The sequence below is a fragment of the Saccharopolyspora sp. NPDC050389 genome (genome assembly GCF_040655595.1).
GTDB lineage: Bacteria > Actinomycetota > Actinomycetes > Mycobacteriales > Pseudonocardiaceae > Saccharopolyspora.
This window is the reverse complement of record NZ_JBFAKG010000080.1, coordinates 1-47821: the sequence shown is the minus strand read 5'-3', so window position 1 is coordinate 47821 and position 47821 is coordinate 1. Positions and strand designations below refer to the sequence as shown.

Annotated in this window: 40 protein-coding genes and 1 pseudogene; 14 read left to right on the top strand and 27 right to left on the bottom strand. The window is 64.6% G+C overall.

The features are described from left to right. The 5 genes and pseudogenes from AB0I53_RS37330 to AB0I53_RS37310 form a co-directional block, all read right to left on the bottom strand. Positions 1 to 155: pseudogene (locus tag AB0I53_RS37330) on the bottom strand (IS5/IS1182 family transposase); the annotation flags it as partial. An 890-nt stretch (positions 156 to 1045) separates the two neighbouring features. Beyond that, a complete protein-coding gene (locus AB0I53_RS37325; protein WP_358613643.1) occupies positions 1046 to 2557 on the bottom strand; it encodes an amino acid permease in 1512 nt (503 codons plus the stop codon). Positions 2558 to 2942: 385 nt separating this feature from the next. Continuing rightward, the gene (locus AB0I53_RS37320) at positions 2943 to 4286 is read right to left on the bottom strand and encodes an aspartate aminotransferase family protein (protein ID WP_358613641.1); all 1344 of its coding nucleotides are present in this window, start codon (positions 4284 to 4286) and stop codon (positions 2943 to 2945) included. A gap of 15 nt (positions 4287 to 4301) precedes the next feature. Beyond that, positions 4302 to 5921, bottom strand: coding sequence for an amidohydrolase (locus AB0I53_RS37315; RefSeq protein ID WP_358613639.1), 1620 nt, complete (start codon positions 5919 to 5921; stop codon positions 4302 to 4304). Beyond that, a complete protein-coding gene (locus tag AB0I53_RS37310) occupies positions 5918 to 7240 on the bottom strand; it encodes an MFS transporter (protein WP_358613637.1) in 1323 nt (440 codons plus the stop codon). Before AB0I53_RS37310 ends, AB0I53_RS37315 begins: the two co-directional genes overlap by 4 nt. A gap of 188 nt (positions 7241 to 7428) precedes the next feature. Here AB0I53_RS37310 and AB0I53_RS37305 point away from each other — a divergent pair, with 188 nt between their 5' ends. The 3 genes from AB0I53_RS37305 (at position 7429) to AB0I53_RS37295 (ending at position 10193) form a co-directional block, all read left to right on the top strand. Continuing rightward, positions 7429 to 8514, top strand: a complete 1086-nt coding sequence (locus AB0I53_RS37305; RefSeq protein WP_358613635.1) for a phosphotransferase — start codon at positions 7429 to 7431, stop codon at positions 8512 to 8514. Next, entirely contained in the window at positions 8496 to 9200 is a 705-nt protein-coding gene (locus tag AB0I53_RS37300; RefSeq protein ID WP_358613633.1) for a GntR family transcriptional regulator, read from the top strand. Before AB0I53_RS37305 ends, AB0I53_RS37300 begins: the two co-directional genes overlap by 19 nt. Before the next feature lie 405 nt (positions 9201 to 9605). Further along, the gene (locus tag AB0I53_RS37295; RefSeq protein ID WP_358613631.1) at positions 9606 to 10193 is read left to right on the top strand and encodes a DUF6461 domain-containing protein; all 588 of its coding nucleotides are present in this window, start codon (positions 9606 to 9608) and stop codon (positions 10191 to 10193) included. A 117-nt stretch (positions 10194 to 10310) separates the two neighbouring features. Here the strand turns inward: AB0I53_RS37295 and AB0I53_RS37290 are convergent, their stop codons facing one another. Both AB0I53_RS37290 and AB0I53_RS37285 read right to left on the bottom strand, forming a co-directional pair. Next, on the bottom strand, positions 10311 to 11246 hold the full coding sequence (locus AB0I53_RS37290; protein WP_358613629.1) for a hypothetical protein: 936 nt from the start codon (positions 11244 to 11246) through the stop codon (positions 10311 to 10313). A 487-nt stretch (positions 11247 to 11733) separates the two neighbouring features. Further along, the gene (locus tag AB0I53_RS37285) at positions 11734 to 12372 is read right to left on the bottom strand and encodes an HD domain-containing protein (RefSeq protein WP_358613627.1); all 639 of its coding nucleotides are present in this window, start codon (positions 12370 to 12372) and stop codon (positions 11734 to 11736) included. Positions 12373 to 12477: 105 nt separating this feature from the next. On the opposite strand from AB0I53_RS37285, the gene AB0I53_RS37280 reads away from it, so the two are divergent. Then, a complete protein-coding gene (locus tag AB0I53_RS37280) occupies positions 12478 to 13473 on the top strand; it encodes a DJ-1/PfpI family protein (RefSeq protein ID WP_358613625.1) in 996 nt (331 codons plus the stop codon). A gap of 461 nt (positions 13474 to 13934) precedes the next feature. Here AB0I53_RS37280 and AB0I53_RS37275 read toward each other — a convergent pair whose 3' ends face one another. The 7 genes from AB0I53_RS37275 to AB0I53_RS37245 all read right to left on the bottom strand — a co-directional run bounded on the left by AB0I53_RS37275 (position 13935) and on the right by AB0I53_RS37245 (position 19965). After that, on the bottom strand, positions 13935 to 14879 hold the full coding sequence (locus tag AB0I53_RS37275) for a PDR/VanB family oxidoreductase (protein WP_358613623.1): 945 nt from the start codon (positions 14877 to 14879) through the stop codon (positions 13935 to 13937). Beyond that, positions 14876 to 15556, bottom strand: coding sequence for an MOSC domain-containing protein (locus AB0I53_RS37270; RefSeq protein WP_358613621.1), 681 nt, complete (start codon positions 15554 to 15556; stop codon positions 14876 to 14878). The genes AB0I53_RS37275 and AB0I53_RS37270 overlap by 4 nt, the downstream gene beginning before the upstream one ends. Position 15557: 1 nt before the next feature. After that, entirely contained in the window at positions 15558 to 16451 is an 894-nt protein-coding gene (locus AB0I53_RS37265) for an amino acid ABC transporter permease (RefSeq protein WP_358613619.1), read from the bottom strand. After that, positions 16448 to 17098, bottom strand: coding sequence for an amino acid ABC transporter permease (locus AB0I53_RS37260; RefSeq protein ID WP_358613617.1), 651 nt, complete (start codon positions 17096 to 17098; stop codon positions 16448 to 16450). The genes AB0I53_RS37265 and AB0I53_RS37260 overlap by 4 nt, the downstream gene beginning before the upstream one ends. A gap of 66 nt (positions 17099 to 17164) precedes the next feature. After that, positions 17165 to 18067, bottom strand: a complete 903-nt coding sequence (locus AB0I53_RS37255; RefSeq protein ID WP_358613615.1) for a glutamate ABC transporter substrate-binding protein — start codon at positions 18065 to 18067, stop codon at positions 17165 to 17167. Between the two features lie 48 nt (positions 18068 to 18115). Beyond that, positions 18116 to 18862 carry an amino acid ABC transporter ATP-binding protein gene (locus AB0I53_RS37250; protein ID WP_358613613.1) on the bottom strand — a complete coding sequence of 249 codons (747 nt, stop codon included), beginning with the start codon at positions 18860 to 18862 and terminating at the stop codon, positions 18116 to 18118. A 512-nt stretch (positions 18863 to 19374) separates the two neighbouring features. Next, positions 19375 to 19965, bottom strand: coding sequence for an XRE family transcriptional regulator (locus tag AB0I53_RS37245; RefSeq protein WP_358613611.1), 591 nt, complete (start codon positions 19963 to 19965; stop codon positions 19375 to 19377). Between the two features lie 256 nt (positions 19966 to 20221). On the opposite strand from AB0I53_RS37245, the gene AB0I53_RS37240 reads away from it, so the two are divergent. Together AB0I53_RS37240 and AB0I53_RS37235 are read left to right on the top strand one after the other, a co-directional pair. Further along, on the top strand, positions 20222 to 21451 hold the full coding sequence (locus AB0I53_RS37240; RefSeq protein WP_358613609.1) for a PLP-dependent aspartate aminotransferase family protein: 1230 nt from the start codon (positions 20222 to 20224) through the stop codon (positions 21449 to 21451). 156 nt (positions 21452 to 21607) lie between these two features. Then, positions 21608 to 23932, top strand: a complete 2325-nt coding sequence (locus tag AB0I53_RS37235; RefSeq protein ID WP_358613607.1) for a transketolase C-terminal domain-containing protein — start codon at positions 21608 to 21610, stop codon at positions 23930 to 23932. A gap of 119 nt (positions 23933 to 24051) precedes the next feature. Here the strand turns inward: AB0I53_RS37235 and AB0I53_RS37230 are convergent, their stop codons facing one another. Beyond that, complete coding sequence (locus AB0I53_RS37230; RefSeq protein ID WP_358613605.1) at positions 24052 to 24981, bottom strand: LysR family transcriptional regulator; 930 nt, start codon at positions 24979 to 24981, stop codon at positions 24052 to 24054. 227 nt (positions 24982 to 25208) lie between these two features. Between AB0I53_RS37230 and AB0I53_RS37225 the strand changes: the two genes are divergently transcribed. Together AB0I53_RS37225 and AB0I53_RS37220 are read left to right on the top strand one after the other, a co-directional pair. Beyond that, the gene (locus tag AB0I53_RS37225; RefSeq protein WP_358613603.1) at positions 25209 to 25892 is read left to right on the top strand and encodes an HAD hydrolase-like protein; all 684 of its coding nucleotides are present in this window, start codon (positions 25209 to 25211) and stop codon (positions 25890 to 25892) included. Between the two features lie 81 nt (positions 25893 to 25973). Further along, positions 25974 to 26438: an Lrp/AsnC family transcriptional regulator gene (locus AB0I53_RS37220; protein ID WP_358613602.1), complete on the top strand. Its 465-nt coding sequence runs from the start codon at positions 25974 to 25976 to the stop codon at positions 26436 to 26438. Here AB0I53_RS37220 and AB0I53_RS37215 read toward each other — a convergent pair. The 8 genes from AB0I53_RS37215 to AB0I53_RS37180 all read right to left on the bottom strand — a co-directional run bounded on the left by AB0I53_RS37215 (position 26395) and on the right by AB0I53_RS37180 (position 34736). Continuing rightward, positions 26395 to 27759, bottom strand: a complete 1365-nt coding sequence (locus AB0I53_RS37215; RefSeq protein ID WP_358613647.1) for an aspartate ammonia-lyase — start codon at positions 27757 to 27759, stop codon at positions 26395 to 26397. The genes AB0I53_RS37220 and AB0I53_RS37215 overlap by 44 nt on opposite strands. Before the next feature lie 35 nt (positions 27760 to 27794). Next, a complete protein-coding gene (locus tag AB0I53_RS37210) occupies positions 27795 to 29222 on the bottom strand; it encodes an aldehyde dehydrogenase family protein (protein WP_358613600.1) in 1428 nt (475 codons plus the stop codon). Next, positions 29215 to 30303, bottom strand: coding sequence for a homoserine dehydrogenase (locus tag AB0I53_RS37205; RefSeq protein WP_358613598.1), 1089 nt, complete (start codon positions 30301 to 30303; stop codon positions 29215 to 29217). The genes AB0I53_RS37210 and AB0I53_RS37205 overlap by 8 nt, the downstream gene beginning before the upstream one ends. Before the next feature lie 383 nt (positions 30304 to 30686). Beyond that, on the bottom strand, positions 30687 to 31088 hold the full coding sequence (locus AB0I53_RS37200) for a multidrug efflux SMR transporter (RefSeq protein WP_358613596.1): 402 nt from the start codon (positions 31086 to 31088) through the stop codon (positions 30687 to 30689). After that, complete coding sequence (locus AB0I53_RS37195) at positions 31088 to 31402, bottom strand: multidrug efflux SMR transporter (protein WP_358613594.1); 315 nt, start codon at positions 31400 to 31402, stop codon at positions 31088 to 31090. Before AB0I53_RS37195 ends, AB0I53_RS37200 begins: the two co-directional genes overlap by 1 nt. A 54-nt stretch (positions 31403 to 31456) precedes the next feature. Continuing rightward, positions 31457 to 32689, bottom strand: coding sequence for an aminotransferase class I/II-fold pyridoxal phosphate-dependent enzyme (locus AB0I53_RS37190; RefSeq protein ID WP_358613645.1), 1233 nt, complete (start codon positions 32687 to 32689; stop codon positions 31457 to 31459). A gap of 728 nt (positions 32690 to 33417) precedes the next feature. Further along, positions 33418 to 34137: a phenylalanine--tRNA ligase beta subunit-related protein gene (locus AB0I53_RS37185; RefSeq protein WP_358613592.1), complete on the bottom strand. Its 720-nt coding sequence runs from the start codon at positions 34135 to 34137 to the stop codon at positions 33418 to 33420. Next, a complete protein-coding gene (locus tag AB0I53_RS37180; RefSeq protein WP_358613590.1) occupies positions 34137 to 34736 on the bottom strand; it encodes an XRE family transcriptional regulator in 600 nt (199 codons plus the stop codon). Before AB0I53_RS37180 ends, AB0I53_RS37185 begins: the two co-directional genes overlap by 1 nt. Positions 34737 to 34892: 156 nt before the next feature. Here AB0I53_RS37180 and AB0I53_RS37175 point away from each other — a divergent pair, with 156 nt between their 5' ends. After that, positions 34893 to 36413, top strand: coding sequence for an amino acid permease (locus AB0I53_RS37175; protein ID WP_358613588.1), 1521 nt, complete (start codon positions 34893 to 34895; stop codon positions 36411 to 36413). A 17-nt stretch (positions 36414 to 36430) separates the two neighbouring features. After that, positions 36431 to 36886 (top strand): M67 family metallopeptidase, encoded by a 456-nt coding sequence (locus tag AB0I53_RS37170; RefSeq protein ID WP_358613586.1) that lies wholly within the window; start codon positions 36431 to 36433, stop codon positions 36884 to 36886. Between the two features lie 43 nt (positions 36887 to 36929). Here AB0I53_RS37170 and AB0I53_RS37165 read toward each other — a convergent pair whose 3' ends face one another. The 3 genes from AB0I53_RS37165 to AB0I53_RS37155 all read right to left on the bottom strand — a co-directional run bounded on the left by AB0I53_RS37165 (position 36930) and on the right by AB0I53_RS37155 (position 40835). Continuing rightward, a complete protein-coding gene (locus AB0I53_RS37165) occupies positions 36930 to 38264 on the bottom strand; it encodes a hypothetical protein (protein ID WP_358613584.1) in 1335 nt (444 codons plus the stop codon). Positions 38265 to 38474: 210 nt separating this feature from the next. After that, positions 38475 to 39917 (bottom strand): MFS transporter, encoded by a 1443-nt coding sequence (locus AB0I53_RS37160; RefSeq protein ID WP_358613582.1) that lies wholly within the window; start codon positions 39915 to 39917, stop codon positions 38475 to 38477. Between the two features lie 45 nt (positions 39918 to 39962). After that, the gene (locus tag AB0I53_RS37155) at positions 39963 to 40835 is read right to left on the bottom strand and encodes an arginase family protein (RefSeq protein ID WP_358613580.1); all 873 of its coding nucleotides are present in this window, start codon (positions 40833 to 40835) and stop codon (positions 39963 to 39965) included. Between the two features lie 144 nt (positions 40836 to 40979). On the opposite strand from AB0I53_RS37155, the gene AB0I53_RS37150 reads away from it, so the two are divergent. The 4 genes from AB0I53_RS37150 (at position 40980) to AB0I53_RS37135 (ending at position 46657) form a co-directional block, all read left to right on the top strand. Continuing rightward, positions 40980 to 42518, top strand: coding sequence for a PucR family transcriptional regulator (locus AB0I53_RS37150; RefSeq protein WP_358613578.1), 1539 nt, complete (start codon positions 40980 to 40982; stop codon positions 42516 to 42518). A gap of 533 nt (positions 42519 to 43051) precedes the next feature. Beyond that, positions 43052 to 44017, top strand: coding sequence for an arginase family protein (locus tag AB0I53_RS37145; protein WP_358613577.1), 966 nt, complete (start codon positions 43052 to 43054; stop codon positions 44015 to 44017). Positions 44018 to 44192: 175 nt separating this feature from the next. Continuing rightward, complete coding sequence (locus AB0I53_RS37140; protein WP_358613575.1) at positions 44193 to 44966, top strand: GntR family transcriptional regulator; 774 nt, start codon at positions 44193 to 44195, stop codon at positions 44964 to 44966. Positions 44967 to 45244: 278 nt separating this feature from the next. Continuing rightward, a complete protein-coding gene (locus tag AB0I53_RS37135; RefSeq protein ID WP_358613573.1) occupies positions 45245 to 46657 on the top strand; it encodes a sodium:solute symporter in 1413 nt (470 codons plus the stop codon). A gap of 345 nt (positions 46658 to 47002) precedes the next feature. Here the strand turns inward: AB0I53_RS37135 and AB0I53_RS37130 are convergent. Beyond that, the coding region (locus tag AB0I53_RS37130; protein WP_358613571.1) for a catalase at positions 47003 to 47821 on the bottom strand (819 nt) is incomplete at its 5' end.

The window sequence follows — 47821 nt, the reverse complement described above, 5'->3', positions numbered from 1 at the left end:
GGTCGTCCAGCGACAGACCCCACCGACGACCGGCACCGGTCTGCTCAGCGCCACGACCTCGCACGATTCTCACCAGCTTGCCGAACTGCCGCACCCGACAGCCCCGTGAACGTCGGTATCCACCCCGGCTGCTCAACCCCGATCACCTGCACCAGCACATGATCCACTACCGCCCAGACCCGCGATTACGGGACAACCTTTAGGGCTGTTTTGCAGCTCGTTGCCTAGCGTTTCTTCGGAGCCTCCCCGGCCACCTCCTTGTCGCCGTCACGGTGATTTCGGGCGGCGCCGTGCCGGATGAGGGCGTCACACTGGACCACGAGCCCGCCGCTGACCCTCGGGCTGCAGGGCACGGGCCAGCAGTGTGGTGGCCGCCGCTGGCCGGATCACCGGTTTCGGCGAGTGTGCTCACGCGAAGAAGGTAGGTCCGGCTGACCGCGTCGGTCATTCCGAGTTCGGCCTGAACACGCATCACGTCCCGGCAGGTGTCTTCGTGTTCCGGGCTGACGAGTCGGGCGTGCTCGAGGAGATGGAGCCGACGGTGTGGGTCCCCGATCCGGCAGGGAGCGACGAGACCGCGAGCGTCGAACGCCGGGTCAGCTCGACTGTCGCCGAGCCTCGATCATCCCGAGGCAATAGGTTTTCCATCGCTCTTGGTCCACAAGCTGGAGCCGTTCGGTGGCACCGGCAGCTCGCCGCTCGCAGTGAGTGGCAGATCCGGAACGAGGCTTACGACTTTCCTATGAACGTCTACTGTAGATGCCGGGGTAGTTCAACTCAGCGCAACAACAAAATCTTTCAGTCTACGCCGCCCCGCCGATGAGCCAGGTGAAGCGGGAGGGCATCTTTGTCCGGCCGCCGCGACCGCGTGCGGCACTGGCCCCACGTCGAAGGTCAACACTTGGTCGTCAATATCGCGGCCAATGTGGACAGATCGAATCGCAGTCGGCTGGACACTCTAGGAACTGCTGTCCTGCTGGCCAGTACGAACTCCTTGATTCGAAAAGCACCATCGGGACACGATTTGACGCGATGTGCACTGGCGTCACTGCTGGTTGCCACGCTCCCGGTCGCCCTGGGCGTGAACAGCGGAGAGGGAGTGGTCAGCACCGTCCCGCAGCGCCTGGGCGTTGCGGCGCTGGAGGCTGCGGCGTACGAGCGGCCAGAAGACGGCAAGCACAGCCACCGAAATGAGGCTCGTCCAGACCTGGGTGCGCCCATCGTCGTCGGCGAGCAGCATCACCACGACGATGCCCACTACCCCGCCGACCGTGAGGATGCCCAGCCACGGGTGCAGCCACATCTTGAGCTTCAGGGCAGCGCGTTCCTTGGGCGTCATCTTCTGCCGCATCCGCATCTGGGTGGCCGCGATGAATGCGTACACGAACAACGCCACCAGCCCCGCAGAGTTCATGATGAAGTCGAAGATGCCTGAATCCGGGGCGACGAAGTTAACGATGACTGCCACGTAGCCGCCGAGGGTCGACGCCAGCACCGCGAAGGTCGGGACACCGGACCTCGACTGCTTGGCCACGATGCGCGGGGCGAGGCCCTGCGTGCCGAGCGCCGAGAACATGCGGGCGGCCGAATACAGCCCCGAGTTGAGGACGGAGCAGGCCGCGGTGAGAACGACCGCGCTCATCACCAGGCCAGCTCCGGGGAGGCCGAAGAGACCGAAGATCCGGGCGAACGGCGCTTCTTCCTCCGGATCCGGGAGCTCGCTCCACGGGACGATCGTCACGATGAGCAGCACGCCGCCGACGTAGAAGAGCAGGATGCGCCAGATGACAGTGCTCACCGCTTGCCGGATGCCCTTGGCCGGGTTTTCGGACTCTGCCGCCGCCATCACGGCAATCTCGGTGCCGAAGTACGAGAAGATCACGATCGCGACGCCACTGATCACGGGCCACCAGCCATTGGGGGTGAAACCGCCGTGCGTCCAGATGTTCGGGATCGAGAAGGCGGAATTCGGCCAGAGCCCGAGAGCGAACAGAGTGCCGACCGCGACGAACACGAGGATCGCGCAGACTTTCACGCTCGCGAGCCAATACTCGACCTCGCCGAAGGAGCGGGCCGACACGAGGTTCGACGCCGTGAAGAAAAGCAGTAGCACCACGGAGAAGAGCCACTGCGGGACAGCAGGGAACCAACCGCCGAGGATGGACCCGCCGACGACCGCCTCGAACGCGATGACACCGACCCAGAAGTACCAGTAGAGCCAGCCGACGAAGTAGCCGGCCCACTCCCCCAGACCGACGCGGGCGTACTCCATGAACGAACCGATGGCGGGACGTGCAGCTGCCATCTCGCCGAGCATCCTCATCGCGAGGAAGACAAGCAGGCCACCGATCAGGTAGGACACCACCGCGGCCGGGCCGACAGCACGGACGACGTTGCCCGAGCCGACGAAAAGGCTCGCACCAATAATGCCGCCCAGAGTGATCATCGTGATGTGGCGCGACCGGAGCTTCTTGTATTCAGAGCGGGCCTTCGAGGTCTCCACGGAGGTCTCGGGAGACACCGGACTGTGCCCGGCATCCGGGGTGCGCTCATTCATTGACGGATCTTCCTCTCGATGTGTGCTTGTGGTGTCCCTCATGGACTCAAAAGACGCGTGCCGGAGCGCCCTTCGCGGGCTGTGTTCGGATTAGCTCCTGGCCTCTGCGCGGAACGATGGCGGCTGCGGCCTGCGAGACCCGCGCCGTGCGCTTCGGGAGCCAAACCACCAGTTCAGCCAGCCGATCGCCAGTCCGGCCCCGCGGCCGAGGGCTCGTTCGGCGTGGCTGGAGAACGAACCGGACTCCGGCAGGCCGTGGCTGTACGCCCCGGACGGGCGCTACCAGCACACCCCGAGTAGTCGCCGCTGTCGTGCATCCGCCGCAGCTCGGCCTACTGCTTCGGTGAGAGCTTGGGCTGGAGATCCTCGCTCCTGGCTGTACTGGTCACGACGTCGTCTTCTCCTCGTCGGCCAGTGCGGCGTCGAGCGTCTCGAGAATGAGCGCGCATTGTGTATCGGTGACGGGCAGCGGAGGGCGGATCTTGAGTGACGCGGCGTCGGGGCCCGAGGCACTGATGAGGACCCCTGCGCGTCGCATGCTGTTGACGACACGTGATGCCAAGGCAGGATCAGGTCGATCTTCAGTACCAAGATCCAAGGCGCCGAAGAGGCCCGCGCCGCGTGCGTGGAAGGCGTGGTCGTGGCGGTCGACGAGCGCGTTGAGCCCTGTCAGTAGTTGATCGCCTACGACAGCTGCATGCTCGACGAGTCCGTCCTTCTCGATGACGTCGAGAACTGCCGTCGCGGCCGCGATGCAGACTGGATTGCCGCCGAAGGTGTTGAAGTAGCGCACCTCCGCGCCGAAACCGGCTTGGACGTCCAGAGAGCCGACGACCGCCGCGATGGGAAGGCCGTTTCCCATCGGTTTCCCCAGGACCACGAGGTCAGGGGTGATGCCGTGGCGCTGGAAGCCCCACCAGTTTCCGGTCCTCCCGAACCCCGGCTGCACCTCGTCGGCGATCCATAGCGCGTCGACATCCCGGATGATGGCCGCGGCTGGTTGCAGGAACCCGGCTGGGGAGGCCTGCACCCCGTCACTGGAGAAGATCGAATCAAGCACGAGCGCGGCGACCCCGGCGCCGCGCTCGTTCAACTCATCGATGGCGGAACGGATCGATGATGCAAGGCGGTCGGCGATGTCTGCCGCGGGTGTGCGGGCGGTGTCGATCGAGGGAATCGTGACGACATCCGCGCCGAGCGGGTTGTTGGGTCCCAGAGAAGGAGACATCCCTGCCGCAGTCACAGTGGTGCCGTGATAAGCGTGCTCGGAGATGATGAGCCCGCGCTTGCCGGTGCGGTGCCGGGCGATGCGCACGGCGAGGTCGATGGCTTCGCTGCCAGTGCAGGTGTAGGTGATCCGTTCGAGCGGTGCCGGGAACTTCGCCAGCAACCGTTCGGAGTATTCGAGGATTGGTTCGGTCAGGTACCGCGTGTGCGTGTTGAGCGTCCGCAATTGCCTGTCCACAGCGGATGCGACCGCGGGATGGCTGTGTCCGATTGCGGGCACATTGTTGTACGCATCAAGGTATGTGCGGCCGTCCATGCCCGTCAACACCAGCCCGGAGGCGGAGGCGACAGCGATGGGCTCGTCGTAGAAGAGTCGGTAGGACGGACCGAGACTCCGGTCCCGTCGGCGGATCAGGTCGGCTGTGGTGGGATCAAGCGCGACGCTGCGGGCGGGGTCGTAGCCGTTCGCCATGTGGACGCCGGACCCGGCTGTCTGCTGCACGAGTTCGCTTCCTCTCTAGAGGGCGCCGAAGGTTGCACTGCCGCCGAGCATGGTGGCAACGACCTTGGTCGCTTCGACTTCTTCCGGGCTTGCCTGGAGCGGCGAACGATCCACGACGACAAGGTCCGCGAGTTTTCCGGCTGCGAGCGCGCCGGTGTCACGACTTCCCGTGGCCGCCGCGGCGTCACGCGTGTAGCAGGCGAGTGCTTCATCGCCGGACAGCCGCTCCCGCGGAGTGAAGTCCTGGCCCGATGCGGTCTTGCGCTCCATCAGAGTCCGCATGGCCGAGAACGGGTTCCCGTCGATGCAGGGGCGGTCCGAGCTTCCTGCGACGAGCACTCCCGCCTCGCGGAGGCTGCGCGCACGGTAGATGCCTGCCGCGCGATCTGCGCCCATCGAGCGCAGGAACTCATCGCCGAACCGGTGCACGAACATGGCTTGCGGGGTGACCGCGATACCCAGCTTGGCCAGCCTCGGTACCTGGTCGTCGCGCAGGTAGCTTGCGTGTTCGATCCGGTGAGGTGCGCTCGGCCGGCCGTACCGCTCGCTCGCTTCCTCAATGGCGTCCATGGCAAGGTCGATCGCGGCATCTCCGATGGCGTGCGCTGCGATCGACCACCCGCTGGCCGCGGCGGCCACCATCCGTCCCCGGATCTCGTCCGGATCGCCTTGCAGGAATCCCGTGTTGTGGGGTTCTCCGCAGTAGTGGTGTGTCATGGCCGCGGTGCGGCCGGTGAGCGAACCATCGACGAAGAGCTTCAGCGGCCCGATTCGAAGGTACTCGTCTCCCAGTCCTGTCTTCAGCCCGAGGGAGAGTCCGAGGGAACCCGGCCGGGCTGGGTCGCCGTGCTGAGGTTCGAGCGTGTCGAGCGTGGGCATGACCTGCGCTCGTGCACGCAGCACTCCTGATGCGCGCGCGATCTGGTAGGCGCCGAGTTCCGCTGGGCTGTTGCCGATCCAGCCAGAGCCGATGCCGGCTTCGGTGAAGGAGGTGATGCCCTCCGAGGCGTAGATACGTGTAGCGATGTCGAGGGCGTGCACGATGTCCGTGCTCGACATGGGCTTGAGCAGATCGAGGATCAGCGCTTGTGCTGTCTCTTCCAGGCGCCCGGTCGGTGCTCCGTCGGCGTCCCGTTCGATGCGGCCACCATCGGGATCCGGAAGATCTACGGCGCCGGCGCGGACCAGTGCCTCGGTATTGGCGATGAGCGCGTGTCCTGACGACTGCCTGATCACGGTGGGGCGGCCGGCGGTGGCGGCGTCGAGAGCCGCCAGGTCGGGGTAGTGTCCGCCGACCCGGTGCTGGTTGTAGCCCGCCGCTTGCACCCACTCTCCCGCGGGCGTGGCCGCTGCCCGCTCAGCGAGCAGATCGAGTGCCTCCTCGACGGTCTCAATGTCCGTGAGGTCGAGGTCGATCCGGGTGCGTCCGAACCAGGTCGTGTGGCAATGAGCGTCGATGAGCCCCGGGATGACGACGTGATCGCCGGCGTCGATCTTGTTGGCGGTGTCGAGCCCGTCGAGCTCGGCGTCGAAACCGACGACGCGGCCGTGATGGATGCCGACCACCTTTGCGTGCGGTCGTCGTGGATCCATCGTGATGATGTCCGCGGCGGACAGGATGGTGTCGATCCTCATGACTGCACACGCGCCCTGGACACGACGTCGTCGACAACGCGCCACCTGCCGCCGAAGAGACCTCCGACGGCGGTGATCAGCGATATGGCGACGAGAAGCAGCGCGACAATCCACGAACCGTTGCCGCTGACACCCAGGAGCGCGGTCGCGATGAACGGGACGAAGCCACCGATCGCGCCCGCGAGGTTGAAGCTCAGCGCGACACCGGAGTAGCGCTGCTCGGGCGGGAAGAGCTCGCTGAGGAGAGTGCCGGCTGCGGCATACACGATGTCCATGGCCATCGTGCCGATCGAAATGGCGACGGCGATGAGGACGGGGTCACCGGAGTCGACGAGCCAGAAGACAGGGAACGCGACCACAGCGGTGACGATGCCGCCGATCACGCTCATGCGGCCCGCGCCGAAACGCTCGGTGAGCCTGCCGCAGATCAACAGCGCGACGATCTGGAACAGCGCGGCGACGAGCGTGGCGTTGACGAGCCATTCACGGGGAAGCCCGAGAGTGGTGGTCCCGTAACCGACCATGAAGGTCGTCATCACGTAGAAACCCGCAACGCCGAGGAGGCTGGCGGCGACACCGGCAAGCAACCGCATTGGGGAGCGCCGGAAAACCAGCAGTGCCGGGACCTTCGGCAGCTGCTCTTCACGGGCGGCGAGCTCGAGGAAGACAGGAGACTCCTCCATCCGAGCCCGCATCCACAGCGCGACGAGCAGGAGCGGAAACGCCGCAAGAAAGGGAAGCCGCCAGCCCCACGAGTCAAACGACTCCGCTGGCAGCAGAAGGACCAGCGCGATCGCGCCCGAGGAAAGCAGCGTCCCGACAGGGGAACCGATCTGCGGCAGCGCAGCGAACCGACCGCGACAATCGATCGGTGCGTGCTCGACGGCCATCGTGACGGCGCCACCCCATTCCCCGCCCACCGCGAAGCCCTGCAGGAGTCGCAGCACTGCGAGTGCGATCGGGGCTGCGATCCCGATCGAGGCATAGGCGGGAAGAAGTCCGATGAGACCTGTGGCGATACCGATCATCGTGACGGTCATGATCAGCGCTGGCCGGCGGCCGATCCGATCCCCGACCGCGCCGAAGATCACCGCGCCGACAGGCCGGGCGACGAACCCCACTCCGAACGTGGCGAACGCGGCCAGCAAAGCAGCGGTCGGGTCGAGGGTTGTGAAGTACAGCCTGTTGAAGACAAGTGCGGCCGCGGTACCGAAGAGGAAGTAGTCGTACCACTCCAGCGCGGTTCCCACGAAGGCCGCGACCGCGATGCGCCGCGCGTCGGTCTCGGAAACATGGACAGACGTCGTCGTCATTGCCATAAGCGCAACCCTTCATTGATGACCAATATGAGGACATTTGCACAGCATGGACGTGGCGTCAACTAGCGGAAGATGCGAGCTCTAGCTGCATCCGAGCACTACTCGACCGTTTCATGGCTGCTGCTTGCTTCGGGCAGATTGATCGCCAATAATGACTGCATGCAGTCTTTCAGTGAGTTGGCGACGACGTGACGGCGCCACTGGCCCCACGCCTCGATACTCGGCAGATCGCGACGCTGGCCCGTGACATGTATGCGCTGGATGTCGTCGACGTGCGCCCTTTGGGCGGTGAGACCGCTTCCAACGCACAGCTGCTGCTGAGGGACGGATCGCCTCGCATGTTCAAGGCAGTCGAGGCGAGAGACCTGGTGCACGCGTCCCACCTGCACGAGACGATGTCGTGGCGAGCCTCCCTTGCTCGCCGCGCTGCCGCCGAGGGCATCCCCGCCGCCACGGCGCATCCCGGCCCGGATGGCGCGGAGATTTCGCGAGTGGACGACGACGGGCGCCGACTTCTGGTCTCGGTTTCCAGCTGGATGCCAGGCGTGCCCCTCGCCTCGGCCGAACTCGCACCTTCCGCCGCGACTCGTTCTCGTCGTGAACTAGGGACGAATGCCGCGAGGATGCTTGCGGCTCTTGCCGGTCACCCGTCGCCGGCAGAGCCCATCGAGCATGAGTGGGCGTTCGAATCGATGGCCGTCACGATCAACGCGGCGCTCGACGAGGAGGAGACTGGTGCACGGATCGGTCCGGTCGACCGGCAAGCGATCGACGTGATCGTCGAGCGGTTCGCTCACGTCGCCCCCGTTGTCCGCGAACTGCCCAGGGGGCTGACGCATCACGATCTCAACGACTTCAACGTCCTGGTCGACCCCACTTCCGGAGCGCTGACAGGTGTCGTGGACTTCGATGACGCCCGCACCGCACCGCACGTCGCAGAAGTGGCGATAGCCGGCGCTTACGCGATGCTCGGGCAGACGCGCCCGGCGCGGGCGCTGCGCGACGTAGTCGCGGGCGCGTCGACGATCCGTCCTCTGTCCGCCGAAGAAACGTCCGTTCTGCTGGTTGGCGCAGCCACCCGGCTGTGTCTCAATGCCGTCCTCTGGACGGCAAGGTCAGGAGCTCACAACGCCACCTACGGTGCAGCCCGCATGGCCCGAACGTGGCCGGTCATCCGCCAACTCGCAGCTTCGGCGTGGGCACCGATCGAGGATGGCCTCGCGTCGGTGGCGTCAGGGTCGTCCACAATGACGTCATGGGAGTCGATCCGGTGACCGTGGACACGCGACGCGCGAGCAACGCGCAGCCTGAGACGACGGCAGAGCAAGTCGCCGAGCAGCTTCGAGACCGGATCTTCCGAGGGGCGCTCGTTCCCGACGAGCCCTTGCGAGAGGTCGCCTTGTCGGCGGCATTGAGCGTCTCCCGCCGGAGCGTCCGCGAGGCCTTGCTCATCCTGGCACGGCAAGGACTCGTGAACCACGAACACTACCGCGGCGCCCGCGTGCGACGACTCGTTGCCGAGGACGTCGTCGACTTGTACCGGGTGCGACGTGCGCTCGAAGTGCAAGGAGTCCGAGCCTCGCCGACCGCGTCGACCGCGGCACGTGCCCGGTTGAAATCGGCATACGACGACTTGTGCTGGCGGGCGCACGAGGGTGACTCCTACGAGATCATCCGCGCCGACCTGGCCTTCCACGGCGCAGTCGTCGGCTTGAGCGACAGCGCCCGGATCGACGAGTTCTTTCGGCAGATCAGTGTCGAGATGCACATGGCGATCGCGATGCTGCGAGCGGACGAGACTCGTTCGGGTACCGCCGACGTCGATGTGGTCGCGGATCACGCTGCCATCTACGCTCACCTGGTCGGTGGTGACGTGTTCGAAGCGCAACTCGCGGTCGTGTCGCACATCGATCTCAACGAGCGCCGCCTCCTCAAACTGGTCGAGCAAACCGCCTTGTAGCCTAATGATCAGCACTCCGTGTACTGAGCCTTCCCGAGTCCGAACGACCGGTTCTCCTTGGGAAGGCTCAACGAGGCCGATGAACACATCTTCGGTACGCAGTTTGATGCGTTCATGGAGCCCGTCGGCGATCGCTTGGTAGAGGTCCTTCTCGGTCTTGCTCGTTCTTTTGGTCACATGTGAGGACCCGGGGACACCGCGTCGCTCGCGGTCAACCCCAGACATCAACAACCGCTGACTAGCTAAAACCCGCCACTTTGCGGCTGGATTGCCTGCCGATCGTCGACATCGCCAACCCGCCCACCGACTGAGCTTCGGACCACCTCCACGTGCGTGGAGAGCACACTTCGCGACCTGGACTTTTAGAACGGCAGTTGCACGTTTTCATGCTCGTGAGGCGGCCCAATGCTCGCCGGCGCCCTCTTGTGCAACATGAACCCCATTCTCGTTCTCCGTGTTCGACGTCGGCTCTCTCGATATCATCCGGGCATGAGCTTTGGCGATGACTTCGAATGGCTCGACGACGATGCGATTGTTGGTTACAGCGTGTCCTTCGTGGAGGCCGTTGAGCCGGTCGAGGCGCTCAAGCGGATCGGGGCCGTCGTCGATGCGGTTCCGGAGCTGTCCGCGGCCGAGGCCGACGAGTTCGCCAGTGCAGCCGGCGACCAGTCCGTGATCCGCGCCGGTCGTCATGGACCCTGGACCGTGCTGATCGAACACGATGCGAACAAGGGCGTGAATGAGCGGACTTTGCCGGCGTTGTCCGCCGGTACGCGTGCGGTGAGCGTGTTCTCCTCGGCCTCGGGGATGGACCTGTTCTACTACGCCGAGGACGGCCGGTTGACGACGACCGTGGAGACGACGATTCCGGCCAACCGATACGGCGAGCAGCCGGACCGCTTTCTGCGCGAGCTGTCCGAAGTCGGCTTGGCACCGGACGACGAGCCCGAGTCAGCGCGCGCAGCGACGATGGCCCTGGTGCGCTCGGTGTGAGGAGTCTCGGTGGACGAGCAGATGATGTTCGACGCCCCCTTGCTCACCGCGCTGATCAGGCAGTGATCCCCGAATTGGTGGTGTGAGGCGACTGGTCGGTCGCCCCACACCACCGGTTCACACTGCGGAGACCCAGTACGGGTCGTTGTCGACGAGGCGCTGGGTAGTGGCGAATCGTCCGAGGTCACCGCCGATGTCGGTGTTCTGCGGCAGCGGGACGTGCACCCGAGCGCAGGTGGTGTTCGGTGTCGGCGCCTGCACGACATCGGCGATCGGCTGCCCATCGGATCCTGTGGCGACTTCCCACGGCAGCGATAGCAGATTCACGTGCGGCTTGAGTTCAGCGCACTCCGGGCCGGGCATGCTGCCGCCTTGCTTGGTTGCTGCGAAGGGGTACTCATCGCAGCTGTCGGTCGGCACCGTCAACAGGTCTGGGGACCAGCCGCTGCCGCAGACGATGTTGCGGTTCTTGCGTTGATCGGATCGATTGGCCAAGCGGCGCAACGGCTCCCCGGATCCGGCGAGACCGGGATCGGTGGCCAGATTCGGCTGCGCCCAGCGGATCCCGAATGCCGCAATCGGGTTATCTTCGCTGTTGACCTCGAAGGTGGGGACCGCTTCCGGAATCACACAACCCGCACTGCGCCCCACTTGAAAATCGCAGCGCAACTGCGGTGTGGCCCACACCGCCGGCGCATCACCGAGGGACCCGGGAGAGATCATCTCCAGGATGTAGCCCGGGGCGAAGTGGTCGATTCCTCCGCGAGCTTGCGGGTTCGAGAATTCCGTGGTGCCGGTCAGGGTTTGGCCTGGAGCGATCCAGGTTCCGGAAGCGAAGGGCGCGGGCTGGGTGACTTGGCAGTTCGAGTTGCACCCGGCCGTCCAGGTCGCCGATAGCCCCGCCGCGACCACGCCTCCGGCGGCGTCCATGCGCAGCGTGTCGGTCTCGGTCCAGCTGGTGTCGTTGTTCGCCAGCTGGAAATCTTGAGTGATCGTGATGTGCGCCCAGCCGACCGGGGCGCCGGTTCGAATATCGCGGGCCGTGTAGGTCAACCCCGCGTTCCAGCACCCATGGAATCGGTCGAGCTGCCACTCGCCATCTGACGATCCCGCGCAGACCAGCTCCTGCGGCTGCGCGCCCGGGAAGGCCTGCGGAGGCGCTCCTCTCGTGGCGACGGGCGAGTCGAAGCTGACCTCAAGCCGATATGACGCGGTACCTGATGCTTGGGATCCGTGTTCCAACTGACCCGCGAGTCCTTCGGCCGGACCTAACCCCAGCATCACCAGGACAACCGCCGCTAATGAAGCGGCGTACCTCTTCCTTCGCACATGTCCCCCTAGGTACAAACAACAGTGCGAAGGCAAGCTAAGGGGTTGCAGTGCTGACGCGCTCGTGGAGCCTAGCCACCGGTCTGCGGCCAGTGAGCTCCACGAACAAGACACACGAAGACAGGTCTTATGCAGTCAACGCCTGATCGAGGAGGCGCGGCGCAGCAGTGGCTTTGCCGCAAGAATTTTCCTTCCGTCAACGGGCTTTACCTCATTCAGGCCAGTCGGAGTTCTTGATGACCTCGACGAAGTCGCCACGCACGAAGCCAGGGACATAGTGGGCGAGCACGTCCGCCTTGACGTTGCCGAAGGTCGTCGCGGGCCGGTCCTTGATGCCGTCGGTGAACGCAGCGAGGATCCCGTTCTTGAAGTCCGGGCGGGGGTGGGCTGCAACCACGGCGACGCGGTCCGCATCGGAGACCGCGTGGTAGCCGATGCCCAGGACGTCCAGCTCGACACCGCGGGTGACCAGGGCGACCTCGGGCGCCATGTGCAGCGGGATCTCCGGGGTGGTGTGCAGGGCGATAGCCGCCCAGACCTGGTCCGCGGGCTCGCCGGTGACGCCGTGGGACTGCAGGAACCTGCGGGCCTCGTCCGCACCGTCGATCTCGAAGCGCTGATCCGTACGGCGAAACCGCTCGGTCAGCCCGAGATCGTGGAACATCGCGCCCACGTACAGCAGCTCGGGATCGAACTGCAGACCCTCCTGCCTGCCACGCAGCGACGCCCACAGGAAAACCCGCCGGGAATGGTCGAACACCAACTGCGAAGCGGCCTCTCGTACCAGCTCGGTGGCCTCCCTCGCCAAAGCGCTGTCCGGGATCTCAACACCGGCGATCGCGTCACTCATCTCTGTTGCCTTCTCTGTTCGTACGGGCGGCGACTGGCTCCAGACTCGCCTGCGCGGCTACCCTGGCGCCATGTCCTTCCAGCCAGAAGAACCACAGATTCAGACATGACGCGTCGAGTCGCCCTCGTGGTGTTCGACGGCGTGAGCATGCTCGACGTCAGCGGCCCTTCAGAGGTATTGCACCAGGCGGGTCGGCTCGGCCACCCGTACGAGCTGGTGCTGGTCTCACCACGCGGCGAGCCGGTCGCCACGTCCGCCGGGCCCGAGTTGAGCGGCACCACTGCAGCGGCTGACGCCGGGCCCATCGACACAGTGGTGGTCGCCGGAGGCGACCGACTCGCCGACGAACCACCCGGAGACGACCTTCTGGAAGTCGTGCGCACGCTCACCGCACAAGCGAAACGGGTCACGTCGGTCTGCACCGGCGCCTTCCTCCTCGCCGAACTGGGTCAGCTCGACGGGCGTCGTGTGACCACGCACTGGCGACACGCCGAGATCCTTGCCCGCCGTCACCCCCGCGTGTGCGTCGAGCCGGATGCCATCCACATCCGCGACGGCCGCTACGTCACCTCCGCAGGCATCAGCGTAGGAATCGATCTGGCGCTCGCCCTAGTGGAGGACGATCACGGGCCAGACGTAGCGCGGGACATCGCGCGGGAAATGGTCGTATTCATGCAACGCCCGGGCGGGCAGTCGCAGTTCTCCACGGCCATTTCCACGCCACCGGCAGGCAGTGGCCTACTTCGCTCGGTGATCGCATCCGTACTCGCCGACCCGGCCGCCGACCACAGCCTGCCGGCCATGGCCGCCTCCGCAGCCGTCAGTGCCCGGCACCTGACCCGCCTGTTCAACGCCGAACTCGGCACCACACCCGCCAAGTGGGTCGAACGCGTCCGCCTCGACCGGGCCCAGCAGCTCCTCCTCGACGGGTACAGCGTCACCTCGGCCGCACACCACAGCGGACTGGGCACCGATGAATCCCTCCGCCGGGCCTTCGCCCGCCACTTGGGCACCACACCGACCCACTACCGCCAACGGTTCACCACCACACACCGGGAAACCACGGCACAAGGAGCTGGCCTGGGTTCGGTTGACACCTGACGTGCGAGGCTTCGGTCTCGCCTGGAAGGTTCTGGGCATCTCCCGGCAGGGTTACTACCACTGGCGTGCTGATCCGGTCCCGCAACGGGACTTCGATGACGCGCGTTTGATCAACGCAGCGCTGGACATCCACGTAGTAGTTGCAAATGAAATCGACTGGAACGCTGGGAACAACCAGCTTTGCGCCCGGCAACCCCTACGGTGCGGACACGGCGATGATCATCGTCAGCCTACTGCTCCCGAGTTCCGCGATCATACGTTCGGGCACGGGACCAACCTGCCTAGGACCGCTCCTCAGCCGACTCCCTCCCGGCATCCGATCCACGTCCCGGCTCCACACCGGTGATAGGACGGATTTGTCGACGCGATTCGGCCCGGAGAGCGCCTCCATGTCCATTCTCTTGCCGTCCTTCACCACCAGTGCCCGACCGCACGGATATGGTTCCCCACCAACCCCACGATCAGGCCCTCAGCGAGATCGGTCCGCGCCCTCGAGAGACACACGAGGTCATCACCTCCCTGCGTTCATCCTCGCTTAGACACAGATCTCTGTGGTCGATCTCCCCGTCAACCACTTCGAGGACGCAGCTGCCGCAAGCACCGCCCTCGCACGAGTAGTCGACGGGCACGTTCTCGCGCAGCACCGCTTGCAGGAGCGACTCGTCCTCAGGGACGCGAATCACTCGCTTCGACAGGACCAGCCAGGCGTCGAAAGCGTCGCCGAGCTTCTCCCCCGGTTCGGTTGTCACACCGGTAAAACTCTCGCAGCGAACGCGCGTCGGGTCGAAGTGGGATGTGGCGTCGGCGATCGCGGCCATGAGACTCGGTGGACCGCAGTAGTACAGGGTGGCCTCCCGAGGCAACTCCTTCACGAAGGTCGGCACATCGAGCCGACCGCCTGCGCTGGACTCGTGCAAGACCAGCTTCGCACCTGAGTGCTCCAGGGCATCCTGGTAGGCAGCATCGACGCGGTTGCGTACGCAGTAGTGGACTTCGCTCGACGCTCCACGAGGCAATCCTCCCAGCAGCCCCAGCACTGCCGTGACCCCGATCCCGCCGGCGACGAACACGTGGTGTGCAGCGGCGGAGTCGATCCGCATGCCGCCTTGCGGGTGGGACACGAACGCCAGATCCCCCAGCGCCAACTGGTCCTGGAACAGGACTGAGCCGCCGCGGCCACCGCTCTCCCTGCGAACCGCGATGCGGTAAGTGGAAAGATCGTTAGTCGACCCTATGAGCGAGTAATCTCGCCTGGTCCCGTTCTGGTGCTGTACCTGGACGTGATCTCCCGGGGTGAATGGGGGGAACTCGGTTCTGTAGACCGGCTCGAAGGTCAGTTCGCGGACGTCTGACGCTGGCCACGATTCAGCCTTCAGCCGAGCGGCCATCAACAACCGCACGCTCATCCGGCGTCCTTCCCCACCAAAACCACAGGGACCTCGATCGCGTTCTCCTCGCCAGGGCGAAGAGGGCGCACGACGTCCCCGGGGCGGACCGTGCCGCCACGCAGGATCTGGCAGTTGAGGCCGGAGCACCCGAGCAGCGGCTCGAACACCTTCTTGTCGATCAGCCGTTCCAGGTATCTGCACGGCACGTTGAGCCGACCGCCGTAGACGATGGCTTCCCCCACGGCGAAGTACTTCTCGACCAGCGAGTTGAGGGGAACTCCGCGGGTGACGACGTTGCGCCGCAACTCGACGCCGTCGATCGGCTCACCGATGGCACGGGCAACGTCGTCGATCACTTCTTGGGCGATCAATGTGAGCTGGCGGTCAGGGTGCCACAGGTGCGAGTAGTGGCCCTTGCCTAGTGCGTACCTGTCCCCCGCCATACCCACTCCGGCAACCAGTTGCGCTGCGGTCACCGCATGCATCTCGACACCCGCCGTTTCGGCGGCGAAGACAGCGCACACCTCTCCACGCCATGGTTGGCCGGCATATTCGCCTCGTGTTGGATCGTTCATCGCGATCAGTCCTTGCACCTTCCCGATCTCGCACCCCGGGCGTGTCGCTCGATCGCGGGCCGACGCCTGATCGGCCTGCACATCGTCTGCCACGTGGTTCACGCCGGCGGGGAACAACATGTCAAGATTTGCCCATTGGGATCTTGTCGTCCGGTCGTGCAGTGTCTCGGTTGGCAGGCAGATCACTGCTGAGCGGCGAACGCGCTGTCTTGACCGCCCGCCGACTTCTGGCCTCGAGCCGATTCGCCAGCAGGGTCAGCAATCCGCACAGTCCGATGTAAACAACTGCGATGACCATGTACGTCGGAATGTAGGGGAACCCGAACTCCTGTCGAGCGCCCATCTGCCGCCCCACGTAGAGGAGTTCGTTGTAGGTGATGATGAAGCCGAGCGAGGTGTCCTTCAGCAGGATGACCAGCTGGCTGATGATCGCTGGAAGCATCGTCCGCACTGCCTGCGGTAGCAGGATCGTCCGGACGACCTGGTTCTTCCGGAAGCCGATCGCGTACGCGGCTTCTCGCTGTCCGGCCGGGACCGCCACGAGGCCGGCTCGGAAGACTTCAGCGAGCACCGATCCGTTGTAGAGGGTCAACCCGAGCACGACCGCCCACATCGGTGACAAACCGAGGTCGTACTGCAGGGATCCGTAGTAGAAGAAGAACATCAGGATCAGCATCGGAACCGCGCGGAAGGTCTCGACCACCACCGTGGCCGGTACTCGAACCCAGGCATGGCCGCTGATCCGTGCCGATGCGAACACCGCACCGAACACGATCGCGAGGACCGCCGCGATTCCCGCTGCCCGCAGCGTGTTCCACAAGCCTTCGAGCAGCTGCCGCTGAATCGCGCTGTACTGGAACTGCTCCCACCGGCGCAGCTCGAACTGCCCGGACTCGTACAACCGGTAGATGATCCAACCGATCGCGGCAACCAGGACAGCCACCACCACGACATCGGCGATCTTGTTCCTGACCACGGCCTGCGGACCGGGTGCGTCGTAGAGCACGTGGTTCATGCCGGCACCGCCACCCGTCGTTCAGCCCACCGCTGAGCGAGCACCAGCGGAAGGATCAGGATCAGGAAACCGACCGTGATCCAGAACAACGTGACCATTTGATTCTCCCCGCGCTCAGCCATCGCCGCAGGAATCGATCCGGCCTCCACCACCGAGAATCCAGCAGCGATAGTGGTGTTCTTCAGCAACGCGATTGCCGTACTCGTCAGCGGTGGCATGATCGCGCGGAAGGCCTGCGGCAAGACCACGATTCCCAGGACCTGGAGGAATGTCATACCGACCGAGCGCGCGGCCTCCGCCTGCCCCGCAGGCACGGTGTTGATACCAGAACGCACCACCTCGCAGATGAAGGCGCTCGTGTACGCAGTCAGCGCCGCGATCGCCGCCCAGAAGAAGGAGGGCAGCTCGACTCCCATCTTCGGAGCGGCGAACACGAGGAAGGCGAAGACCAACACCAGCGGAGTGCTGCGCATCGTGTTGACGTAACCGGTGCCGACCGCTCGCAGTGCCGGCAACGAAGACACTCGGCAGGCCGCTAGAAGCGTTCCCAGCACCAAGCTCAGCACCCCGGCGACCAGGAACAGCTTGATCGTGGTCAGGAAACCGATGCGGAACAGTTCCCAGTTGTCTAAGAGAACAGAGGACATCGCCGCTCCGTGGTGAATGAGGACAAGATCTGCAACGGGTACAGGACCGCGCGCGGGTCGCGGATGTCAGTACCGCTCGGGTGCCGGCGGAACTGCCGGTATCCCGGACTTGCCCAGGGTCGAGTCGTACAGCTTCTGCCAAGTGCCATCGGCGCCGGCCTTGGCCAGCACATCGTTCATCGCTTCCCGCAGCGGTTTGTCCGACAGCGCTAGGCCGATGCCGTACTTCTCCTCGCTGAACGTCTCCCCGACCAACTTCAGCTCATCCGGTGAGGCCGCCGCATACCCCTTCAGGATCGCGTCGTCCGTGGTGTTGGTGTCCACTTTGCCGTCGAGCAGCTGGGAAACACATTCCGAGCCGGTCTTGAACTCGACGATGTTCCCGGGTTCGGTCAACCCCATATCCCTCACCCGCTGGATCGAGGTCGTCCCCGTCGCGGAGCAGACCTTCTTCCCCTTGAGGGTGTCCTTCCCGGTGATGTCCTTCTCGTCCTTGCGCACAAGCACGCTCTGGCCGGCAATGATGTACGGCCCGGCGAAGGAGATCTGTTCCTTGCGCTTGTCGTTGATGGTGTAGCTGCCGACGTAGTAGTCGACCTCGCCCGCTTGGATCGCCGCTTCCCGGTTCGCCGAGGGGATCTCCTTGTACTCGATTGACCCGGGATCAAAGCCGAGACCTGCCGACATCAATCGCGCGATCTCTACGTCGAAGCCGCAGCGATTTCCACTCGCATCCTTGTAGGCGAGGCCGGGCTGGTCCGCCTTCACACCGACCACCACGTGGCCGCGGCCCCTGATCCTGGCGAAGGTCGGACTGTCGGTGAGGTTGATGCCGTCGGCGACGACCAACTGTGCCGGCGGACCGCACGCACCGGCTGCCGATCCCCCCGGAGTACCCTCTTTCCCACACCCGGTTGCCACGAGGGTGACGGCCAAAGCGCCTGCGATGGACAAGTTTCGGATCTTCATGGGACATGCCCTTTCAAAAGTGGACAAGGATCGTGGGAACTCCAGCGCTCAGTGGGTGAGGATCTTGCCCAGGAAGTCCTGCGCGCGCCGGGACGACGGGGCGGTGAAGAACGCGTCGGGATCCGCCTCCTCGACGATTTCACCGTCGGACATGAATACGACGCGGTCCGCGGCGCGACGTGCGAAGCCCATCTCATGGGTGACGACGACCATCGTCATGCCTTGCTCCACGAGGTCTGTCATCACGTCCAGGACCTCTTGGACCATCTCGGGGTCCAGTGCAGACGTCGGTTCGTCGAACAGGAGGACTTTCGGGTCCATTGCCAGCGCCCGTGCGATCGCCACCCGCTGCTGCTGGCCGCCTGAGAGCTGGGCCGGGTACTTGTTCGCCTGATCGGCGACACCGACCCTCTCCAGCAACCGCACGGCCTTTTTCTCGGCCACGGTCCGATCGACCTTGCGTACCTTGGCCGGCCCCAGCATGACGTTCTCGAGAACGGACTTGTGCGCGAAGAGATTGAACGTCTGAAAGACCATACCGACGTCGGCACGAAGTTGGGCGAGCGCTTTCCCTTCAGAGGGCAGCGGGTCACCATCGATGGTGATCACACCCGAATCGATGCGCTCGAGCCGGTTGATCGTGCGGCACAGCGTGGACTTCCCGGAACCAGATGGTCCGAGTACGACGACGACGTCGCCCCTGCCGATGGTCAGGTTGACGTCCTTGAGCACATGGGCTTCGCCGAACCGCTTGTTGACGCCGGCCAAGTTCACGAGACCAGTCGAACCGCCCACGGGGAACTTCCTCATGATGCTTCCACCAAGCCCTTCGGCCACGCACTGGCGGCCGCATCGGAAGAGATGACATGGCCCGCTCCACTTGTGCGATGCGGGACGTGAAGTTGGACAGAGTTTGCCTCTCAGACAAACTCTGGACAAGCCCCAGAGGCAACAAATTTTGCCTAGATGGAGATGAGTTGGCGTCCTACAAGCGAGCCGTCACTGAACACGCAGGCCCCGCACAGCAGAGGACGAGGACCTGCTGCCGATAGGGAGCTGATCCCCTCAACGCTCATCAGTTCGCGGCGATGGCCGCTGCCGAACCGCGTCCGCACAGCCTCATCCCACGCTGGACCACGTCATACTTCTTCGAACGCCAGGCACTCACACGGAGGGCTCGCCCGCGACTCGCCAACCGGGCAAATCGGGCAAGATCCAGCCCGTGAATACAGCCCTGCGGGTACTCCTGCCACGCATCGAGGGCCGGAATTACGACGGTCGGCGACTCGAGCCCCGCAATGCTGCTGTCACTTGTGACCGTTTCCCCTCCTTGCCGGGGAGCCGGCCGAGACGATGAAGACGGTCGCGCGCGCCCGTCCGCGATTGCAGATCCGGTGCGGGCTTTGGGCATCGAAGTGGGCGGCATCTCCGGGTTCGAGATCGAAGCTCTCAGAGCCGATCTCCACTCGGACCCGGCCAGAGCGCACGAGCAGCCATTCTTCTCCAACGTGCTGCGCAGCCCGGCTGGTCCGAGAGCTGCCAGGGAGCTCCAAGCGGATCGCTTCCAACAGGTTCAGTCCCGTTATCCCGCTCAGTGCGGCGTACTTGTAATCCGGACCGTCATGCAGCGGAGCCTCGTCACCCCGGAAGACGTGGCAGGCCGTTTCCGGTTCTTCGCCGACGAGTTGCCCCAACGGCAATCCGTAGGACCGCGCCAGCTGGATGAGGACACCGATCGAGGGCTGCCGCTCACCCCGCTCTAGGCGCGACAGGTGAGTCACGGAAACCCCATTGGCCTCAGCGGCCTCGGCAAGCGTCCAACCCTTTCGATGCCGCGCCTCCAGCAAGCGTTGGGCGATCAGCTTCTCGGTCTGTCCCGGATCCAGCACGTCCTGCATTATGCCTCTCAGTCAAAGCGACTGTCCCGCGAGCGGCCGCTTCCCGGGTTGACGTTTCTTGCCCCATAGTCAAAACTGTTCGCCAACGAGGCGACCTCGTATCCGCACCGGGAGAGGCCTAGCGGCACGCTGGCCAACGCCCAGGAAATGGGCGGCCAAGTTGGCGGACCGGCAGACCGCGGATGCCGAGCGCGAGAGGCAGCTGACGACAGCCTTCTGATCCCCACACGGTTCGGTTCCGATCGAAGGAGAAGCGGTGTCCAACGAGGCAAGCCGGACAGGCGAGATGGCCGATGAATCCCCCCGTGAAGCGACAGCGTGGGAGCTTCGGCCGGAGACGGTCCTCATCGAAGAGGGGCGGCCGGAAAAGGACGCGGGCAACCCGATGAATCCACCCATCACCCTCGCCTCGAACTTCCGCTCCCAGAAGGGCGGCAAGCTCGGAACGGAGGAAGACGGCGACCATGGTTCCAACACCGGAGGGGTACGTGGACCGCGGCGCTACGCGCGCACGGACGGCACGGCGACATGGGCGTCCTTCGAGTCCGTGGTGGGGCGGTTAGAAGGCGGCTCCGCACTGGCCTTCTCCTCCGGGATGGCCGCATGCGCGGCTGTGCTCGAGACACTCCCCGCCGGGGCCAAGGTGTTGCTTCCCCGTGACGTGTACATGGGGACCCGCCACCTACTCGAGGAAGGCCACGAACTCGGCCGCTGGCGCTTGGAGGCCGTAGACCTCGCGCAGCCGGATTCACTGGCCGATCACCTCGACGGCGCAGACCTCCTCTGGGTCGAAACTCCGAGCAACCCACTACTCGAGATCTGCGACCTCCGGGCCATCACGACTACTGCACACGCATCGGGAGTGCAGGTGGTTGTGGACAACACCTTCGCCACGCCGTTGCTGCAACAGCCGCTGAACCTCGGCGCCGACTTCGTCGTGCACAGCGCCACCAAGTTCATGGGCGGCCACTCCGACCTGCTGATGGGTATCACTGTCACCAACGACCCGGAGAAGCAGGACGCGCTTGCCCGGCGCCGCTCCTTCGCGGGCGCAACCCCGGGAGCGCTGGAGTCCTACCTGGCACTGCGAGGAATCCGGACCATGGGTGTCCGCCTGGCCGCAGCCCAGGCTTCGGCTCACGAGCTCGCACGGCGACTTACCGTGCATCCTGCGGTCAAGCGCGTGCACTACCCGGGATTGCCCGACGATCCTGGCCACAAGCTTGCGGCCGAGCAGATGACCGGGTTCGGTGCCGTTCTCAGTTTCGAACTCGCAGACGCCACGACTGCGGACGCGGCCTGCGACGCGGTGCAGATCATCGCGTTCGCCACCAGCCTCGGCGGGGTGGAGTCCACGATCGAACGACGAGCCAAGCACCCCGGTCAAGAACACGTTCCGGCGGGGCTGCTGCGGCTGAGCGTGGGATGTGAGCACGTCGAAGACCTGTGGCAGGACCTCCTGCAAGCCATTCCCACCACGGCGTAGCCAGCTGGCCCCCATGCCGATGTCGGCGACTGGCCTGGCCGGATCGCAGCGAGGTCTTCCCCTGCGCTCTTGACACGGCGAGACATCTCCATACCCGGCTCAGCGCGATGCGCCGTCGCTGGATCGCAGAATGCCTGATTTCGAAGGTGAGACATCATGAGCAGCCCAGTGCTTACCTCCCACCCGTCCGATGCTGAGCACGAAGTGCTCCGCGAGATCGAGCGCCGTGTTCTGTGGCTGTCGAGCGCGATCATCCACCACGCCAACCTCGTCCGTCCGAACCCGTCCGGTCTCAAAGTCGGTGGCCATCAGGCGTCCTCGGCTTCGATGGTGTCGATCATGACGTCGCTGTGGTTCAGACATCTGCGCGCGCAGGATCGGGTGTCTGTCAAGCCGCACGCCTCGCCAGTGCTCCACTCGATCAACTACCTGCTCGGTGAGCTGGATGCCTCGTACCTGCCGCGGCTTCGAGAGTTCGGCGGTTTGCAGAGCTATCCGAGCCGGCTTAAGGATCCGGATCCCGCCGACTACTCGACCGGCTCAGTGGGAATCGGCGCCACCGCGCCGCTCTGGGGTGCGGTGTCACGTCGCTACGTGGACACCGCCTTCAGCGGCGCCGGCACTGGTCGGCAGTACTCCCTGGTAGGCGACGCCGAGCTCGACGAAGGCGCGGTGTGGGAAGCCGTGCTCGATCCCGGTGTCGCCGACCTGGGAGAGGTCGTGTGGATCGTCGACCTGAACCGCCAGTCCCTGGACCGCGTCGTGCCCAACATCGCCGCTGACAAGCTGCGAGGCATGTTCGCCGCGGCGGGCTGGCAGGTCATCACGCTGAAGTACGGAAGCGTGATGGAGGGCCTGTTCGCCAGGCCCGGTGGCGCCGAACTGCGGCGGCGAATCGACGACATGCCCAACCCCGAGTACCAGCGGCTGCTGCGTTGCGACGCCGACGAGCTGCGCCACCGGTTGCCGGGCGACGGTCCCGACAACACCGCGATCGCCGCACTCATCGGAAACATCGATGACAACACGCTGGTGGAAGCCATTGCCAATCTCGGTGGCCACGATCTTGAGGCGCTTGACGGCGCCTTCGCATCGATCGACGACACCCGGCCCACGGTGATCTTCGCCTACACCGTCAAGGGGTACGGGCTGGCGACGAAGGGCCACCCGCAGAACCACTCGGCGCTGCTCAACGATGCCCAGATGCGGGACCTCGCCGAACGGACAGGCGGTGACGCGGACGCCCCTTGGCGCGGGTTCCCTTCCGACAGCGCAGCGCAGATGCTGTGTCAGCAAGCCTCCGAGCGCCTGCGTCGCCCTGAGCGCACTCCCCAAACTCCCCCGTCGCTGCCGACCGACATCGGTCGCACGCCGACGGGCACAGCCACGACCCAAGCAGCGCTCGGCCGAGTCCTGCTCGATTTGACCCGTGCTGCACCGGATGCCGCCCGCCGGGTCGTCACCGTCAGCCCGGACGTCAGCTCCACGACCAACTTGGGCGGGTGGGTGAACAAGGTCGGTGTGTGGTCGCCCAGCGAGCGCCGGGACTGGTTCGCCGACGACGCGGAGACCATCCTGCACTGGCGGGAGAGACCGACCGGCCAGCACATCGAGCTGGGCATCGCCGAAACCAACCTGGTCAGCCTCCTGGGCGAGCTCGGCGCCACCTGGAGCCGGTGGGGTCAGCCGTTGCTGCCCATCGGAGTCCTCTACGACCCCTTCGTCGAGCGAGCTCTCGAACCGTGGTCCTACGGCATCTACGCGGGTGGACAGTCGATCCTGGTCGGCACCCCGTCAGGAGTGTCCTTGGCACCTGAAGGCGGCGCGCACCAGTCCATCAAAACCCCCTCGATCGGTCTCGAACAGCCAGGGTGCGTCACCTACGAACCCGCGTTCGCAATCGACACCGAATGGGCACTGCTGGCCAGCCTCAGCCGGCTCGGCAAGCCCGACGGCAGCTCGGCCTACCTCCGACTGTCCACCCGGCCCGTCGACCAGACCCTGGCGTCAGTTCCTGCCGACCCCGCAGCCAGGGAACGTCGGCGCCGCCAGGTCGTGGCAGGCGCCTATGCCTTGCGTCGCGCGAACAACCCGGACGTCACCATCGCCGCGATGGGCGCTGTGGTACCGGAAGCGCTACAGGCAGCAGAACGGCTCGAGCAGGTCGGCATCGCTTCGGACGTCGTGTGTGTGACGAGCCCCGACCTGCTCTACCGCGCAGTTCGTGCCCGGCAGGGCCACGAGTCAGCCGATTCGTGGGTCTTGGATCAGGTCTTCCCTGCGGATCGCGCTACTCACCTCGTTACCGTTCTCGATGGTCACCCGCACACCCTGAGCTTCCTGGCCACCATCAACCGGGTCGCCACAACCGCACTGGGGGTGACCCGCTTCGGCCAGTCCGGATCTCTCGAGGACGTCTACCGCTACCACGGGCTGGACACCGACGGCATCGTCCGCGCCGCGCTCGACCTCTCCGGCTGAACCCGCCTGGAGGCAGGCGACTCCTCTGGTACGGACCGGACTCGCAGAACAGTCGCTTTCGGGAGATCCACGGAGTTCGGAGATAGTTGGGGCCCGGCCTCGTGGCGTACCTGGCGCCATCAGCTCGCCGGGCGAGTATTGACTGAGTCCACCAACGAGTTGGCGATCTGTTGCAGGGAGTCCAGCACGACGGAAACCGCCCGCCGTGTTGTCTGTTCCGGACGCGCGAGGACGTCGACGTTGCGGACCGCGCGGATCCCGGTGAGAGGCCGCAGGACCACGGCGGATCCGCCCGGCGGCCGGGCCGTGTAGCGCGGGAGCAGCGCCAGGAGATTGCCGTGGGCGACCATCGCCGCAGCTGTCGTGAAATCGTTGATCCGGTGCACCACCCGCATTGGCTGCCCCGCCGACGCCGCGATCGCATCCAGCATGTCGGCAGGTGAGAACCCGGGGTGCGTGGACACCCACGATTCGTGAACGAGATCGGCCGGGCTGAGCGAATCATGCTGTGCCAGGGGGTGATCAACACGCATCGCGACGTCCATCGGCTCCCGCAACAGCGGCACCACCGACAGTCGCTGGGACGGCCATGGCTGCGTGTGGCTCATCCGGTGGGCGATAACGATGTCGTACGACGCAGTAAGCGCGGGGAACGCTTCCCGGGCAACGTCCTCGTCGACGCATTCCACCCGAGGGTGGCCGGTCTGGTTCGACATCGCGGCCAGCGCGGGGAAGAACGTGACCGCAGCACTGTGAAATCCAGAGACTCGGACGATCGCCGACAGGTCCTCGAGGTACTCCTCGACGGCCACCTGTGCTCGAGCCATTGCGGAGGCCACCGACACAGCAGCGTTCGCCAACGCCCGACCAGCCTCGGTGAGTTCGACCGAACGACCGCGCTTGTGCGTGAGCGGCGCGACGAACTGACGTTGCAACGCTGCCAGCACTTGTGAAACCGCAGACGGGGTCACCGATAGCGCCCGCGCCGTCGCCGCGATGCTGCCGTGGTCGGCAAGCTCGCGAAGCACCCTGAGCTGGTGCAAATCCATTAGGTCAATCTAAACCATTGTTGTTGTTTTTGGCGGTTTGTCTTTCGGGTCTTCCGATTTAGCATCGGGGTGTACCTGCGGCCCGTGGCCACCGGATCCTCACCCCTGGGCACGGCCGCCGCCCGGTCGATCAGACGGAGGCCTGCGCACAGCAGATCGACGTCCCCGCGAGCACCTGCTCCCCCGCAGGTCGCACCAGGCTGCAGTCCCGCCGTATAAGGAGCGAGATGATCCCCGTGAAGCCCACCTGCCTGCTGCTCGATCTCGATGGCACGCTGGTGGACTCCGCTCCCGGCATCACCACCAGCGTCATGGCAGCCCTGCAAGCGGTCGGCACTTATGTACCCAGCGCGCCCGTGCTGCGCACCTTCATCGGGCCTCCGATGTACGAGTCTTTCCGGAACGTCCTCGGTCTCGACGAACCGACCGCCAGGCGCGCCCTCCAGGTATATCGAGCGGAGTACGCCGAGAACGGCGCTCTGGATAGCCGACCGTACGATGGCATTCCCGAGCTGCTGGACAAGCTGGCCGCAGCCGGATTCCCGATGGCGGTGGCGACCTCCAAGGTGGAAGACCAAGCTGAACGGATCACGCGACACCACGGGCTGGCAACCCGGCTGCTTACTGTGTGCGGCACGTCCGATGCGGCGGGGCGCGAGACCAAGCAGGCGGTGATCCGGGAAGGCCTACTCAGGCTCCGAGCCCGCGGTGTCGATGTCTCCAGACCGCTCATGGTGGGTGATCGAGGTTACGACGTGGAGAGTGCTGCCGCAGAGGGCACACCCACGATCCACGTGCAGTGGGGCTACGGCGATGCCACCGACGCCGCAGGGGCGATCGCATCCGCCGATTCGCCGGAAATGCTGGCCAAGATGCTGCTGGACGAGACGGCGCTGCCTGCACCGGCATAACCCGCTGCTGGCGGCTTCGCAGCAGGCAACCGTTGACATCGACGGGGTCCTGGAAACTCAGCTCGAAGGAGATCACCTGCTGTGGACGCCATCGACGAGAAGATCATTGCCGAGCTCTCCCACAACGCCCGGATCTCGCACGCCGAACTGGCCCATCGAGTTCTGCTGTCTCGCAACGCCGTACGCCAGCGGATCGAGCGGCTGGAACGGCAGGGACACATCCGCGGCTACACGATCGTGCGCGACGAGGACACCACCAGCGGGGATTTCGTGTCTGCGTTGGTACTCGTATACCGGCAGGACCGCATGCGCGGCGGTGAGGTCCTGGCCGCGCTCAAGCGAATTCCAGAGGTCGTCATCTGTGAGGTGCTCAGCGGCGACTTCGATCTCATGGTGCGACTCGAAGCGCAGTCCCTGGAACGCATACGCGGCATCTGGGAGGAGATCGCCCAGATGCCCGGCGTAAGCGACACGGTGACCGGATTCGCGCTCTCCCGCGTGATCAACCGCCCGCGGAAGGAACGTTCTGCGGAACCGGAGCCATGAGTCCGACCGCCTGCTCTCGGCTGAGCAGGCCGGCCTGCTCGACCAGGTCCGCCACGCTGGATCCGGTTGCCAGCGCCTGCTTGGCGATAGCTGCGGCGGCCTCGTAACCGATGTGCGGGGTCAGCGCGGTCACCGAACCGACCGACCCTGCGACCTTGCTGGCCAGCCGTTCGGCGTTGACGGTGATTCCCTCCACGCACCGAACTCGCAACGCAGCACAGCCGCGGGTAAGCCACTCCGTCATCGTCAGCAGCAGGTGACCGATCAGCGGCTCGAATGCGTTGAGCTGGAGCTGGCCGTTCTCGGCAGCCATCGTGATCGAGACATCGCATCCCGCCACCGCATAGGCGATCTGGTTGACCGCTTCGGGGATCACCGGGTTGACCTTGCCCGGCATGATCGACGAACCAGCCTGCCGAGGAGGCAGGTTGATCTCCGCGAAGCCGCTCTGCGGACCGCTCGAGAGCAGCCGCAGATCGCTGCAGATCTTCGATAGTTTCACGGCCGTCCGCTTCAACACACCCGATGCGTGGAGGAACACGCCTGTGTCGGCCGTCGCCTCGACCAGATCAGCAGCCGGCCGCAAGTCGAGCCCGGTCAGGGCGCGCAGGTGTCGGACGACCGCCCCGGCGTACCCCGGTTCGGCCGTGATGCCGGTGCCGATCGCGGTGGCGCCGAGGTTGATCTCATGCAGCAGCGGCAGCGCCTCACCGATACGGTCACTGTCTTCTGCCAACGTGACACCCATGGCGGTGAACTCCTGGCCTAGCGTCATGGGCACGGCGTCCTGGAGCTGGGTGCGACCGACCTTGACGACGCCGGTGAATTCCTGCCCCTTGGCTCCGAACGCTTCCGAGAGCCGGCCGAGCTCGGACAGCAGTCCGCACAAGGCCGTGCTCGTGGCGAGCCTAAGCGCCGTGGGATAGACGTCGTTCGTCGATTGGCAGCGATTGACGTCGTCGAGCGGGGAGAGCACGTCATAACGCCCCCGACCGTGGCCCAGGAACTCCAGGGCGAGGTTCGCGATGACCTCGTTGGCGTTCATATTGGTGCTCGTGCCGGCACCACCCTGGATAACGTCGACGCAGAACTCACCGCGGTGGCCACCGTCCTCGATGGCCTTGCAGGCCGCAATGATGGCGTCCGCCTTGCGCGGCTCGATAACACCGATCTCCATGTTCGCCAGAGCGGCAGCGCGCTTGACCGTGGAAAGGGCTCGCACAAGCACAGGATGGGCGGAGAGCGGGATTCCACTGATCTGGAAGTTCTCCAACGCACGGGCGGTGTGCACGCCCCAGTAAGCATCTGCCGGGATCGGCATTTCGCCCAGTGCGTCGGATTCAGTCCGGAATGCTGTCACCGCACGCCGTCCTTCTTGTTGATGCAGACCACCTTCGGCTGGGTCATCTCCTCGTAGGCGAAGCGCACGCCCTCACGGCCCATGCTGCCGTGCTTGAAGCCACCGAACGGCATCGCATCGAGGCGGTAGTCGGACGAATCGTTGATCAGGACACCGCTCGCCTCAAGCAGATGGGCAGCCGACAGCGCGCGGTCGAGGCTCCCGGTGAAGATCCCGGCATGCAGGCTGAAGTCGACCTCGTTGGCGCGCTGGAGGGCATCATCGAAAGAGTCGAACGGCTGCAGGCAGACGACCGGAGCGAATGCCTCCTCCCGCCAAATGCTGCAGTCCGCGGGGACACCCTCCAGAACCGTCGGAGCGTAGAGGGCGCCGTCCAGGTGGTTGCCGCACAGCAGAGTCGCTCCGTTGGCGATGGCAGTGTCCACCTTCGCCTGGGCTGTGCGGGCAGCAGCCGCAGTGATCATGGGGCCCACCTCGGTGCGCTCATCCGTCGGGTCTCCGACGCGCAACTGCTTCGTGCGGGCGACGAATGCATCGCGGAAAGTCTCGTACACCTCGCGGGCGATCAGAATCCGCTGCGTTCCGATGCAGTTCTGACCGGCGGCCCAGAAGGCGCCGGAGACGCACGATTCGACCGCGGTACCCAGATCGGCGTCTTCCATAACGACGACAGCGGCGTTCCCACCGAGGTCCATGGCGAGCTTCTTCAACCCGGCCGACCGGGCGATTGCCTCGCCGGTCGCGAAGCCACCCGTGAACGACACCATCCGCACCTCGCGGGCGGTGACGATCGCGGCACCCAGCTCAGCGTTGCCGTTGACCACCGTCACGACCTCCTCGGGCAGCCCGGCCTCGATGAGCGTCTCGACCAAGTGGAACGCCGATAGCGGCGTGAGCTCGGAAGGTTTGAGAATGACAGCGTTGCCGCCAGCGATGGCCGGCCCGAGCTTGTGCGCGACCAGGTTGAGCGGGTCGTTGAACGGTGTGATGGCCGCGATAATGCCCAGTGGCTCCCGAGTAAACCACCCCGTGCGGTTCTCCGATCCCGCGAAGGCGTCGAAGGGGACCACTTCGCCGCTGTTGCGCCGAGCCTCCGCCGCCGACAGCACCAGGGTGTTCACCGCCCGCGCGGTCTCCTTGCGGGCCTGGGTGATGGTCTTGCCCGCCTCGTTCACGATCAGCAGAGCGAAGAACTCCGCGCGCTGTTCGAGAAGTCGAGCCGCCCCCTCCAGTATGGCCGCCCGCGAAGCACGTGACATCGCCTGGGCACTGCGGCGGCCCCTGCGGGCGCGCACGACGATGCTGTCGATGGCGGAAGCGTCCACAGTGTTCACGGAGCCGACGACTTCGCCGGTGTAGGGATTGCAGACGGCGGACATGCCGTCGCCGACCGGGCACTCGGGTTTGAGGGCGATGTCAGCCATGGAGGGCCTCCTCGACAAGGTGTCCGCTCGAAGCGGCAGCGTCGTTCGCGTGTCGCTGGTGGATGGCGATGATGTCCGACAACAGGGCGTAGGCCGTCTCGATGCGACCGGCACCCGGACCGGAGACGGTGACGGTTCCGAGGAGATCGGTGCGGAAGGCAACGGCGTTGAGCGGACCGGCGATCCCGGCCAGCGGGTGGTCGGAGGGAAGGGCCACCGGCGCCACCCGAGCATCGACCCCACCGTCGGACCGGCGTGTGGCCGAGCCGACCAGCTTCCAGCGCAGTCCCTTGTCGGCGGCGTCCTTGATGTCCTCTGCGGTGATCCCGGAGATACCTTCGCGGAAGACATCCTCGGGGCACAGATCAGCGCCGAGGATCTCGTTGGCGAGGATCATGACCTTCAGCTGAACGTCATGTCCTTCGACATCGGCCGTGGGGTCGGCCTCGGCGTACCCCAGGTCCTGGGCCTCCTTGACGGCAGCTTCGAAGTCCGCGCCGTCTTCCACCCGGCCCAGGATGAAGTTCGAGGTGCCATTCATGATTCCCTCGACTCCGGTGATCCGCAGCCCGCTGAGCAGCCTCTGCGCGGTGCGCAGGATCGGCGTGCCGCTGAGCACTGCGCCTTCGAACTCGAAGCTGACGCCGTGCTCGACAGCCAGTTCCTTCAACTCACGGCCACGCAAGGCAACAGGACCCTTGTTCGTGGTGCACACGTGCTTGCCCGCCTCCAGCGCCCAGCGCACGTGCGACACCGCGGGCTCGCCGTCAGCAGGATTGGTGAACGTGGCCTCCGCGACGATGTCGGCAGGGACCTCGCGAATAACCCACTCGTTTCGTGGATCGGCGTCACCGCCCTCCATGTCGGCGAAAGTCAGCTCGCCAGGCCCTGCAGCCAGCAATGGCGCGAGGTCGATGCCGTCGAGGTCAACCAGCGACCCGGCTCGAAGATCGGTGATCGCAACAACGCGCATGGCGAATCCCAGCTCGTCGGCAAGCTCATCACCACGCTCCACGATCAGCTCGGCGAGCGCCCGATTGACACCGCCGAACCCGATGAGCGCAAGGTCATATCGCCTCATGTGATATCTCCTTCGAGTTCACCGCGACTCTCGCGGTGCGACTACGCAAAGTCTCGCTGCGAAGGACGTCACCTGGACCATGTCGCAATGACCTAAGAGCATGCCGATGTGCACTGGCCCGATGGCAGTTCGCCTTCCTCGTCGCCGGCACCCGGTGCGCTATCGACGTACGTCGAGGCGCATGGCCCTCCGTGAAAGTGGCGTGGACCCGCAAGTCCGCCTTTCTCGCTCGGCATGCAAAATGGTCCCGCCCAGCGACGGGGGATGCTGGGCGGGACCAAGTGACGAGCGGTCGTACTGCAGACTTCTGTTGTTCCCTAGCCGGTCGGACTTCGGGTGCATTGCCGCGTAGTTCGGCTTCCTCTCAAGGGAACTGCCGGTCTCTAGAGCATTGCGCGCGTGGAATCTTGTCCATGGTCGGGATCATCGTGCTTGGACGATCGCGGGGCGTTCTGCTGATCGGGATCGTTCGAGCTCACCAACTTCAGTCCGATGACACAACCGACGATCCCCGTGATGAACAGCAACTTGGGCAATGAGACCGGTTCGTTCCCTCGCGCCACGGCGATGACGACCGTCAACGCCGCACCGATGCCGACCCACACCGAATATGCGACTCCGACGGGTATCTCCTTCATGGCGTATGCCAGCCCGCCGAGACTGACGCCAATGCCGAGGAGGAAGACAACCACCGGCCCGAGCTCGGTGAACCCGTTCGACTCGCCGAGCGCGGTGGCCCAAACGGCTTCGAACAGGGCACTGACAACGAGAATCAGCCAGGCCATCAGGCAACCACCTTCAATCCGATGACACAGGCCACCAGCCCCGACAACAGCATGACTTTCGCCTGTGTTGCTTTCTCCTTCCCCGTCCCGAAGGCCCACAAAACGGTGAGCGCCGCGCCGGTTCCAGTCCACACCGCGTAAGCCGTTCCCGTGGGGATGTCACGCATCGCGATCGAAAGACCAGCCAGACTCAGCACTGACGTGACGAGGAAGATCACTGACGGCCACAGTCGTTTGAAGCCGCGGGATTCGGACAACGCTACCGCCCAAGCGGCTTCCATGGCGCCGGCGACCAGCAGCACTATCCATGCCACGAGCAACGCTCCTTTCTCACGGGCGACGGTGAGCTGCCTATTCGGCTTCTCGGGTCAGTTGGCTCCGAATGTGGCGTCAAGAGCTGCCGAGAGGTCGGCGATGAGGTCGTCCGGATCTTCCAGACCAACCGAGAGGCGCAGGTGGCCGTACTTCTGGAACAGCTCGGGGTAGTACTCCGAGCCACCCCGTGCCTCGCCAGCGACGTGGACGATGAGCGACTCGTCGTGTCCAAGGGACACCGCGGAGGTGATGACCTTGAGGTTCGAGACGAACTTGTTCTGCGTGTCTGGATCTCCCTCGACGGCGAAGGCCATCATGGCGCCATAGCCACGACCGCCGAACTGCCGTAGAGCGACCTCGTGCTGAGGGTGAGATCGAAGCCCCGGGTAGTAGACGTACGCAACTCGGGGGTCAGACTCCAGGAATGCAGCGACCTTCTCAGCAGAGCTGAAGTGCTGGCGCAAACGCAGTGGAAGCGTCACCGAACCGCGCATGACGAGCCAGGCGTTGAACGGCGAGATGGTGCCACCGACATCGACGAGCGCCTCGGACTTGATGCGCGAGACGAGTTCGCGGGAGCCGATCACGACTCCGCCCATCGAGTCACCATGACCGTTGATGTACTTCGTCAACGAGTGGACGACGAGATCGACCCCCAGCTCGAGTGGGCGGAAGAACGGCGGCGGGGTGAAGGTGGAATCGATCGAGACGAGCGCACCCTGCGCGTGCGCGATCTCCGCGATAGCAGCGACATCGGCGACCTTGGTCGTCGGATTCGCGATCGCCTCGGTGTGAACCAGTCGGGTGTTCGGTCGCATCGCCGCACGAACCGCATCGAGGTCGCCCATGTCGACGAACGTGGCCTCGATCCCGTACTTCTCGGGAAGGAGCTCGGCCATCAGACGCCACACGGCCTCGTATGTGACGTCCCCCAGCACCACGTGATCGCCGGTCTTCAGCAGCGAGAAGAACATGGCGTGCAACGCAGCCACACCCGTGGTGAAGACAGCGGCGTCTTCACCGCGTTCGAGGGCAGCCAGCTTCGTCTGAAGGCAGATCTGGTTGAACCCCGAGTTCCGCGTGTACGAAAGGGTCTCCGTGTCAGACCAGTCCATTTCGGACGGGTCGTCCGGAAGCAAGTACGAGTTCGCCATCACGATCGGCGTACGAATGGCTCCGCCAGCGGAATCAGTGGTGTTCCCGCCGTGCACAGCCTGGGTGGCGAACGCGAGGCTGGCCAAATCGCTCTTGTCCGGCCTAGGACTGTTGCGAACGTTCTCACTCATAAAAGATGACCTCGTCTCTCTAGTAAGCCGCCATACAACCAAGGCACCGCCAGACAGGACTGGGAACCAAACTCCCGGCCAGGCCCTGAACGAGCCCGTCCAGTCCCCCGCCATGCAGCGATCAAACCCGGCGCCGGCCTGCCATTCGGCAACCTCGGCGATGTCAATTCGTTCAGTGCGCGACAGCTCGTCGCCAAGCAGAGAGCCGGCACCCGCGCCCTCGGTCTAGCACTCAGTGGGTTGGATGCCCACGCCGCAGCGTCAAGAAGCCCGCGGGGCGGTGTCAGCCGACGACTCGGAAGTCCTGCACCTCGAGAGCAACCGCCAGGCTCTTCATGGACACCAGCGTCAGGCCGTCCTCCGCAGCAACGACGTTCCCTCTCACTGCACCCATATTAGCATGATACTGCACTTTGCAGTGCAATGAAGTATCCGGCATGTGTCGCGGAGCACAAGGTCACCACCCGTGCGCAGCACACGCAATCCAATGTGACCGTGTTGTACGAGTTTCCTGCGGGGGATCAGGCACATGGGAACAACGGCGGCCACCCACGCGTACACCTACCCGCCCGACCGCCACCATGTAGATGATGATCTCTCGGCAAGCACGAGCGCGCCCACTTGTTGCACGACAGCGGCTCTCGAGTGTCCAATCTGGCTGATGGCGCGCCCGATGACCACACCATCAACCGGCCTCACGCAGAGGCAGGCCTCTGCACGGACAAAAGTCAGGGCGCCAGAAGGCGAGAGGAGAACTGGGCTTCCGGGCTGAACCTGGCGAGAGCCGCCTGCAACTCCTCGCCAGCCGCGACCAAGTCCGGTTCTGCCGTGACATCGAGCAGTCCATCAAGGATGAACAGGGCGCGCACCGTGCTCTCTCCGATGCGAGTCCGCGTTGACTGGCGCCAGTTCCATCGCCGACACGTCACCCCGGCGTCGTCCTTCCAGACGACTTCGCCGACCTTGGGGTACTCGATAGCAGGCCGCTCTTCGGCCACCACCTCGAACTCTTCCTCGCCAGTAGCGCGTACCAGCTGTGCGGGTCCGACGTAGTTGTCGACGTCCTCCCCGCCAAGCGGAAGCAGATGGGTGACCGAGATCGCGTTGTAGGTGTCGGTGATCCGGTCAATGCGCGGAAGACCACCGTCAACCCGGCGGACCAGCGCCTCGACGCTGGGCCTAGTGCGTTGCGGTTTCGCGCCGAATGAACGGTAGGCCTCCCGCCACGCCGCAAGCTCGTCGAGCTCCTCGGGGCGACGTCCGTCGAGCTCTTGGGCGATCTTCCGCTCAGCGTCGGCCAACAGCTGGTCGCTCGCGCCGTCACTCCCACCGGGAGCAAGTCCTTCTGCCAGCACGAGCAATGCCCTGTAGTCGGGTCGCAGCTGGAAGACGCTGCTCTCAACAGAAGCAGCATTGAGCCACTCCACCGCACGAAGCTGGGCTTCCATCAGTATCCTCCTACACCCGGCTGCAAGACCGTCATCGAGAAATGAACATCGTCGCTTCCTGCGCAGGCATATCCGTGCGATTGATCGCTGCGGACTACGACCGAGTCTCCCGCTGCGAGGTGCTCCACCATCGCGCCGACGTGGATCTCCAGTCGACCCTCGTGCACGAACAGCACTTCCCTCGTCCCCCGGGAATGGGGCTCACTGTCGTGCCGCTCTCCGGGAGCCATCACCCAGTCCCAGAGCTCAACGACCTGCGGCGGCTCGGTGGCCCCGACGAGGACCCCACGGCCACCGCTCGGCCCCCGCCACAAGACAGGCGCTTCTCCTGCCCGGTGAACACGAACAGGGGTCGTTGCCACGTCTTCGACAAGGTCGGACAGCCCGACGCCAAAGGCGCCCGCGAGCCGGAGCAACAGGCCGATACTGGGATTCGACTGGCCCTGTTCGATGAGCACGAGCGTCCGGCGCCCCACGCCGGATCGCTCTGCGAGCCCATCAAGCGTCCAGTTCCGCTCGGATCGCCAGCGCCGGACGCGTCCACCGATGACCTCAGCCACGGCATTCGCGTCGACGACATGGCTGTCTGATTCGCCCATAGGGGCATGATACTGCACTAGCAGTGCAGTCAGATAATTGAGGCTACCGCCGTCACCTGCTGATCGGCTGCACCACACAAGCCGGCAGTGCAATTCATTGCTTGTGTAGTGCAACACAGTGCCCTAGCATGAGCCCCTCGCGAAGGGAGCTGTTCAATGGCGAAACAGATCATTCCGGCCAGACAGCACGTGCCTCTCGGGGCTCAACTACTTCGGCGCAAGTCGGTCGATGCGATCATCGCCGACAACGAAGGCGTGGAACCGGGCCAGCAACTCCGCCGCACGCTGAACGTCTGGCACCTCACGATGATCAGCGTCGGCGCCGCGCTCGGAACAGGAATCCTGGTAATCCTGAGCACAGCCGTCCCCATGGCCGGGCCCGCGGTGTGGATCGCCTTCGTCCTCGCCGGGGTAACCGCGTTCCTCTCCGCCCTGTCATACGCCGAAATGGCTAGCCGTGTCCCGGTTTCTGGTTCGAGCTACTCCTACGCCTACGCAACGATGGGCGAGGGGATCGCGTGGGTCTGCGGGTGGTGCTTGGTGCTGGAGTACGCGGTTTCCGTCGCCGCGATCGCTGTCGGTGCCGGTCAGTACATCAACGAAGCGATCAGTGTTTTCGGTCTGAGCATCCCCGACGCCTGGATGCAGCCGCCCGGTTCCGGAGGGATCGTCAACGTACCTGCCGCGGTGATCGTCCTGCTCGCCACGCTGCCGCTCATTCGCGGAGCCAAGGAGAGCGCGTGGGTGAACACCCTCATGGTCCTCATCAAGGTCGGCATCCTCCTCTTCTTCACCGCAGTCGCTTTCACGGCGTTCAACGCGGGCAACTTCCAGCCCCTGGCCCCGATGGGCGTTGCCGGCATCTCCGCTGCCGCCTCGCAGCTGTTCTTCTCCTACATCGGCTTCGATGCGGCGTCCACCGCGGGCAATGAGGCGAAGAATCCACGCCGGGACCTGCCTCGAGCGATCATCGCTTCCATGATCATCGTGACGGTGCTGTACGTCCTCGTTGCGGTGGCTGCAGTCGGCGCACTGCCGTGGACGCAGTTCAGCGACTCAGAGTCGTCCCTCGTCACGATCCTGAGCGACATCACCCACCAACCATGGGTCGCGTTGCTCTTCTCGGTCGGTGCGGTCATCGCCATCGCGAGCGTGGTTCTGACTGTGCTGTACGGGCAGACCCGAATTCTGTTGACCATGTCCCGAGATGGTCTCGTACCGAAGCACTTCGGTCGTGTCTCCCCCAGGACCGGCACACCGATCGCGAACACCCTCATCGTTGGCGTTGCCGTCGCGATGACCGCAGCGTTCGTTCCGCTCGGGCAACTGGCCGATGCGACGAGTATCGGCACGTTGTTCGCGTTCTCCCTCGTGAACCTCTCGGTGATCTATCTTCGTCGAAACCGCCCGGACCTGCCGCACACCTACAAGGTGCCCCTGTACCCCATCACACCAGTGCTCGGGTTCTTGTTCTGCGGATTTCTCGCAGTGACGCTCGGTTGGGAGACCTGGGTCGTGTTCGGACTGTGGATGTCCATCGGTGTGCTGCTCTACTTCGCTTACGGCAGAAGCCATTCCGTCGTCGCCTCCACCCGCCAGGTGGAGCACCGGAAGACTGCGACTGCCGCACCGGACGAGAGCACCACCCAGAACCCCGTGTCACCCGGACACAGCTGAGCAACGGGAGGAAAGGCGTGTTCCGCTTGCGTTCTGATCTGGTTGAGTCGATAGTCGCGCATGCTCACCGTGACTATCCGCGCGAGGTCTGCGGTCAGCTCCTAGGGCCGGAGGGAGCGAGCCCTGAACGTTACGCACCGATGGCCAACGCCGACGACCCTGCGGTGCAGACGTACAGCTGGCGGTTCGATCCGACGGAACAGCTCGAGGTGCACCGGCAGGCTCTTGCCCGCGGCGAAGTCTCCCTCGCTGTCGTTCACTCGCATTCACGTGTGCCGTTGCGGCCCATGACTGATTCCGGGCTACCTGAGGCTTACCCCTCGCCGAAGGACATCGAGTTCATGGCGTTGCAGCCCGACGTGCGCTTCGTGATCGTAGCGTTGAAAGGGCGTGATGACACCGAGCCGGAGGTGCGATCCTTCTATCTCGACGAGACCGGTGAAGTCGTCGAGGACGAACTACGAGTGGAGTGATGTTGCGCAGATTCTGCATGCGTGCGGTCCGGCACAGCGGCGTTCAGGTGCCTACGGTGAAACCAGGCAGGATGCTCAGCAGCGGAATGATGGTCAAAGTGCAGATGGTCATCGACAAGACATTGCCGATGAACGGGTGGAAATCCGGCGGCAGGCGTTTCGAGATTTGAGCCGCCAGCGGTGGTCCCGCGAGAGCTCCGAGAGCAGCCCCTACAACGATGGCCTGGACCGTCGAGCCGTACGCCAGCACGGTTGCCGGCGCGACGGAAACGACCGGGACGAAGGTGGGATACGAGCCTGCGTCAGCCCAACGACGTTGGTAGAGGAGAACTCCAATCGTCGCAGTCAGCACCTGGGCCGTCAGCACACCGGGCAACAGACCGCTGCCCTGCAGCGGGGTCAACGGATTGAGCAGATAGGCCAGTACAGTTCCGGCTATAAGTCCGATCGCGGCGATTTCGTTGCCGTAGAAGGGTGCCTCGGTGAAGTCGGCGAGGACACGCCGGATCACCCATCCCGGTCCATGTCGAGAAGACGCGGTCGATGTGCTGGCTGGGACACTTTGCTGCACGGCCGCATCAGGTCTGTCCGAGGAGAAAGCGCCACCAGGTGACGGCATCCACGGCAGGCGTCGAGCGAGCAGAAACGCTATCAGAGCGCCGCCACACATGCCGGTGACGCTTCCGGTCACAGCAGGCAATCCAAGCGGATGACATACGAAGTTGACCGCTAGGAGCGCGATCGGCGTTGTCAGGGCTGCTCCGAGCACGGCGCCAGTGACTGCCACCGACCAACCCGCGCCGTAGACGAGGACGACAGCTGGCGGGACGGAGACGAATGGCACGAAGGTGGGCTGGGACGTACCGGTAGCGATCGAGGTCCAGCCCCAGGCAAGGTCCGAGAGCAGCAAGCCAAGGAGCGCAGAGCCCGCTACCCAAGGCCACAAGCCTGTCCCGTAGCTGATGGGAAATCCTGCCCATCGCCGAGCACGTTTCCAGGCGATGTGGGCGACCCATCCACCAAGGAGCATGCCCAGTCCGCCGAGTTCGGTATTGAAGAACTGGGCTTCGGTGGTTTCACTCCCCAACCGACGAAGGAACTGCGGGATACTGAAATATTCCTCGTACAGCTGGCTTTCGTCGTTGGGGAGCAGCTTCGGCATGGCATTGGACAAGGCGGTGAGAACGATGGCCAGTGCCGTGGTGACTGCTACCACGGCTAGCCCGGCGAGCCACCGCATGACCGCAGTCGATGCCTTTGATGTCAATGGGTTTGGATGGTTCTCAGTGGTGCGTGTCATGAGTGCCTTGTCAGCGGGGAAGTCTGTTGCCATCGCAGTACCCGGGACGGGTGTCGGCGAGATGACTGCGGTGTCCACGGGGGATTCGTTGTGTTCTTTCGAGCAGCACCTAGCAGGCGCGCAGGACAACGACTGATCGTCTGGTGAGAGTCCTTTGCACGCTGTTCGATCAACCGCGCACAGCAGGATGTCCGATGTACGCAGCTCAGCTATGGATGAAGGTCAGCGGACCTGCAGTGCAGTGGGCACCCCGGCCTCAGTTGCTCGGCTGGACCGGGGTGCCTGCGCTCATTCCCCTTCCGCAGCACTCGAGCGAGCGACGTTCATCGCATGTGCCTCCTCGACGGAGTCAGTCGCCGGAACCGAACCCGGCAGCGCTTGTCGTGCAGACTCCTTGAGTGTTGCGACAACGACGACGCCGACGACGGACATCGCGATGAGGTAGTACGCCGCGAACAAGTGGTCACCGCTCCACCGGATGAGCGACTCGATGAACAGAGGCGCGGTGCCGCCGAAGATGGCGACGCTGATGTTGTACGACATGCCAAGGCCGCCGTACCGGTGACTCGTCGGAAAGAGCGCCGGGAAGGTCGAGGCGAGCGCACCCATGTAGAGCGCGACTGGGGTGCCCACCATCGCGAGTCCCACCACGACGAGCCCGATCTTCCCCGTGTTGAGAAGGAGGAAGGCCGGTGTGCTCAGCACGATGACGCAGCCCGACGCGATCCAGAGCACAGCCTTTCGCCCGATCCGATCCGAGAGCATTCCGACGAAGGGCATGGAGCATGCCATGGCGATGAGCAACGGAACGCTCACGAGGTTGCTCGAGACGGAGTCGAAGCCCCGAACATCGGACAGGTACGTGGGCATGTACGACGTGAATGCGTAACCAACAGTGTTTGCAGCAGCGACGAGACCGAGCACCTGGAGCATCTGCCGCCAGTACTGCCGGACAAGGCCGACCGGGCCTAGCGCATGTGTCAGTACCTCAGTCCCTGACGCTCTGCGAGCCTTGAGCTGTTCGTACTGGGGAGTTTCTCCAACACGCAGTCGGAAGTAGATCGCGATGAGCCCGAGCGGCGCAGCGACCAGGAAGGGAATCCGCCACAGGCCATCCACCATTGCCTGCTGGCCGAACGTCACCTGGAGGACGGTGACGAACACCGCGCCGAGGGTGAAGCCAAGGTAACTGCCCGTGTCGAGGAATGCCGTGTAGAAGCCACGCTTACGGTCAGGCGCGCTCTCGCTTACGAACGTGATCGCGCCTGTGAGCTCACCGCCAGCGGAGAAGCCCTGCACGATCTTCAGGATGATGAGGAGGAGAGCGGCCCAGATGCCGATCGCGTCGTAAGCCGGCAGGGTGCCGATGAGGAAGGTCGCAGCGACGACGAGTGCAAGCGTCGTGAAGAGCACACGTTGGCGCCCGACCCGATCACCGAGCCAGCCGAAGAACAGTCCGCCCAACGGCCTGAACAGATAGGTGCTCGCGAAAGTCCCAAGCATGAAGAGGACCTGCGCCCCGGAGTCCGCTTCGGGGAGGAACACCGGCCCCATCGTGACGATGAGGTAGCCGAAAACGCCGACGTCGTACCATTCCATGAGATTGCCGACGAAGGCACCTCGGACAGCGCGGTGCAGGCGCGCCCGGTCGATGAAGAGAACCGTACCGGTATCGGGCGCGGTAGGGCTGCTGGCTCCCGATGCACCCGACGAGCCAATAGGAGTGGACATGACGACTCCTTTGTCTGTGTCCTTAGGTCCGCTCGCGCGGGTTCGTCAGCCGAAAACGGCGGTGTAATAGGTGAGGTACGCGGCGAGGTTCGACGTGAGATCGCGATGGTCCGTGAGCGGGTTGACCTCGGTCACGGCAAAGGCATCGATGTGAGGTGCGAGTGCTCGTACCGCGTCGATGGCCTGCCGAGACGTCAGGCCGCCAGGCTCATGTGCGCCGGCCCCGGGGGCATGGGCCGGGTCGATCGCATCGATGTCGAAGCTCAGCACGATGTGGTCGGCACCCCGGACATGATCGAGTATCCGCTCAACCGAGAGTTCGACGCCGATCCGGTGGAACTCACCGGCGGTGATCTGCGCCGGGCCGAGTTCGTTCACGGCCTTGCGTGAACTGGGGTAGTTAAAGTGCCGCAGTCCGATCTGGATCGCGTGTTCCCGGTCGACGCGCTCAAGCTCAAGCCCACGTCGCATACCGCTCGAGTGGCTCCACGAACCCTGCCGCTCGTTGTGATCCATGATGTCGAGATGGGCATCGAAGTGGATGACTCCCAGGCGTCCCAACGTCGCCCTGTGCACTCCATCGACAAGGGCGTAAAGGACGCTGTCGTCCCCGCCGAGGACGAGCGGCACCGTGCCGGCGCGGACGGACTCGGCGATCTGGACCGCCGAACGGTCGAGTGTGGTCTTGACATCGTGCGGCACGACGGAGACATCGCCGGCATCCTCGATGTTCGGTGCTGGGTGAAGCTCTCCGGTGTCGAGCGAGTAGACCTCGCCATCCTCCGCACGCATCGTCATCCAGGCGAGTTGCTCACGAATCCGCGCAGGGGCATACCGCGATCCCGGCCATCCGAGCGTTGCTGCCCCATCGAACGGAATGCCGATGAGCTCGTACCGCCGTCGTTCTCGCGCTGCCATGCGCCCGCCTCTCGCTTCGAGTCACACCGAACTCTCTGTTCGGTGCCCAACATCTTGCGGAGCGCAGGCAGGTATGTCATACACTACTTCGGCGATATCGATGAGTGCGGATCGACAGATCAGTGAACGAAATCGGGAGACGGGTTGAGCGTCACCGTCGGCGATCTGCTCGGCGTGGCCGAGCTCAAACTGCGCTGCATCGCAGGCGCTGCCGGCCTGTCGAACGTCGTGCGCTGGGTCCACGTGTCCGAAGTCGAGGACCCCACTCCATGGCTGTCTGGCGGCGAGTTCCTGCTCACGACATTGTTCGTTCGTCGGCCAGATGCCGACCCCGAGCGCGTCTTCGACGCATTCGCGAGGACCGGTGTCGCCGGTATCGGATGCGGGGTCAACGATCAGAATCCACATGTCCCCGATCGATGGGCGGAGCTCGCCGAAGCTCGAGGTATCCCGCTCCTCGTAGTGCCCCTGAAAACGCCGTACATCGCCATCTCGGAGTACGTCGCAAGCGCCCGGATCGAAGCCGAGCATCGACGCCTGCGCACACTCATGGTTGCCGAGACAGCACTCGCTGATCTAAGCCTCACCGAGGACACGTGTGAGCCACTCGTCCACGAGCTCGCCCGCCGGCTGCGCTGCGGCGCTGCGGTCGTCGATCGGTCACGTACCACCCTCGCCGCGTCCGGACCCGGAGCAGCAAATTTTGTCAACGAGTTCGCCGAAACGTTCGAACGCTTCCAATCCGGCTCGGACCCCGCCTCGGGCAGCATCCGCGAGTCGGACAGAGACGTCGTCGTAAACCGCGGCCCAGGCGCCGATGCTCCAACACTCCTCGTCGTACGGGATACCCGCTTCGATGACCAGGAACGGCTCCTCCTGGCCAGCACAGCTTCACTCCTCGCCCTCCAGCTGTCGAGAAACCACGTCCTCCGCGAGCCAGAAAGACACCTCCGCACTGCTTCGTTGCAGGCGATCACCGATCCACGCACCTCAGAAGAGACGCGCCACCTCTTGCTTGCCGCACTCGGGATCGAGCAGTCCAACAGCATTCGCGTTGTTCTGGCCAAGGTCGACGCGCCACCCAGCCTTGCCGAAGTTGAGACGTTCGAGCGCTGTTCTCACGACGCCGGGTGGTCGGCTAGGGCCTGGTCCACAGACAGCACCATCGGCGCGCTCTTAGTACGACGCCCTGAAACGGATCCGACGACGCGGGTCCAACCAGCGGCACTCTCCGCTGCACTTCAAGCCTGGCTTGAATCGTGCAGATCCTCGACTGCAACCACTCGCATCGGTATCTCCCGCACCGCCCGTTCGGTTCAGGTCCTGGCCCTACACGACGAGGCGACTGGCCTGGCCACGCTCGCCTCTCAACTGCGCCGGACCGTCATCGCTGCCGGCGACCTCCCGCTCGAAAGCGTCGTTCCTGCAGCACTTCCGCCCGAGACAATGAGGTACCTCCGCGCCGCGACATGGGATCGGTTGACCGACGTTGCCCTCAAACACGCGCTCGAGGCCTACCTCGACGCCAACGGCGTCGTAGACATCGCAGCACGCGCGCTCGCGGTACACCGCCAAACCCTTCGACGAAGAGTGCACAGCGCGGGTGAACTACTCGGGCTCGATCTCGACTCAGCAAACGTACGCGCACTCCTGACGGTCACAAGAGGCGTTGACCAGTTGTGATAGCTGACCGCGAGAATCGCACGATGATCACAGCAACGCGACGAGTCCAGTAGCAGGTGAAACACCGTCAGATACCGGCGCCGTATCTGAGGCGCATTTCTCGTTGATGGCGCTCACCACGGGGCATACGAGCTCGGACGGAATCCTGCTCAGCGCCCACTGCGCCGCAGGAACAGCAACAACCGACTAGCTGGACTGCGACAACAGCGACACTGAGCTGGGGCACGACTCGACACCGCTATCTCTGCCGTCCCGGTGGCTCTGATCCAGCAATCGGCTGATGAGGATCAGACCGTCGTCGGCATGACGCCTGGCTCAAGCGCACAGGACCACTCGCAGTCAGCTCGAGGACGCGACCGCGCTCGCCACCAGAGGCCGGCGACAACAGTTCGAGTTGGCCTCTTGACTTCAACCCACAACCGCCGCAGGATCAGATCTGCGATCGCAGATCTGAGATCTGGAGCGAAATGTGATCACAGGTAACCACGCTCCAGCTCCGTCACCTCCCGCTTTCCCAGCCTGAGGAGCACTTCTTGAAGTACCTGATCGATGAAGTCGACCCTGAGCGGACGTTCCTCAATGCGCCGTACCAACCAGACCCAGCACAGGTAGACACCCCGTACGCGTTCATCGGGCTGCCCTTCGGCCCGCCTTATCACGCAACCGACCTGACACTGTGCGCAGGCGGAGCCGACGAGGTGCGAAAGGAGTCATATCGCCAGGCCTACGCGCTGAACTGGGACCATTACGACTTCGACTACGGCGATGTCCTGTTCCCCGACGACACTCCCACGGTCACCGATCTCGGCACTCTGCCGTCAGACTTCCGCAACCCGGACGCGGTGTGGGACGACGGCATCGACTTGTTCACCAGCTTGGTCTCCCGCGGTACCGTCCCGCTCGTCGTCGGCGCGTTTGACTCGATCCCTCCGATCATCGGCGGCGCGTTCACGTCCGAGAAGATCAACGTCTTGCAGATCGATTCCCACTTGGACTTCCGCCACGAGCGCTACGGCGTGACTCGCGGGTTCTCCAGCCCGATGCGTCGGCTCCGCGAGTACCCCTGGGTCAACGACATCGTCCAGGTCGGCCTGCGAGGTGCGGGCAGCGCTCGTACGCAGGACGTCAAGGACGCTCTTGACTCAGGCAACCGGTTGATCACCGCCTGGGATGTGCACGAGCATGGCGCACAGAAGGTTCTGGACTCACTCACCAGCGACGGCCGTTGGCTGATCACGATCGATTGCGACGGCCTCGACACCTCGATCGCTCCGGCCATCGGCGCCCGCGAGCCAGGCGGGCTCACCTTCCACGAAGCGCGCACATTGGTATCCGGTCTCGCCCGCCGCAACAAGGTCGCCGCGTTGGTATTCACCGAGTACCAACCGGCGCTCGACATCCAGTCGATCACCGCGCACACCATCCTCCGCTTGATGATCAACGTCATCGGCGCGCAGCGGTCGCCCAAGGCTGAAGTACCCTTTACCACAAGCAGCTGAGGGACTCCCGAGAGCGACAGAAGGTAGCGATGCACTTTGAGGTCTGGCGGCTGGCCGCGAAGACGGATGCGGCCATCGCTCTCACTGTGTGCAGCGGTAACAGCGCTCTCCTCGGACAAACAAAGCCCGGTGTAGCGGCGCGTCATGGACAGCATCGGCAGCAAGGCGACATCGAATGATGAACACCACTGACAGCACAGCGCCGAAAGGCCACGCGGACACCGCTCACTCCGCGGCTGGACCGCACGATCCCCTTGCACAGCTGGACGCGATCGAGGTCCGGCCGGCAGGCCAGGAGGTCTACGAAGCGCTCAGGCGCGAGATTATCCGCGGCCTGCCGCCCGGCACCGTGCTTCGCCAAGCGGCACTCGCCAAGAGATTCCAGATCAGCACGATGCCGGTCCGCTCGGCCATTGCACGACTCGAGTCCGAGGGGCTGGTCGAACAACGCCCGCGGCGCGGCGCGATCGTCACCGATCTCACCGTCGACAACTTCACCGAGATCTACGACATCCGCATCGCGTTAGAAGGCGTCGCCGTCCGACGTGGATGTGTCAATCTCACCGACGAAGACCTCGTCAGGATGCGCCAGTATCACCGTCAGTTGGCTTCGATCAGGCTCAACGACGAGGACGACATCGACCGATATCTGTCCGGCGAATGGCAATTGCATGATGTGTGCTACGAGGCGGCCGGGCGCCCACGACTCATGCAACTGATCCGCATCCATCGACGCCACGCCGAACGGTATTTTCGGCGATACCTGGGTACACGCCTCAACATCGAGGCCGATGTGGAGAACCAGGGAACGCTGCTAGCAGCATGTGAGGCGCGCAACCCTGACCGCGCCGAGTCCGCCCTTCGGGCGCTGTTCGACTACACAACCGAACGGCTAGTACCTGAACTTACTGCTGGTACTTCCCCGAATACGGGGCCGAGCACCGCATAACGTCGCGAAGACCGGCGCACCGCACAACAAGCACTGCGCCGGCTACAAACGCTACCGCCGTGCCATCCCGGCTGATGGATGGAACCTGCGATCACTGCTGTCCAAGCAGCGACGCCGATCCACACCCTGCTACCCCCACGCAAGGCGCCTACGAGCGACTCGCGTGGTGCGCCGTCAGCAGTTGACCTTGGCCGAACGCCGAAGCAGAGCAACGCCCATCTCTGCCCTGTGAGCACCTCTGCTCGCAATCATTTACGACCCCGACAAAGGAGTCGGCAATGTTCGACAAGATCGTCATCATCATCTACTTCGCCCTCATGCTCGGCGCCGGCTATGTGGGTAGTCGGCGGAACCGGAACTCGGATGACTTCACCGTCGCCGGGCGAAAACTCGGACCGTCCATGTACACCTCAGCCATGAGTACAGTCGTGCTCGGCGGAGCTGCGACCGTCGGCGGGGTCAGTCTCGGCTACCAGCACGGCGTCTCCGGCATGGCACTGGTCTTGATGCTCTCGCTCGGTATCGCGATGATCGGCGTGTTGTTCGCCGGGACAGTGCACCGCAATGGAGTGCGTACCGTCCCCGAAGCACTCGAGCGGGCCTTCGGGCGCACATCCGGGTTGCTCGGATCAGTAATCGTGATTTTCTATACCCTATTCGTCGGCGTCGCGCAGATCATCGCGATCGGCACTGTGCTGACCGTCGTGTTCGACATGCCAAGGGCCCTGGCGGCGGCGGTGGGCTGGGCCGTGATCACGCTGTACAGCGTCGCAGGCGGCATGTGGTCGATCACCATGACCGACGTCATCCAGTTCCTGATCAAGACAGTCGGAATTTTTGCGCTGCTGCTGCCCATGGCGATCGCCGAAGCAGGCGGACTCGGCTCGCTGCAGGAAAAACTCCCCACGACCTACTTCGACCCGGTCGGCATCGGAGTCAGCACCATCGCTGCCTATTTCTTGCTGTTCTTCTTTGGATTCCTGATCGACCAAGGGAACTGGCAGCGACTCGCTACCGCACGGTCGGAACGTGTAGCCCGGTGGGGAGCCCTTGTCTCCGGGGTCTACTGCGCCCTGTACGGATTGGCCGGCGCACTCATCGGTACGGCAGCAAAGGCGCTTCTGCCTACACTACCTACCGCGGACGACGCCTACGCCTCGGTCGCCTCTCTCGTACTACCCGCCGGCGTGTTCGGTGTTGTCATTGCTGCTGCTCTGGCAGCATCGATGTCGACGGCCAGCGGCCTTCTGATCGGATCATCGACCGTTCTCACCGGAGACGTCTTGCGTCCGAAATACGGGGAGCGCATGAACTCGCTGCGAGCCAACAGGTTCGCTCTTCTGGCAGTGTGCGTGGCCGCGCTGGCCATCGCCCTCGCGATGGATTCCGTCGTCGGCGCGGTCACAGTTGCCACAGACCTGCTCGCCGCGGGGTTGTTCATCCCCATCACCTTCGGGCTGCTGTGGCGCCGCTCGACAGCGTTCGCTGCAGTGGCTTCCATTGTCGCTGGGTCTGTGGTGTGCATTGTCTTCATGATCCTAGACGGCTTGTACGCGAATGAACCCGTCATGTTCGGGATGCTCGCCAGCCTTGTCGCCTTCGCCGTGGCATCTCTGATCAGGAAGAAGGAACCTGCCGACTCCGAGAGCACTTCGACAGACGTGCCAGTCGTCCAAACACGAAAGTCTTGACTGTCGCAGCTCACCTTTTCTGAAGCCAGTGGGAAATGTGAATCGCTGAGTCGCACCTACTACTGTACTGTGTGATGACTTCGCCTCTCTGGGGTCAGCGGTTCACCACACTGTCGCCCGTCGACGGTGCCCGCTCTGACTGCGCAGGCCGAAGTCCGCCAGGCCCCAACACCTTCAGGATTCCTGCAGTCGGCGCGACCATCGCGATGTGCTGCGCCTTGCAGCTAGGTTCAGAGCGCATCTCTTGTTCTCGACTTTCGATCAAAAGAGGCCACAGCCCCAGCAACCGCATGGAGGTTGCTGGGGCCGTGGCCTCTGCGGCAGGTCTTCAGACCCGGGTCGAGCTCAGAGCTCGCCCGCGGCCAGGGCCTCGATCGCCTTGCGGACGCCCTCACCGTAGGCCGGGTCGGCCTTGGTGCAGTTGGCGATGTGCCGTTCGACGGTCGCCTCGGAGGCGCCGTTGATGGCACGCGCGGTGTTCTCGAAGAGCACCTGCTGCTGGTCCGCCGACATGTTGCGGAACAGGTTGCCGGGCTGCTCGAAGTAGTTGTCGTCGTCCTCGCGGTAGTTGAACCGGTCGGCGACGGCACCCACGGCCTGGGCCGGGTCGCGGTAGGAGGCCTGCTCCTGCCAGCGGCCGTACGAGTTCGGCTCGATGCCCGGGGTGGCTCCCTGGTTGCCGTCGACGCGCATGGCGCCGTCGCGGTGGTAGGAGTTCACCGGGTTCTTCGGCGCGTTGACCGGGATCTGGTGGTGGTTCACACCCAGGCGGTACCGCTGGGCGTCACCGTAGGAGAACAGCCGGCCCTGCAGCATCTTGTCGGGCGAGAAGCTGATGCCCGGCACCACGTTCGCCGGGGTGAAGGCGGCCTGCTCCACGTCGGCGAAGTAGTTCTCCGGGTTGCGGTTGAGCTCCCACTCGCCGACCTCGATCAGCGGGTAGTCCTTCTTCGACCACACCTTGGTCAGGTCGAACGGGTGGAACTTGTAGTTCTCCGCGTCGGCCTCCGGCATGATCTGCACGTACAGCTTCCACTTCGGGAAGTCGCCGTTCTCGATCGACTCGTACAGGTCGCGCTGGTGGGACTCGCGGTCCTTGCCGACCAGCGCCTCGGCCTCGGCGTCGGTCAGGTTCTTGATGCCCTGCTGGGTGCGGTGGTGGAA

What these genes read in the sequence shown, in the direction of transcription:
- AB0I53_RS37325 (WP_358613643.1), bottom strand. Translation starts at nt 2,557, where the DNA reads ATGAATGAGCGCACCCCGGATGCCGGGCACAGTCCGGTGTCTCCCGAG.
- AB0I53_RS37315 (WP_358613639.1), bottom strand. Translation starts at nt 5,921, where the DNA reads ATGAGGATCGACACCATCCTGTCCGCCGCGGACATCATCACGATGGAT.
- AB0I53_RS37310 (WP_358613637.1), bottom strand. Translation starts at nt 7,240, where the DNA reads ATGGCAATGACGACGACGTCTGTCCATGTTTCCGAGACCGACGCGCGG.
- AB0I53_RS37300 (WP_358613633.1), top strand. Translation starts at nt 8,496, where the DNA reads ATGGGAGTCGATCCGGTGACCGTGGACACGCGACGCGCGAGCAACGCG.
- AB0I53_RS37295 (WP_358613631.1), top strand. Translation starts at nt 9,606, where the DNA reads ATGCTCGCCGGCGCCCTCTTGTGCAACATGAACCCCATTCTCGTTCTC.
- AB0I53_RS37285 (WP_358613627.1), bottom strand. Translation starts at nt 12,372, where the DNA reads ATGAGTGACGCGATCGCCGGTGTTGAGATCCCGGACAGCGCTTTGGCG.
- AB0I53_RS37280 (WP_358613625.1), top strand. Translation starts at nt 12,478, where the DNA reads ATGACGCGTCGAGTCGCCCTCGTGGTGTTCGACGGCGTGAGCATGCTC.
- AB0I53_RS37275 (WP_358613623.1), bottom strand. Translation starts at nt 14,879, where the DNA reads ATGAGCGTGCGGTTGTTGATGGCCGCTCGGCTGAAGGCTGAATCGTGG.
- AB0I53_RS37270 (WP_358613621.1), bottom strand. Translation starts at nt 15,556, where the DNA reads ATGTTGTTCCCCGCCGGCGTGAACCACGTGGCAGACGATGTGCAGGCC.
- AB0I53_RS37265 (WP_358613619.1), bottom strand. Translation starts at nt 16,451, where the DNA reads ATGAACCACGTGCTCTACGACGCACCCGGTCCGCAGGCCGTGGTCAGG.
- AB0I53_RS37260 (WP_358613617.1), bottom strand. Translation starts at nt 17,098, where the DNA reads ATGTCCTCTGTTCTCTTAGACAACTGGGAACTGTTCCGCATCGGTTTC.
- AB0I53_RS37255 (WP_358613615.1), bottom strand. Translation starts at nt 18,067, where the DNA reads ATGAAGATCCGAAACTTGTCCATCGCAGGCGCTTTGGCCGTCACCCTC.
- AB0I53_RS37245 (WP_358613611.1), bottom strand. Translation starts at nt 19,965, where the DNA reads ATGCAGGACGTGCTGGATCCGGGACAGACCGAGAAGCTGATCGCCCAA.
- AB0I53_RS37235 (WP_358613607.1), top strand. Translation starts at nt 21,608, where the DNA reads ATGAGCAGCCCAGTGCTTACCTCCCACCCGTCCGATGCTGAGCACGAA.
- AB0I53_RS37230 (WP_358613605.1), bottom strand. Translation starts at nt 24,981, where the DNA reads ATGGATTTGCACCAGCTCAGGGTGCTTCGCGAGCTTGCCGACCACGGC.
- AB0I53_RS37225 (WP_358613603.1), top strand. Translation starts at nt 25,209, where the DNA reads ATGATCCCCGTGAAGCCCACCTGCCTGCTGCTCGATCTCGATGGCACG.
- AB0I53_RS37215 (WP_358613647.1), bottom strand. Translation starts at nt 27,759, where the DNA reads ATGCCGATCCCGGCAGATGCTTACTGGGGCGTGCACACCGCCCGTGCG.
- AB0I53_RS37210 (WP_358613600.1), bottom strand. Translation starts at nt 29,222, where the DNA reads ATGGCTGACATCGCCCTCAAACCCGAGTGCCCGGTCGGCGACGGCATG.
- AB0I53_RS37205 (WP_358613598.1), bottom strand. Translation starts at nt 30,303, where the DNA reads ATGAGGCGATATGACCTTGCGCTCATCGGGTTCGGCGGTGTCAATCGG.
- AB0I53_RS37200 (WP_358613596.1), bottom strand. Translation starts at nt 31,088, where the DNA reads ATGGCCTGGCTGATTCTCGTTGTCAGTGCCCTGTTCGAAGCCGTTTGG.
- AB0I53_RS37190 (WP_358613645.1), bottom strand. Translation starts at nt 32,689, where the DNA reads ATGAGTGAGAACGTTCGCAACAGTCCTAGGCCGGACAAGAGCGATTTG.
- AB0I53_RS37185 (WP_358613592.1), bottom strand. Translation starts at nt 34,137, where the DNA reads ATGGAAGCCCAGCTTCGTGCGGTGGAGTGGCTCAATGCTGCTTCTGTT.
- AB0I53_RS37180 (WP_358613590.1), bottom strand. Translation starts at nt 34,736, where the DNA reads ATGGGCGAATCAGACAGCCATGTCGTCGACGCGAATGCCGTGGCTGAG.
- AB0I53_RS37175 (WP_358613588.1), top strand. Translation starts at nt 34,893, where the DNA reads ATGGCGAAACAGATCATTCCGGCCAGACAGCACGTGCCTCTCGGGGCT.
- AB0I53_RS37160 (WP_358613582.1), bottom strand. Translation starts at nt 39,917, where the DNA reads ATGTCCACTCCTATTGGCTCGTCGGGTGCATCGGGAGCCAGCAGCCCT.
- AB0I53_RS37155 (WP_358613580.1), bottom strand. Translation starts at nt 40,835, where the DNA reads ATGGCAGCGCGAGAACGACGGCGGTACGAGCTCATCGGCATTCCGTTC.
- AB0I53_RS37140 (WP_358613575.1), top strand. Translation starts at nt 44,193, where the DNA reads ATGATGAACACCACTGACAGCACAGCGCCGAAAGGCCACGCGGACACC.
- AB0I53_RS37135 (WP_358613573.1), top strand. Translation starts at nt 45,245, where the DNA reads ATGTTCGACAAGATCGTCATCATCATCTACTTCGCCCTCATGCTCGGC.